The sequence below is a fragment of the Bradyrhizobium sp. 179 genome (assembly GCF_023073535.1).
Taxonomy (GTDB): Bacteria; Pseudomonadota; Alphaproteobacteria; order Rhizobiales; family Xanthobacteraceae; genus Bradyrhizobium.
In genome coordinates, this window is the sequence record NZ_JADPJR010000118.1 from 1 (window position 1) to 54,869 (window position 54,869).

The window sequence follows — 54,869 nt, forward strand, 5'->3', positions numbered from 1 at the left end:
GACCTGCGCGGCGAATCCTACGGCCTGCTCATCGACCAGATCGGCGAGGTGCTGCGCCTGCCCGAGGACGGCAAGGAAGACAACCCCGTCAACCTCGACCCCCGCATGGCCAAGCTCGCCGGCGGCGTCCACCGCCTCGACGGCCAGCTCATGGTCGTCCTCGACGTCGATCGCGTCCTCGAGCTCGAAACCAAAGTGCAAATGGCTGCGTGAGCCAACCGAAACATCGAAGCCGGAGAACCGAAATGAAGACGTGTTTGGTGGTCGATGATTCCAGTGTCGTGCGCAAGATCGCGCGCCGGATCCTGGAAGGCCTCGAGTTCGAGGTCACCGAGGCCGAGGACGGGTCGAAGGCGCTCGAAATCTGCCAGCGCAAGCTGCCCGATGCGGTGCTGCTCGACTGGAACATGCCCGTGATGGACGGCTTCGAGTTCATGGGCCACATGCGTCGCCTGCCCGGCGGCGACCAGCCCAAGGTGGTGTTCTGCACCACCGAGAACAACGTGGCTCATATCGCCCAGGCGCTCAGCGGCGGCGCCAACGAGTACATCATGAAGCCCTTCGACAAGGACATTATCGCCGATAAATTCGCTGAAGTTGGTTTGATCCCGGTCGGACAAGCCATGGTCTGAGTGTGTCTGGCCCGCGTGTCTTGGCCAGAGTGTCCCCTGTACAGTTTCGAAGAGGCCATCAGTGACGCCGACCGAGTATGAGTATCTGCGCAAGTTCCTAAAGGATAATTCCGGTCTCGACCTGTCCGCGGACAAGCAATACCTGATCGAAAGCCGTCTCCTGCCGCTCGCCCGCAAGGCCGGGTTCTCCGGCATCGCCGAGCTTGTGCAGAAGCTGCAAGCCGGCTCGCGCCCGCTGATCACCGACGTGGTCGAAGCCATGACCACCAACGAGACCTTCTTCTTTCGCGACAAGGTGCCGTTCGATCATTTCCGCGACACGATCATGCCCGAGGTCATCAAGGCGCGCGCCGGCCGCCGCAGCGTGCGCATCTGGTGCGCCGCCGGCTCGACCGGGCAGGAGCCCTATTCGCTGGCGATGTGCCTCAAGGAGATGGGCGCGGCCCTCACCGGTTGGCGCATCGAGATCATCGCGACCGATCTGTCGCAGGAGGTGCTGGAAAAGGCCAAGGCCGGGGTCTACAGCCAGTTCGAGGTGCAGCGTGGCCTGCCGATTCAGATGCTGGTCAAATATTTCAAGCAGACCGGCGAGACCTGGCAGATCAATCCCGAATTGCGGGCGATGATCCAGCATCGGCAGCTCAATTTGCTGCATGATTTTGCCCAGCTCGGCACCTTCGACGTGATCTTCTGCCGCAACGTGCTGATCTATTTCGACCAGGACACCAAGATCAACGTCTTCAACCGTCTGGCGCGCCAGATCGAGCCCGATGGCTTCCTGGTGCTGGGTGCAGCCGAGACCGTGGTCGGACTGACCGACACGTTCAGGCCGATTGCGGAACGGCGCGGCCTCTACAAGCCGAACGATCCGCGCACGGCGGCAGCCAAGCCGGCTCTGGCCGGCGTGGCCCCGCGCCTCGCGGTGATGGCAGGACGGTAAGCATGGCCGAGGATGGAAAAGGTGCGGAGCGCGTGACGTTCAGCCGTGGCTATGACGTCTGCATCATGGCGATCGACGGCACCTGGCGGCGCGACTGCAAGCTCAACGCGATCTCCGATACCGACGCCATCCTCACGGTGGAAGGCTCGATCCAGGGGCTGAACCTGAAAGAGTTCTTCCTGCTGCTGTCGTCAACCGGCCTCGCCTACCGCCGCTGCGAGCTGGTGCGCGTCAACGGCGCCGAGATGGACATCCAGTTCCTGCGCGGCAAGAACCGGAAGAAGCGCGGCGCGGCCGGAGGCCATGACGCCGCGGCCTGATCGGGGCGTGGCTGCCGCCGCGCTTTCCGCCATGTTGCTTTAGATTTGCTGAAACATCCGAACCAATTTGCCGGAGCAGCTTTACGTCATCTAAGCGCGAGCCGTGTAGCCATTGCTGGTCTCAATCTCAGGATACGGCAATGCCCAGAAGCTCTCTCTCCCCGATCCCGTCAAACCTGCCCGACGTCGCCGAGCGGCGTGCGCTTCAGCTCCTGGTGGTCGATGACGACGCCACGCAGCGCAGCCTGATCACAGTCGCCGCCAAGCAGGCCGGCCACGAAGTCACCGTGGCGCCGTCGGTGGCGGAAGCGATCAAGAAGCTTCGCGCCGCGCGCTTCGACTGCGTTACGCTCGACCTCGTGCTGGAGGATGGCGACGGCATCGACGTGCTGCGCGAGATGAAAGAGGCGAAATTCGCCGGCGCCGTGATCGTGATCAGCGGTATGGACGGCAAGCGCCGCAGTGCTGCCCGCAGCTTCGCCCGTTCCGTCGGGATCGAGCTCCAGAGTCTGCCGAAGCCGCTGGATCTCGCGGCCCTGCGCATCAGCCTCGCTAATCTTAGCAAGACCGCGATGGGCTTGCCCGCCATCCATACTTGGGGTGGTGTCGCCACCGAGGCGATCGTGGAACGGCACCGCGCCTGAAGCATGATCCGGATCCGAAGGGCCGCGTTAGCGCAAAGTGCGAAGCGGTTTTCCGAAAAGATCATGCTCAAACAACAGCCTAAAGCGCGATGACGATTGATCCTGATCTCGTCGCGCTTTAGCTGCGGAGCTGCCATGCGATCGGATGTGGCGGCTGCGCCGCCGCGCTGATCGCGATCCTACACGTCGCTGGATTCCGATAGGCATTGCAGGGCGTGGCGAAGCCCCGCCCTGCAGGCGCCGAGGGCGACGCTCGCGGTGGCGTATGGGGGCGTGACGTCGTCGAGGATGAAGACGTCCGCGGAACTTTCCGGATCATCGCCGTGTTCTTGATCCATGGCTGCGGCGATCCGGCGCATGCTGGTCTCGATCTGCGCGATCAGCAAGCGAAGGTCAGCCGCAATCAGCTCACGGCTCTCGACTTCGGGCGTTGCGACCAACGGCGGCGTATCGGCCAAATTTAGCATGGATATTCTCCGTCCTCTGCAATTAGGCGCCATGCCGCTACTTGTGCGTTAAGTCCGTGTCCCGTACAAATACGGGTGGGCCGAATCCGCGCCGAACGCCATAACGGTTGGCGCGGACGCGAGTCCTTCATGCCAACCGGATGTGGCACATGGCCGAACAAAGCTCTCGCGGTGAAATCTTCGTGGTCGACGACGACCCTGCCGTTCGCGACACCTTGTCGATGGTGTTGAAGGCGGCGGGCTATGAGGTGATCTGTTTTGCGGACGGCGCAGCGCTGCTATCCGTCGCGCGAAACCGCACACCGGCTGCGATCCTGCTCGACGTGCATATTCCCGGAAAGTCGGGCCTCGACATTCTCAAGGAATTGCACGGCGAGGACTATCCGGCGCCGATCTTCATGATCTCCGGGCAGGGCGACATCGCGATGGCGGTGGGCGCGATCAAGAGCGGTGCGCTCGACTTTATCGAGAAGCCATTCCGCGGCAGCGAGATTGTCGGCCGACTCGACGAGGCGATCGGCGCCTATGCACGACGGCAGGCGGAGAACGCGTCGCCGAAATTCGGTTCGCTGCATTTCCCCGGACGCGAGCCGTTGACGCGCAGGGAGCGCGAGGTGCTCGAGCAGTTCGCCTCCGGTGCATCCAACAAGGAAGCCGGCCGTACGCTCGGCATCAGCCCGCGTACCATCGAGGACCACCGCGCCAACATCATGAAGAAGCTCGGCGCGCGCAATGCCGCCGACCTGATCCGCATCGTGATGACCGCAGCCCAGCGCGCGTCGTAGGACGAGATCTCTCTTTCGTGCCCCGGACCCAGCGCGTCACGCACTGATGCGCTGCCGAGCCGGGGTCCATCTTTTCAACTAATCGCAAGAAGTTCTGGGTTCCGACTCTGCGGCGCAGTGTTCCACGTTGCGCGAACATACCTCACTCGCTCAATGCCTTTCGGATGATCCGCGCCAGATCGGACTTGCGATAAGGCTTGGCCAGCAGCAGCACGCCCGCATCCAGCCGGCCGTGATGGATGATCGCATTCTCGGTATAGCCGGAGGTGTAGACCACCCTGAGATCGGGGCGGGTCTTCTGGAGCTCGTCGGCGAGCTGACGCCCGTTCATCTTGCCGGGCATGATGACGTCGGTGAACAGGAGGTCGAACGGCTTGCCTGCGGCAACGATCGCGAGCGCCTCGGCCGCGTTCGCGGCCTGCAAAGTGACGTATCCCAGCGAATGCAGCTGAGCCAATACGTAGTCACGGACCAGCCGGTCGTCCTCGACCACAAGGATGGTCTCGTGCCCGCCCTCGATTGGCGCCGCCGTCACACCCTCGCCGACCGCCGTCGGTGTCTTGCCCGGCGGCAGGTACATCTTGATCGTGGTGCCGTGGCCTTCCTCGCTGTAGATCTTGATGTGCCCAGCGGACTGCTTGATGAAGCCGTAAACCATTGAGAGTCCGAGTCCGGTGCCCTTGCCCGGGCCCTTCGAGGTGAAGAAGGGATCGAACACCCTGGGCAGCATGTTCGCAGGGATTCCGGTGCCGGTGTCGCTCACGGCAATCAGCGCATAGTGCCCCGGCGGTACGTCGTTGGCGCTGGCATAGACCTCGTCGAGATAGGCGGCGCCCGTCTCCAGAATCAGCTTGCCGCCGCCTGGCATGGCGTCGCGGGCATTGAGCGCGAGATTGAGGATCGCGGTGGTGAGTTGGTTGGGATCGACGATCGCGACGCAGCTCTCGTCCTCGAATGCCGATTCGATCTGGATCTGCTCGCCCAGCGTCGGGCGCAGCAGTTTCGCGGTGTCGACGATCAGCGAATTGATATCGACCTCGCGCGGCTGGAGCGGCTGCTTGCGCGCGAAGGCGAGCAGGTGCTGGGTCAGATCGGCGCCGCGCGCGGCCGCCTCGTCGATCATCTTGGTGATGGCCGCGAGCTGCGGCTCCTTCTCGACCGCCTCCGCCAGGATCTCGATGGTTCCGGTGATGACGGTGAGGATGTTGTTGAAGTCGTGCGCCACGCCGCCGGTAAGCTGGCCTACGGCCTCCATCTTCTCGGCATGACGGATGCGCTCCTCGGCGGCGATCTTGTCGGTGAGGTCGCGGTAGAAAACGTTGAACAGCAGGCCCTCGCGGCGCTTCAGCGCGGTGACGCTGAGCTCGGCCCTGAACTCCTTGCCGTCGTGGCGGCGGCACATCAGCTCGCGGCGTCGATTCAACGTCCTGTCGCCCTCGTGTTCCAGGAAGTGCTTCAGGCCGGTCCAGACCCTGTCGCGTTCGCTTTCGGCGACGATCAGATCGATCGTGTTCTTGCCGAGCACCTCGTCGCGGCGCCAGCCGAACAGCCGTTCGGCTTGCGAATTCCAGTTCAGGATGCTGCCGGTCTCGTCGGTCTGCACGAAGGCGTCGAGCGAGGTCTCGACGATGTTGCGGGCGAGACGTTCGCTCTCGCGCAGCGATTCCTGCGCGAGCCGCGCCTCCGTCATGTCGCGTCCGACGAAGAAGAAGCGCTGCGCCTGCTCGGACCAGTTGCCGAGCCAGGACAGCCAGACCTCGTGTCCGTTCTTGTGGAAGCAGCGCGTGTCAGCGAGCTTCGGCCGCTCGCCACGCCGCATCACGCGCATGTTCTGGCGAGACTGCTCCAGATGGTCGGGATGAACGAAGTCGGCGCCGTTGCGGCCGATCATCTCCTCCGGCGGGTAGCCGAGAATGGCCTCGCTGCTCGGGCTGATCTGCGCGATGTGGCCGTGCGCGTCCATCACCATGATCAGGTCCTGCGACGTCTCGAAGATCTGCCGCCGCTCCTCGAGCTGCTGCTGCAGCGCCCGTTCGGCCCGCCGCGCCTCGGTGAGGCTGCGTGCAGATCCGGAGGCGCCGACGATCTCGCCCGACGGTCCCCGGATCGGCGAGAGGCTGAGCGAGATCTCGACCGGAGTGCCGTCCTTGCGCAAGCGCACCGTCTCGAACCGTTCTATCGGCTCGCCCCGGGCGATCCGCTGCAAATAGAGCTTGCCCTGCTCGCGGCGATCGGCAGGTACGATGATCGCGGTGGATTTCCCGATCGCCTCGTCCGCCGAATAGCCGTAGAGGCGTTCGGCAGCCGGATTCCAGCCCGTGATGATCGCATCGAGCGTCTGCATCACGATCGCATCGTCGGATGATTCCACTGCGGCGCTGAACAAGCGCTCGCGCGCTGCATGATGGCTTCGAGCTGCCTCGGTGCGGCGATGCTCCTCGATCTCGCGTTGGAGCGCGGCCGTTTTCGCCCGGGTCTCCTCGACCATCTGGGCAAAGGCCCGTGCCAGCACGCCGGTCTCGCCGCTGGCGTCGACCGGTATGTCCGCGGGACGCCCGCCGCCGATGGCTTCCACGGCCGCGGTCAGGCGCCCGATCGGGCGCGTCAGCGAGCGCGCCAGGAGCACCGCGAGTAAAGCCGCAGCGAGCACGGCAAGCCCGCCGACGAGCAAGGACGTTCTTTGAATGGCTGCCGGCACGAGGCCGAACACCGGCGGGGGAATCGTCTCGATGATCGCAACCCATTCCTTGCCCACGAGCAGCGCCGGCGCGATGGCCGCCCCGCTCGGGCGGCCCGATCCGTCGGTCATGAGCCGCGTGGATCCTTCCAGCGTCCCGGCCAAGGCTGCAAAATATGGAAAATCCTTGCGCCAGTCGTTGGGACGATCATGCAATGCGCCGAACTCCCGGGTGCGATCGGGATGGACGAGATAGTCGCCGCGCGAATTCACGACGTAGATCTCTCCTCCTGAGGCAGCCGTCGCTCGGACGCGCTCGAGGGCCGGACGCATGTCGATATTGGCAATGATGATGCCGAACGGCCTGCCGTCCGGCGTGAACAGGGGTGTCGCGACGCGCAACGTCGGAATGTGGGAGGCGGTGGTTCCCCCCTGGCGCGTGGCGAGATTGATCGGTGAAACATAGATTTCACCCGCCGCCAGTCGAATCGTCTCGTGGAAGTAGGCTCGTTCGCCCTTGCGCTCCAATTCGTCACTGGGGACGATCCGCGCCTTTCCATTCGGGCCGGAGCGATCGACGCGGACCAGCTCGCGCTGGTCGTCGTCCAGACCGATGATGCGAAACTGTCCATAGCTGGGCTTGGCGTCGATCTCGGCGGCGAGCCGCGCTGCGATGCGCTCGCGCCAGGTTTGTTCCGAAACGCCGTCGGATGGGTCGATGCCTCCACCAATGTGAGCGCGGATCAGGCCGTTGATGGCTGCGGCAGAGCGGTAGCCGAGCAGATCGCCGCGCGCGCCGGCAACGTAGGATTCGAGATTGGTTGCCAGCAGCCGTGACTGGGCTTCGACGCGTTCCAGCACCCGCGGAATGACGGCCTGGGTGGTGTTGCGATAGCCGAGCCATCCGACAGCGGCCACGGTCACCGCCACCAGCAGGATCATCGCGATGGCAAGCCGCGTTGCGAGCGTCATGGGGATATTCGCACCGCTTCCCGAATGGCCGTGCCTGTTCCGGCCTGCAACGGAATGAAGCTCCTTGTCATCGCTGGCCGATGCCGACATCCGGATTCCCCAGCGATGCCGCCTGTGCCGTGCCTAGGCAACCATCGACCGCCGCGAGCAGTGCGCCTGGTCGGAACGGCTTTTGCAGGCTTGCCTCCGCGCCGAGCTTGGTTGCCATCTTCAGGAAATCCGGCTCCGCATAAGCGTCCGGCGTGGCCGAACGGCCGGAAATGACGATGATCGGGATGGCTGGGGCCAGCGCCCGGATATGGCGCATCGTTTCCAGCCCGTCCATGCCGGGCATGAAAATGTCGAGAAACAACAGGTCGAACGGGCTAGCCTCGAACAACGCCAGTCCCTTGTGGCCATCGCAGGCGACGGTGACGTGATGACCGGCCCTCTCCAGGAGCAGCCGGATCGTGATCTGCACGGCCGCGTCGTCATCCACGATCAGGATGTTGGCCACGTCTGAAATCCTCCGGACCGAATGGAACATTCCCAGCGGCCCAAATCAAATCATCAAACACGAAATTGTTGCGCGGATTCTGCCCAGCCTGCAAGCACTTCGCGAGCGACACCATTCCGCTCGAGACTAACCCGATCCCGCCGACTATATGCATGCTCTCGTGCATAAGAGGCCAACTCGGGGACTCCTAGTCGGTCAGATACTCGGGATAGCGGCTTCGAATCTTGTCCAGCTCGCTCAGCGTCCCCGACAGATGCTTGCGCAGATGCTGTTGCGCGGCCTCGGCGTCTCCAGTCTCGATCGCGCGCGCGATCAGTCTGTGGTGCCGGACGATGTTCTGGGCCTTGCCAGGCGAGGGCAAATGCAGCCGTCGCAGTCGATCGATATGTCCGCTGCGGCTGCGCACCAGCGTCCAGAGCTCCTGCTTGCCGGCGGCCCCATAGAGCTGCGCGTGAAAATCATTGTCGCCGGCGATGAAGCTCTCGAAGTCGCCGGCCTTGGCGAATTGTTGCTGCAGCGCGATCGCGTGGTCGAGGCGGATGACCAGAGCCGCGTCATCCCTTTCCGCGAGCAGACGGACGATTTCGAGCTCCAGCGCCTGGCGCAGGAAATGCGCCTGCTCGGCGCGACCGACATCGACCCGGCTGACCACGGTCGCGTGCTGCGGAAACACGTCGACGAGCCCTTCTTCCTCCAGTCGCATCAGGGCGTCGCGGATCGGCGTCGAGCTGACGCCGAACTGCGCGGCGAGATCGGTGCGCGACAACGGCGCGCCCGGCGGCAGCTCGAGCGCGACAATCGCGTTGCGCAGCCGCTCGAATACCTGCGGCGCGGCCTGCCGGGCCCGGTCGAGCCGCGCGCGGGAGCGGGCGGCGGCATGGGACGCGGGATGGGTTGATTCCATGGCGACGGCTCCGGCGGGCTTGCCATTGATGCACTAATGCATTAGTGCATCAATGGCAATGGCATCGCACGTCAATGGCGGCCGGAGGAAACGAACAACAATGATGAAGCAATTGCAGAGTGGGTTTGCAGCCATCGCCCTGATCGCCGGGACGGCCTTGGTGGGCTCGCCGGCCAAGGCTCAGCAGAAATCCGAAGTCGCGCTGTCGCGCCAGCCCGGCATCTTCTACATGCCGAGCCACATCATGGAGAAGCTGAAGCTGATCGAGAAGCACGCGGCTTCCGTCGGCGTACCCGGTGTCACTACCAAATGGATCACCTTCTCCGGCGGCGGGGCGCAGACCGACGCGCTGCTCGCCGGCGGCGTCGACATTCTCAACACCGGCACCGGCAATCTGCTGCTGCTGTGGGATCGCACCCGCGGCGGCGTGAAGGGCATCGTCGCCACCTCGGCGCAGCCGATGACGCTGATCAGCCGCGACGCCAACATCAAGTCGATCAAGGATTTCGGCCCGGGCGACAAGATCGCGGTGCCGACCGTGAAGGTTTCGACCCAGGCGATCGTGCTTCAGATCGCGGCCGCCGAGGCTTTTGGTGCCGACCAACGGTCGAAGTTGGATGCCAGCACCGTGCAGCTCGGTCACCCCGACGCCTATGCGGCGCTGTCCAACCCCAAGCATGAGGTGCACAACCACTTCTCGATCCCGCCCTTCACCTTCCTGGAGCTGAAGAACGTGCCGGGTGCGCATGTGGTGCTGTCGTCGCCCGACGTGATGGGCGGCCCGCTCAGCCAGGCCCAATTCTTCACCACGACGAAGTTTGCCGACGCCAATCCAAAAATCATCCAGGCCGTGCGCGACGCCACCAAGGAAGCGCAGGATCTGATCCGCAGCGATACCAAGCAGGCGGTCGAGATCTACAAGGAGATCACCGGCGACAAGACATCGGTGGAAGAGCTGCTCGATCTTCTGAAGGAGCCCGGCATGATGGAGTGGAATCTCGAGCCGCAGGGCACGATGAAATTCGCCGCCCATCTCTACAAGACCGGAACGCTGAAGAATCAGCCCAAGGCCTGGACGGATTACTATCTTCCCGTCGCCCACGATCTGAAGGGCAATTGATGGCACTGCTCGACGTCAGCGGCGTGACGCTGCGCTACAAGACCTCCAGTGCCGTCGTCACCGCCACGGAAAAAGTGAGCTTCACCGTCGATCGGTCCGATCGCTTCGTGTTGCTCGGTCCCTCCGGCTGCGGCAAGTCGACCCTGCTCAAGGCCGTCGGCGGCTACATGATTCCGGGCGAAGGTCGCATGACCATCAACGGCCGCGAGATCGTTGGTCCCGGCGCCGACCGCATGATGATCTTCCAGGAATTCGACCAGCTCCTGCCCTGGAAGACCGTGCTCGCCAACGTGATGTTCCCGCTGCTCACGGCGAGAAAGCTGTCGCGCAAGGACGCCGAAGCGAAAGCGCGGGCCTATATCGAAAAGGTCGGCCTCACCCGCGTTGTCGATGCCTATCCGCACACGCTCTCCGGCGGCATGAAACAGCGCGTCGCGATCGCGCGCGGCATGGCGATGGAGCCGGACATCCTGCTGATGGACGAGCCGTTCGCCGCGCTCGACGCGCTGACGCGCCGGACCTGCCAGGACGAACTGCTCCAGCTCTGGAGCGAAACCAAATTCACCGTGCTGTTCGTGACCCACTCGATCGCGGAGGCGATCCGCATCGGCAACCGCATCCTCTTGCTGTCGCCGCATCCCGGCCGCGTCAAGGCCGAGGTGGTCGATGTCGACAAGGTCTCCAATGGAGACGGCAGCGCCGGCCGGCTCGAGAAGGAGATCCACGATCTCCTGTTCGCCTCCGAAGCCGTGGCGCATTGAGGGAGTCTCTGATGGGTGAAGCGAGAATCCTGCTGCGCGACGCTTCGGCTGCCGCATCTTCCGGCGCCGGCGAAATCGAGCGCAAGCTCAGCGTGCCTGAGCTGCTGTGGAACGACGGTTTCGTCCGCAAGACCGTTATTATCCTGTTCCTCGCGGCGGTCTGGGAGGCCTACGGCGTCACCCTCGACAATCCCCTGCTGTTTCCGACGTTGCACGACACTTTCGTCACGCTGTTCGAGCGGGTCAAGGACGGCACCATTCCGATGCGGGCCTGGACCTCGCTGAAGGTGCTGTTCATGGGCTACTCGGCCGGCATCGTGCTGGCGGCGATCTTCACCGTGCTCGCCATCTCGACCCGCATCGGCACCGACTTCCTCGAGACCGTGACGGCGATGTTCAACCCGCTGCCGGCAATCGCGCTACTGCCGTTGGCGCTGATCTGGTTCGGCCTCGGCAACGGCAGTCTCGTCTTCGTGCTGATCCATTCGGTGCTGTGGCCGGTCGCGCTCAACACCCATTCCGGCTTCAAGAGCGTGTCCAACACGCTGCGCATGGTCGGCCGTAATTACGGCCTGCGCGGTCTGCCTTACGTCGCCAAGATCCTCATACCCGCGGCCTTCGGCTCGATCCTCACCGGCCTCAAGATCGGCTGGGCGTTTGCCTGGCGCACGCTGATCGCGGCCGAGCTGGTGTTCGGCGTGTCCTCGGGCCAGGGCGGGCTCGGCTGGTTCATCTTCGAGAACCGCAATCTGCTCGACATTCCTGCTGTCTTCGCAGGCCTCTTGACCGTGATCATCATCGGGCTCTTTGTCGAGAACCTGATCTTCCGCGCCATCGAGCGGAACACCGTCCAGAAATGGGGCACCCAATCATGACCAACAACAAGAAGAAAACGCCCGACCAGCTCCGCAGCGCGCGCTGGTTCGCGCCCGACGATCTCCGCTCGTTCGGCCACCGCTCCCGCACCATGCAGATGGGCTACGCGCCGGAAGAGTGGAAGGACCGGCCGATCATCGCGATCCTCAATACCTGGTCGGATGCGCAGCCCTGCCACATGCACTTCAAGTCGCGCGTCGACGACGTCAAGCGCGGCATCCTGATGGCCGGCGGCCTGCCGCTGGAGCTGCCGGCACTGTCGCTGTCGGAATCGCTGCTCAAGCCCACCACCATGCTCTACCGCAATCTGCTGGCGATGGACGCCGAGGAATTGCTGCGCAGCCATCCCGTCGACGGCGTGGTGCTGATGGGCGGCTGCGACAAGACCACGCCGGCGCTGCTGCTAGGGGCAACCTCGATGAACATCCCGGCGATCTATCTGCCGGCCGGTCCCATGCTGCGCGGCAATTGGAAGGGCAAGACGCTCGGCTCGGGCTCAGACGGCTGGAAATATTGGGACGAGCGCCGCGCCGGAAAAATCTCCGACAAGGACTGGCTCGATATCGAGGCCGGCATTGCCCGCAGCTACGGCACCTGCATGACCATGGGCACGGCCTCGACCATGACGGCGATCGCGGAAGCGATCGGCATGACGCTGCCCGGCGCGTCCTCGATTCCGGCCGCCGATGCCAACCACATCCGCATGGCCTCCGAATGCGGCCGCCGCATCGTCGAGATGGTGTGGGAGGATCTGACGCCGAAGACGATCCAGACTCGCCAGGCGTTCGAGAACGCGATTGCGGTCGCGATGGCGATGGGCTGCTCGACCAATGCCATCATCCATCTGATCGCGCAGGCCCGCCGCGCCGGCCAGGACATCAGCCTTGACGATTTCGAGATCGCGAGCCGCAAGGTACCGGTGATCGCCAACGTGCGGCCGAGCGGCGATACGTACCTGATGGAAGATTTTTTCTATGCCGGCGGCCTGCCGGCGCTGATGGGCCAGATCAAGCCGCATCTGCATCTCGGCTGCGTCACGGTCACCGGCAAGACGCTGGGCGAGAACATCGAGGGCGCCGAGGTCCACAATGCCGATGTGATCCGCTCGGTCGACAATCCCATCTACAAGGAAGGCGCGCTCGCCGTGCTCAAGGGCAATCTCGCGCCCGACGGCTGCGTCATCAAGCCCTCGGCCTGCGCGCCGCGCTTCCTCAAGCACACCGGACCTGCGCTGGTGTTTGACGATTACCCCGCGATGAAGAAGGCGGTCGACGATCCCAATCTCGACGTCACCGAGGATCACATCCTGATCTTGCGCAATGCCGGGCCGCAGGGCGGACCGGGCATGCCGGAATGGGGCATGCTGCCGATCCCGACAAAACTCGTGAAGCAGGGCGTGCGCGACATGGTGCGCATCTCGGATGCACGCATGAGCGGCACCAGCTATGGCGCCTGCATCCTGCACGTTTCGCCTGAGTCCTATATCGGCGGCCCGCTGGCGCTGGTCCGGAACGGCGACCGCATCACGCTCGACGTTGCCGCGCGCAGCATCAATCTCGATGTCCCCGAAGCCGAGCTGGAAAAGCGCCGCGCCGCCTGGAAACAGCCCGAGCCCCGTTTCGAGCGGGGCTATGGCTGGATGTTCACAAAACACATCAAGCAGGCCAATGACGGCTGCGACTTCGACTTCCTCGAGACCGGTTTCGGCGCGCCGGTCGGAGAGCCTTCGATTTACTAGTTTCACCGTCGTTCGGGGCGATGCGAAGCATCGAACCCGGAACCTCGAGATTCCGGGCTCGCTTCGCGCCCCGGAATGACCATTAGAGAGAGTGCACCAAATGCCCAAACTTACCGAAACGACCCGCAACAAGCTCAAATCCGTCTCCACCGCCACGGTCGCCACCGCGCTGTTCAAACGCGGCCTGCGCATCCAGATGATCCAGGATGTGCGCCCCTTAAGTCCCGACCAGCCGACCATCGTCGGCGAGGCCTTCACGCTGCGCTACATGCCGGCGCGCGAGGATCTCAACACCATTGACGTCTTCAAGGACCGTTCCCATCCGCAACGCAAGGCGGTCGAGGATTGTCCGGCAGGCAGCGTGCTGGTGATGGACAGCCGCAAGGACGCGCGCGCGGCCTCTGCCGGCGCGATTCTGGTCACACGGCTGATGAAGCGCGGCGTCGCCGGTGTCGTCACCGATGGCGGCTTTCGCGATTCCGCCGAGATCGCAAAACTCGGCTTCCCCGCGTTTCATCACCGCCCCTCGGCGCCGACCAATCTGACACTGCATCAGGCAATCGAGATCAACGTGCCGATCGGCTGCGGCGATGCGCCGGTGTTCCCCGGCGACGTCATTCTCGGCGATTCCGACGGTGTCATCGTCATCCCCGCGCATCTTGCCGACGAGATCGCCAACGAGACGTTTGAGATGACGGCGTTCGAGGACTTCGTCACTGAGGAAGTCGGCAAAGGCCGCGGCATCTTTGGTCTTTACCCCGCGACCGATCCGCAGACGCTCACCGACTTCGCGGAGTGGCGGAAGAAGAACGGGCGCTAATTTCTTCGCTTCTCCCCGTTGCGATCGGGGCAATGGCACATAGGAGCGATTTCGTCTGTGGCCATCCTTCGAGACGCCCGCCGTTGGCGGGCCCTCAGGATGAGGAAGCGAGTGCGCGGGCGCAGTTCAACGAGCAACAACGCTGCTTAGCCTCATCCTGAGGAGACCGCGAAGCGGTCGTCTCGAAGGACGAGGCGCGCCCCCAGGTCGCGCTAAACGCCATATGGTTGCCGGAAAGGGGAGAGGCAGAAGATCACGCTTCCGCCATCCCCGCCGCCCACAGTGCGAATGCGTAGACGATCGCGACTTCATCGAGTCGGTCGAAGCGTCCCGAGGCGCCGCCATGGCCGGCGCCCATGTTGGTACGCAGCAACACCGGCCCGCCGCCGATCATGGTGGCGCGCAGGCGCGCGATCCATTTGGCAGGCTCCCAATAGGTGACGCGCGGATCGGTCAATCCGCCCATCGCCAGGATCGCCGGATAGTCTTTCGCCGCGATATTGTCATAAGGCGAGTAGGACAGGATGGTGCGAAAATCCTTCTCGCTTTCGATCGGGTTACCCCATTCCGGCCATTCCGGCGGCGTCAGCGGCAGCGTGTCGTCGAGCATGGTGTTGAGCACGTCGACGAACGGCACTTCGGCAACGATGCCGGCGAACAGTTCGCCGGCGCGATTGGCGACCGCGCCCATCAGCATGCCGCCGGCCGAGCCACCATGGCCGATAATGCGTTTGGCGCTAGTGTACTTCGCATCAATCAGCGCCTGGGCGCTGGCGGCAAAATCGTCGAACGAATTCGTCTTCTTCTCGCGCTTGCCGTCGAGATACCAGCCCCAACCCTTGTCGGCACCGCCGCGGATATGGGCGATGGCATAGACGAAGCCGCGATCGACCAACGACAGGCGGTTAGCGCTGAACGAGGCCGGCATCGCCATGCCGTAGGAGCCGTAACCATAGAGCAGCAGCGGCGCCGAGCCGTCCAGCGTGAGCCCGCGACGATGCAGGATCGACACCGGCACCTCGGCGCCGTCATGCGCCTTTGCCATGATGCGCGTGGTGACGTAGTCAGCGGCATCATGGCCGGACGGAATCTCCTGACGCTTGCGCAAGGTGCGCGTGCGCTTGACCATGTCGTAATCATAGACCTCCGACGGCGTCGTCATCGACGAATAGGAAAAGCGCAGATTCGTCGTCTCGAACTCGTACGAGCCCATCGTGTCCAGCGAATAGGCGGCCTCGTCGAAGGCGATGGCATGCTCCTCGTTCGTGGCGAGATCGCGGATCACGATTGCCGGCAGCGCATTGGCGCGCTCGAGCCGCACCAGATGACCGGCATAGAGATCGAGGTCGATGATGTAGATGCCGGGACGATATGGGATCAGATCGCGCCAGTTCTTGCGCTCGGGCGCGCCGAGCGGCGCCGTGACGATCTTGAAGTCGATGGCATCGTCGGCATTGGTGAGGATGAAGAGCTCGTCGCCGCGATCGGCCAGCGAATATTGCACGCCCTCTTCGCGCGCTGCGACCAGGCGCGGCGGCGCCTCCGGATTGGCGAGGTCGATCAGCCGTTGCTCGGAGGTCTCGTGGTCGCCGCCGGCGATCACGCAGAAGCGGCCGCTGGTGCTCTCGTGCAGGTGGGTGAACCAGCCGGCATCCTGCTCCTCATAGACGAGTGTGTCGTCGGCCTGCTTGGTGCCGAGCCTGTGCCGCCACACCTGCATCGGCCGATGATTGTCGTCGAGCTTCACATAGAAGAAGCTCTTGCAATCTTTGCTCCAGACGATGCCGCCGTCGGTCTCCTCGACGATATCGTCAAGGTCCTTGGCCGTAGCCCAATCACGCACGCGGATGGAAAAATATTCGGAGCCCTTGGTGTCGGCGCTCCAGGCCTGGAGCTTGTGGTCGTGCGAGTGCCGGCTGCCGCCGAATTTGAAGTATTTGTGGTCCTTGGCGAGTGCGTCGCCGTCGAGCACGATCTGGCCGTCGCCGCCGTCGCGCGGCATGCGGCCGAACAGCTCGTGCTGCCCGCCCTCGCGAAACCGGCGGAAATAGGCGAAGGGACCGTCGGGCGAAGGCACGCTGGAATCGTCCTCCTTGATCCGCCCCCGCATCTCGCGCACCAGCGTCTTCTGGAGAGTGGCGGTGTGGCCAAGCAGGCTCTCGGTGTAGACGTTCTCCTCATCCAGATATTTCCGGATGTCGGGATCGAGCACGCTGGGATCGCGCAAAACCTCCTGCCACTTCTCGTCCTTCAGCCAGGCATACTCGTCGGTCACGGTGATGCCGTGCCGCGTGAAGGAATGCGGCCGGCGCGGGGCGACGGGCGGCTGGAAAGGTGTTTTGGCCTGTGTCACTCGATCCTCGTTCATGTCTCGTCGGAACCCAGATCGTCATGCGCGGGCTTGACCCGCATCCATCAAGAACGAAGTTCGGAGTGATGGATGGCCGGGTCAAGCCGGGCAATGACGGCCATGGGCGGCGGCAGGTCGCGCATCATATGGCGACGAGACCGCGAATTGCTAGCGCAGCTAGCGGCAAGGACCGTGCCAGATCGCCGGGTTGTTGACCTCGCCCTGGTATGCTTTACGGCCCATATCCCCGCCGCCGGTGCAGCCTGATGCTGTTCAATTCCTATCCGTTCATCCTGCTGTTCCTGCCGGCCGTGCTGGCTGGCTACTTCTGGCTCGGGCGGCGCAGCAATCTGACGCCGGTGATCTGGCTGGCGGCGGCCTCGCTCGCTTTTTACGCCACCGGCAGCTGGCCATTCCTGGCCCTGTTGCTGATCTCGATCGCCTTCAACTATGGCGTCGGCCATCTCCTCATCTTGGCGAAGCTCACGTCGCCGCACCGAAAGACGGCGCTCGCTCTTGGTGTCATCGGCGATCTCCTCGTGCTCGGCATCTTCAAATATGCCGGCTTCGTCACCGAGAACATCAATGCGCTGGCCGGCACGCATTTCGCGGTCCATATCCTGCTGCCGGTCGGCATCTCCTTCTACACGTTCACCCAGATTGCGTTCCTGGTGGACGCTTACCGCGGGCAGGTCGCGGCCTATGCGCTGCCGCACTACGCGCTGTTCGTGACCTATTTCCCGCATCTGATCGCAGGACCGATTCTCCATCACAAGGACATGATCCCGCAATTCGATCGGAAGGAGAGCAAGCTTCCGGATGCGCATCTGATCCTGTGCGGGGTCATCATCTTCGCCATCGGCCTGTTCAAGAAGACGTGTCTTGCCGACGGCATCCAGCCACTGGTCGCGCTCGCCTTCGAGACGCGCTCGCCGAGCTTTGACCAGGCCTGGTGTGGTGCGCTCGCCTACACGTTCCAGCTTTATTTCGACTTCTCCGGCTATTCCGACATGGCGATCGGGATCTCGCTGATGTTCGGCATTTTCCTGCCGGTGAATTTCAACTCGCCCTACAAGGCGGTCAGCATCGTCGAGTTCTGGCGGCGCTGGCACATGACGCTGTCGCAGTTCTTGCGCGACTATCTCTACATCCCGCTCGGCGGCAATCGCAGGGGCCGCGTGCTGCGCTACGTCAATCTGATGCTCACGACGCTGCTCGGTGGGCTCTGGCACGGCGCGGCCTGGACGTTCGTGGTATGGGGTGCGCTGCACGGCGTCTATCTCTGCATCAATCATGCCTTCAACGCGCTGGTGCCGGACGTTCCATCGCTTCTTGCGAGGCCGGTCCGCATCGCTGGCGCAGTGCTGACCTTCCTCGCCGTCGTCGTCGCTTGGGTGTTCTTCCGCGCCGAGAGCGTTGCCTGGGCGTTGCGGGTGCTCCACGCGATGGCTGATCTCTCGAACATCGTCTTCGGCCGCGAGGAGATCGCGGCGCTGGTGCAGGTCACGATTTACGCCGCACTGGTGTGGCTGGCGCCGAACACGCAAGGCATCATGGGATACGATCACGCCAGCCGCAGGGTCGGCGAGGACTTGCGGGCAGGGCGGATGCGGCCGCTGGTGCTCTATGGGGCATCGCTGGTGCTCGCGTTCGGCATTCTGGGCATCCAGAGCCACAGCGAATTCATCTATTTCCGGTTCTGATGCGCACGCCGTTCACACACCTAAGGCGTCTTCTGCTCGCGAGCATTGCGTGCGTTCTGGGCGCGGCGGCACTCAACTACGTCGTCGATCCCCTGCAACTGTTCCGCCCTTCGTATTTCGTCGCAGCCTTCTATTCCGAGGACACGCGCGTGCAGAATGCCGGGCTGATCCGCAGCCAGTCGTTCGACACCGCCTTCATGGGCACCTCACTCGCGATCCATTTCCGCCAGAGCGAGATCGATCGTGCGCTCGGCGTCCGTTCGCTCAAGCTGGCGATGACCGGCTCCAATTCGCGCCAGCAGGCTTTTGTGCTGGAGCAGGCGATCGAGCGCGGCGCAAAGCGGGTGATCTGGGCGATGGACGACTTCATCTTTATCGATGCCACCGACATCGAGGCCGATCCCTATCTGTCCGTCGATCTCTATCGCAGGACGGCCAGGGGGATCGGGTCTTATCTTTTCAGCGCTGCGATGGCGAAGGAATCCGCGTTCGCATTGCTGCGGTCGGTCGCGTCATTGCGAGAGCCGCTGACCCGGGCGGCGCCTTATCTCCCCCTTAGGTTTGCGCTGCCCGACGTCGATGACATCTACGCGCTGCCGCGGGATTTCGACGTCGCGAGCGGCTACAATGCGCAGCGGACGCTTGCCGCCTTCGCCTACATCACCGCTCCCGCCCGCAGCCGTTTCCTCGGTGAAGGCTATGGTTTCGATGCCATGGTGCGGCATTTCGAGCGCGATGCGGTCGGCCTGATCACGCGCCATCCGGACGTGACCTTCGACATCTACTTCCCGCCCTATTCGATCCTGCAATTCGTCGCGATGCGCGATGCATCACCCGAGACGCTGAAGATCGTCACCGATCTCTCCGCACGCACTGCGCAAATCCTGACGCAGCTTCCCAACGTGCGCCTGCACGATTTCCGCGCGATCAAGCAGGTGACGCACGATCTCGGCAATTACAGCGACGTCATCCACCATTCGCCGGTGATTGATGCGAAGGTGCTGAAGTGGCTGGCGAGCGGGGAGTATCGCGTCGATCCGAAGGCGCCGCTTGCACCGCTGAATGAGCTAAAGGCGCAGGTCGCGGCGTATCGCATCGGGCCCTGACCTTCTCCCACAAGGGGAGAAGGAAGAAACCCGCGCGGAACGTGCCGCGCCTACACCGCCACTTCCTCGCCAAGATACGCGACGGCCGCCTCCAGCCCGCCCTTGCCGTGCGGGATCTTCAGCGCATTGAGCCCGATCTCGATCACGCCCAACGTGCCGAGCAGCATCGGCGCATTCACATGGCCCATATGGGCGATGCGGAAGGCTTGTCCCGAGAGATCGCCGATGCCGGTGCCGAGCACGACGCCGCACTTGTCTTTGCAATAGCGTTGCAGCACGGCCGGATCATGGCCGTTGCTCATGGTCACCGTGGTCACGGTGTTGGAGCGCTCGCTGGCTTCCGCCACGTTGAAGCCGAGCACCTGGCCTTCCGACCATACGTTGACCGCGCGGCGCGCGGCTTCGCCGAGCAGGCTGTGGCGGCGGAACGCGTTCTCCAGTCCTTCCTCGTGCAGGAGATCGATCGCCTGGCGCAGCGCGAACAGCAGATGCACCGGCGCGGTGCCGGCATATTTGCGATAGTGCTCGGTGCCCTCGCGCTCGCTCCAGCTCCAATAGGGCGTCGCCATGTTGGCCGTCTTGTGCACCTCGCGCGCACGCGAATTAGCGGCGACGAAGCCGAGGCCGGGCGGCGTCATCAGACCCTTCTGCGAGCCGGACATGGCGACGTCGATGCCCCATCTGTCCATCTCGAACGGCATGCAGCCGAGCGAGGCGACAGTGTCGACCATGTACAGCGCGGGATGCCCGCTGGCCTTGATCGCCTTGCCGATCGCCTCGATGTCGTTCTGCACGCCAGAGGCCGTGTCGACCTGGACGACGACGACCGCCTTGATGGTGTGCTCCTTGTCGCGGCGCAGGCGCTCCTCGACCTCGTGCGGCCGCACCGCGCGGCGCCAGTCGCCCTTGAGCACCTCGACCTCGGCGCCCATCAGCGCCGCCGCATTGCCCCAGCCGATCGCAAAACGCCCGCTCTCCAGCACCAGCACCTTGTCGCCGCGCGACAGCACGTTGCTCAGCGCCGCTTCCCAGGCGCCGTGGCCGTTGGCGATGTAGATGTAGGACTTGCCCTCGGTCGAAAACAGCTTCGAGATGTCACTGAGCAGGCCCTCGGTCAGGTCGGTCATCTGCTTGGAGTAGATGTCGATCGCCGGACGGTGCATCGCCTGCAGCACCTCGTCGGGCATCGTGGTGGGCCCGGGGATGGCCAGAAATTCCCGGCCCGCGCGAACGGTCATTGCTGTTGGTCCTTGTTTTTGGAGGACAGGCTGGTAGGTCGCTGAATCACACTTTTACGCGGCGGCGCGCCCATAGAAAAGCACGTTAAACGCAGGGCTGTGGCGCTTATCTCCTGGTCTCGCGGCAGCCGGCGGCTTCCGCCTCTTCCACTGAGCAGAACCAGCGGGTGCCCTTGCTGATCTTCATCCTGATCTGGGTGTACCAGCGGCTAGTCGGCTGGTGGTAGATGCATTCGCCGGCGCTGTTGACGTTGCCCTTGATGGTGCAATCAGGTGAAGGCGCGACCGGTCCCGAGGCCGAGGCGAGCAGCACCGCATGGGCGCCGTCGGGCGGCTTGGTGGCGCCCAGGATGGCGGTCTTCTTGTTGCGGACGCGCCAGTCCCAGGGCGCGATGAAGGCGCCCTGCCACATCCCCGCCTTCGCCTCCCGTGCAGCGGCTTCGTCCGCGTCGTAATCATGGGACATGCGGGTGTAGGCCAGCGCCCAGCCGCTGCGCACCAGCCATTTCTGGATGTCCTCGCCGCCGACCTCGCAGCGCGCCACGGTGCGGCCGCGCCGGTCGATGGCGCGGGTGTGGCAGACCCAGCTCTTGCCCTCGGTATGTTTCGCGAGCTCGTCACGCGCGGCGACGCCGCAGGTCCAGCGCTCGGTCTTGGTGTTGAGGCAGAGCTGGTCGAGCGCGGGGGCGTCGATGCCGCCGAGCCGGATTCGCGTGTTCCCGATCACGACGGTATCGCCGGCGCGTACCTTGGCCGTGCCGGTGATATCGGCGGCCTCGGCCAGCGAGGGGAGGGCGAGGAAAGCCAGCGCAATCAGGACGTTTCGCAACATGCCGGTCCGCAAGTCCCAGGAAAATCTCGATAGAGCCTGCGATTGTGTCAGCTTTTGGCTACTCGGCCAGCGTATGCCGGACAGATAGGCTTTCAACTTCCCGTCATCAAAGCGGGCGAGTTGCGAATAGGGAGTGGCGAATAGGGACGACCCCTATTCGCTATTCGCCATTCACCATTTGCCTCCGCGCCACCGCTAGCCCCATCAGCACGAAGGCCGACGTCACCTCCGGTCCGCCAACCAGAATTCGCGTCGGCGTCTTCATCTTGTTCCATTCATAGGCACGGAACGGGCCACGGCGGCCGCCTTCGCCGATGGCATCGACGATCACGTTCAGCGCCGGCGCAAAGGCGCGCGGGTCGGCGCCGAGATGGCCGAGCGCGATCAGCGCCAGTGCGGCGTCGAACGCGTTCATCTCCGCGGCCATCAACTCGCCTTTGACGTAGGACAGCACGCGGTGGCGGATGAAATCGAAATCGCCGTCGGGATCGATGGCGGCCTGGGCCGACAGTGGCAGCGCCAGGAACGCTGCGTAACAACGGCCGAAATAGGCACTGTAGAGCTCCGGCAGATAATAAATGTGCGAGCGCGGATTGGCGAAAGCGCCGCTGGCCGCCAATCGCTTCTGGAAACCGATGATGCGATGCACAGTGGCGAGCCGCGATGGCGTCTCAAGAATCTTCCAGCGCGCCAGGTTGCGAAAGCTGACCTCGAGAACGTCGAGATTGAGCGTCGGATCGAGATCGTTGCCGTAAGGACGCTCGCCCGCGAGATTGTCGATCCAGGTCGCAATGCCACCCTCGTAGTCGATATGGTCGTTCAGCGGCACCGTCACGCGCGGCGCGTTGACGCCGGCGCGGACCTGGTAGCCGGCGTAGAAATCCAAGAGCGGCTGGTCGATGATCGGATCGGTGCAGCCGGCCTGCGTCGCTGCCGAGATCGAGCAGGCCGTGGTGTCGCAATCCGGCACGTAGATTCCGAAGCCGAGATCCTGCTTGATCTGGGCGAAGAAGCGGGAGAAGCGCGGATGCGGTGCCGGCGCGAGCGCCGTGATGACATTGAACCGCACGCCGTCGATGCCCTCGACCTCCTCGCGGCTGATATTGATGCAGAAATCCACCATGTCGGCGATCGCGCGCTCCGCCGCGACCTTGTCGGCGGGTGAGGCCAGCCCGGTCTCGACATAGCTCAGCAGCGCCTCGATGAAGAACGCATCGTAATAGGCCGAGCGGTGGCGGATCTGCACCGGCTCCCACATCGGCTCGGCAACCCCTCGCCAGGGCGGATGGACCACGGCGCGCGCCGGCGAACGCGCGATGAAGACGCGGGCGAGGTTGAACAGCAGCGAGGAGTTCTTGTAGCCGCGCGCGTTGAGGCCCGTGAGCGCCATGATCAGCTCGCGTCCGCGACAATCGGGATCACCAATCAGGTTGAAGGCGGCGTAGGTCGGCAGGAAACCGTTCTTGCGGTACGAGCCGAGCAGGTGCTGTGCGCAATCGCGGATCACGCCATCGATCTGCGATTGTTGCGGCGCCTTGCCGACGAACATGGCCGGCGGCGGCCTGGGATGGTCGAGCGCGATGCTGTCGACGAGATCGGCCACGGGCTGGCCGACGGCCGCCCAGTCGGGCTCGGCCTCGTCGCGGGCATGGGCAAGCGCTTGGCGCAGCGCCGCCAGCCTCGCTTCGTCGCGCAGCTCGGGCAGTCCGGCCCGTCGCAGCAGCATCCGTAGCGCGGGATTGCCGAGCGCAGTCTTGTAGAATTTGGCCAGATGCGGATCGCCGCCGGACGCGCCCGACAAGACGGGATCGCAGACCTCGTAAAGCGAGGGGCCGTCCTTCCGCGCCGTCAGCGCCCGGCAGGCGGCGCCGGCAAAATATTGAAAGCTCATGAAATACCTGGTCGCGGGGCATTGGCCGGGGGCCGGCCGGCGCGCTCCCAGCCGCGCGCCACCCCCTGCAAGTCGTTGAAAAAGCTACCCGGATTCGCAGGAAATACAAATGTGATGGGAGTCACAGAAAAAGCCGGGACGAAGGCTGCCTGATGCCGCTCCGGAAGGCTACGGGGAGCAAAAAATGGAGAAACCCAGGCCTGAGAATTATCTAACATCTTCAGTGACTTAGCTCAAAATTTGAGCAATCTATTGCCCGGGGGCCTATATGCGGTTAAAGGTTTGTTTGGTGCGGCGCCGCAAATTGCGCGCAATTCGGGGGCACATCCCCGGCCGATCCCTCAAACCTAAAGACGCTATCGCGCTACTCAAACAGTGTGCGCGCGCTTGGCTGGTCTTTGGCACAGGAACGAACCGAGATGAATGTAAGGCAGCTCGACCTCTCCAGACGCACGATTGCCGTCGCCGCCGCCCTCATCGGCACGGTGTCGCTCGTCATCGGCGCGCATGCTGCTCTCAACATGCGGGCGATCGATGCGGCCAAAGCCGTCTCGACCGACCAGATCACGGGCTCGATCGGCCATGCCACGCATCTGGCGCTGGTCATCGGCAATGGACATTATCCTGACGCCAACGCGCCGCTGACGCAATCGATCAACGACGCCCGCGCGCTCTCGTCGTCCCTGCGCAAGAACGGCTTTGACGTCGACATGGTGGAAGATGCGACCAAGGACGACATGGTCCGCGCCGTCAACCGCCTGAAGTCCCGGATCAATCGCGACAGCGTCGTCATGCTGTTCTTCGGCGGCTACGGCGTGCAGGCCGGCCGCGAGAGCTACATGCTGCCGGTCGATGCCGTGATCTGGAAGGAAAGCGACGTCCGTCGCCATGGCGTCTCCATCGACGGCGTGCTCGAGATGATGAAGGAGCAGGGCGCCAAGGCCAAGCTCGTCGTCGTCGACGCCTCCCGCCGTAACCCTTACGAGCGCCGCTTCCGCTCCTACAGCCACGGCCTCGCGCCGATCAGCGCGGCCGACAACGCCTTGATCCTCTCCTCGGCCTCGCCCGGCAAGGTCGTCGACGACGGCAAGGGCGAGCACAGCGTGCTCGTCAGCGAGCTTCTCAACAACCTCAATGCGCAAGGTAGCAGCGCCGAAAGCGTCTTCAACAAGACCCGCGTCGCCATCTCCCGCGCCAGCGAAGGCGACCAGGTCCCGAGCATCTCATCGTCATTGCTCGAGGACATTCGCTTCGGCGAAGCCGGCGGCTAGTTTTTCTTCTTCAATCTCTACTTCGCCGCTTCCGCGCTCGCCATCACCGGGCGCACCGGATCGCCCTCGCGCAGCAGCGCGCCGGCGCGGGCGACGACGACGTCGCCATCGTTGAGTCCGTCGCGGACCTCGATATTGCCGCCCGACATCAATCCGATCTCGACGCGCTTGGTCTCGACGCGGTTGCGGCGGATCACCTGCACCACGGTGCCGGCCGAGGAATATTGCACGGCTGTCAGCGGCACCGCGACATTGCAGCTCTGTCCGGTCTTGATCAACGCGCGGCCGCTCGCATTCAGCAACAGGCGCTTCTGCGAGGAGATGCCGATATAGACCATGCCCTGCTGGATGTTCGGCTCGACGGTCGGTCCGATGCGGCGAATCTTGCCATCGATGTCGTCGGCGCCGGCAATGCGCACGGTGGCCTGCTGGTTGACGGCGAGCTTGCGCATGTCGGTGGTCGCGACCAGGCCGACCAGGTCGTATTCGCTGCGCGCCACGATCGTGAACAGGGCCTCGCCCTTGGCGGAGGCGAAATTGCCGATCTGCGCGGTCGACGTGGCGATCACGCCCGCCACGGGCGCGGTGACCTGAAGCGTGCCGCCTTCCGGCAGCGCCAGCCGCGCCAGCACCTGGCCGGCGGTGGTGGTCTGGCCGGCTTCCGCCAGCACCTCGGTCACCTTTAGGCCCGGACGTTCGGGCCGCACCGACGTTTCCTCGCGCGCAATGATCGTGCCGGTCGCCTCGACGATGTCGGAGAAGCAGGATTTCGCGACCTTCAGCACCGTGACCGCCGGCCCCTTGGGGGCATCGTCCTCGGCGGCTCCGGCCGGATATTGGCCGAGAGCGAACACTCCGGCGATGGCTGCGGGAAACAGGCTTCGGGCAACGGCACGGGGCAAATGACGCATCGAAAATTCCACGGGGTTATAGCCCTTCAATCGATAGCAGATGGCAACGGGCTGGACTACGGCAGCGTTGTCCCACGGCGGGGTGCCACACCGGCGCGGGCCGCCGCGGCAAGTCCTGATTAGTCGCGGGATTGGAGATCAGGTTCGCTCCCGCCGAATGGGGCAGGTTGCGGCGCAGGCCGGCCGCGCCTCCTTCACGGCAGGCTCAGAAACTCCACCCAGTTCGGCTTCTTGCCGGTGGGATAGGATTTCAGCTTGGCGAGCGCGCCGCTGCTCTGGTCGATCGCATAGACCGTCATGCCGTCGGAGAGTTCGCCGACCGCGGCGAGATAGCGCCCCGAGGGATCGACGTTGAAGCCGCGCGGCTGCTTCTCGGTCGGCACGCTGCCGATCGTGGTCAGCTTGCCGCTTGTTGCATCGACCTTGTAGGCGGTGAGCGTGTTCGTGGTGCGCTCTGAGGCGTAGAGGAAGCGCCCGTCCGAGGTGATGTGGATGTCGGCCGCCCAAGGCTTTCCGTTGAAGCCCTCGGGCAGCGCGGTGGTGCGCTGGGTCTCGGTCCAGGCGCCGCTCTTGGCCTCATAACTGAACGCCGCGACGTCGCCGTTCAGCTCGTGAACGAGATAGACGAACTTGCCGTTGGGGTAGAACACGAAGTGCCGCGGCCCCGATTTTTCCGGCACCTTGTGGGCCGGTGGATCGCTCGGCGTCAGCGTGCCGGTCGTGGCGTCGAACGCAAAGCTCAGCACCTGGTCGGAGCCGAGATTGGTTGCGAACACGAAGCGGTTGTCAGGCGAGGGCAGGAAGGCATGGGCGTTCAGCCCGGTCGGGATTATCTGCTTCGGCTCGCCGGCGACGCCGTTTGCGCCAAGCGGATTGAGCGCGACCTTGTTGCCGCCATAGGAGGCGCTGAACAGGAATTTGCCGCTGCGATCGACGGCGATATGGGCCATGCTGTCGGCGAGCGGCCCGTTGCCGATATGGCTGAGCTGGCCCGTCTTGGGATCGATCGCGAAGCTCACCGCAAGGTATGGCTGCGAGCGGATTCCGGCGATCAGCACGCGCTTGTCAGGCGTGATCGCGAGCGGCGTCGAGGAGCCCGACTTTTCGATGCCGGTAAAAGCTGCCGTCTGCACCGGTGTCATCTCGCCGCTCTCGGCCATCTTGAACACGCTGATGTCGTTGCTGTCGGCGTTGCCGACATAGGCGAAGGTTTCGGCCATGCCGGCACGGACTCCAGGAATGAGGGCGAGAAAAGCCAGGGTGGTGGCGATCGCAGCGCGCGGCAGGCGCGGCGCGATACGTCGGGTCGGTCTCAACATGGTCTCCTCCTCAAAGCCGGTGCGGCATTGTCGTTTTGCCGTCGAGGATAGCGGGAGGCGCGCCGTCGCACCAAATTCCAGTTGGGATTGATCGATGCCGAAATTGTATCGGTGGCTCAGGATGGCTACCGCACCGCCGCCGTCACGCTGCGGGAGGGCAAATGCGGGCCGGGCGGGCGATTAGGCGGCCCGAGCACGGTCCATACGGTGACCGCAAGCAGCCCGCAGGTCAGGATGGTCCAGGCGATCAGTCGTGTCCGCATCAGCCCTAATCCGCCGGTCGAAATCGCGATGCCCCGGGGCAACGATCGTGCACCGCAAACCGCGGCGATCCTATGACCTCGTTCACAGGCGAACCAATGCCGTCCCAGCGCATTGAAGCATCATGCCCCGTGAAAACGATCTCGAAGGCGAGCCCGATATGGGCGGCAAGCATGGCGGTCAGAAAGGCCAGCCCAAGCCGCCGTCGCGTCCGCTTGAGGGCGAGCGCGACGAGGACGTCGTGGCAAAGCGCCACACCGGTCAAACCGGTCGCAGCTCCCCGCCGACCAAACAAAAATAGCGCCGCATTCGCACCGGGAACGGCAGCCTCGCCTTGCCGTTATCCCGATCCCGCGAGCGGAGGAGATCGAAACGGAGGGCTGGCACGTGTTTTGGATCTATTGGGACACCGCCTGGTCGCTGATCATCAGCGGCATCATGTTCGCCACCATCGTCGCCCACCCCGACGCCGAGATCGCCGAAGTCCATGCCGCAAAAGGCCTGATGTGAGCTTTCGTCCCTCCGGGACGTCATCCTGCATGCTGCGCGAAAAAGCGCGATGAGATCGGGATGTGATCGTCACCGCGCGTCCTTTCGTGTTCGAGCATGATCCTTACACCGGCGCGCACTCGCTTTCGGATCACGCTTCGTCATTCTCGCTCCCTGACCGAGTCGAGCTTCAAGTCAATCGCGTTCGATCGCATTCAGCCGCATCACGATCGTTCGATGCCAATGACCCCACGGACATCGCGGATGGAGCGGCGCGTAATGAGCGCGCCGCTAAGCCGCCGCGGCCTGCGCCGACAACAGCTGCTTCAGTTTCGCCGCCGGCACGGCCGGGCTGAACAGCCAGCCCTGCATCTGGCTGCATCCGAGCTGTCGCAGCACCTCGCGCTGGGCCTCGGTCTCGACGCCTTCGGCGGTCGTCGCCATGTGCCGCGCGGCGGCCATGTGCACCACCGCCTGCACGATCGGGGAGGAATCATCGGGCTCGCCGATGTCGCTGATGAAGCTGCGGTCGATCTTGATCTTGTCGAACGGGAAGCGGTGCAGATAGCTCAGTGACGAATAGCCGGTGCCGAAATCGTCGAGCGCGATGCGCACGCCGAGCTCGCGCAGCTGCTGGAGGATCGTCAGCGCCTCCTCGTCGTCGCGGATCAGCACCGTCTCGGTGATCTCAAGCTCGAGCCGCCCCGGCGCCAGCCCCGATTCCGCGAGCGCCGCGGCGACCTTGAGCGCCAGCGTCCGCGATCGGAACTGCACCGGCGAGACATTCACGGCGATGTGGATCTGGCCGGGCCAGCTCGCGGCCTCGGTACAGGCCTGCTTCAGCACCCATTCGCCGATCTCGCTGATCAGGCCGGTGTCTTCGGCGACCGGGATGAAGTCCGCGGGCGAAACCATGCCGCGCTCGGGATGGCGCCAGCGCAGCAGCGCCTCGCAGCCGGTGACGACATTGGCCGCGAGGTCGACCAACGGCTGGTAGTGCACCTCGAACTCGCCGCGCGCCAGCGCCTGGCGCAGATCGAGCTCGAGCTGCCGGCGCTGCCGCGCCTTGGCGTCGTATTCGGGCGAGAAGATGCGAAAGGTGCGGCGCCCTTCCGACTTCGCGGCATACATCGCAAGATCTGCGCGCTTGAGCAGGTCGTCGATATTGTCGCCGTGATCGGGCGCGATCGCGATGCCGATGCTGGCATCGGTCGGGATCTCCTGGCCCTTGCAATTGACGGGTGCTCGCAGCGCATTCAAGATCGTCTCCGCCAACGCGGCCAACTGAGCCTGATCGTTGGTGCCGGCCTTGATGATCGCGAATTCGTCGCCGCCGAGCCGTGCGACCATGTCGTTGCCGCCGGCGCAGGCGCGCAGGCGGCTTGCGACCTTGCGCAGCAGCTCGTCGCCGACCTCATGTCCGAGCGAATCGTTGACGCCCTTGAACTCGTCGACGTCGATATAGAGGATCGCGAACGGCTTGCCTTGGCCGAGTTCGGCGACGCGGCGCTCCAGATGGCCGCGCATCAGCACGCGGTTGGGCAAGTCGGTCAGCGCGTCGTAATGCGCCATATGCGCAATGCGCTCGTCGGCGCGGATGCGCTCGGTGACGTCGTCATGGGTCGCGAGCCAGCCGCCGGCCGCGCCCGGCTGGTTCTTGATCTCGATCAGGCGGCCGTCGGCGGTCTCGACGATGGCGCTCTGGGTGCGCCCGATATGGCTCAGGATATCGTCGCAATAGGACTCAACGTCGCCGTGGAACGAGCCGGTGTGGTGGCGATGCCGGATCACGTCGCGGAAATGGACGCCTGGCTTCACCACGTCGGCGGACAGCGCGTACATCTCGATATAACGCCGGTTGCAGACGATCAGCCGCTCGTCCTGATCGAACATCAACAGGCCCTGCGTCATGGTGTTCATCGCGGTGTCGAGTCGTTGCTTCTCCAGCGAGAGCCGGTGCGTCACCTGGCGGAAGATCAGATAGAGCGTCAGCACGAGCAGCCCGATCGACAGCACGGCCACCGCGACGAAGAACTTCGTCTGCGTGCGCCAGGTGGCCAGCGTTGCATCCAGCGACTTGGTCGCGACCACGACCAGCGGCTCACCGGTGAGGAGGCGCGCGGCGACGATGCGGTCCTTGCCGTCGATCGGGCTTGCGAGTTGGGTGGTGACGAAGGTGCGCTCGAACACCGCCATCTGCTCGGGCGTGCCCTTGCGGAAGTTCTGCCCGATCATGTCATCGACATGCGGGATGCGTGCGAGCAGCTGGCCGTTCTGGTGGTGCATCGCAATCGAGGATTCCTCGCCGAGCCCGGTCGAGGCGAAGAAGGATTCGAGCTGCTCCGGCGCGATCGCGCGCGAGACCAGCCCAAGGAATTCGCCGTGCGGGCCGGAGACGCGCCGCGCGAACACGATCGCCGGTCCGTTGCCGAGCCGGCCCCGTACGATCTCGATCTCTTCCTGCGCGGCCGGATCGTTCTTGAGGCGATTGAAATAGCCGCGGTCGGCCACCGAGATCGCGGCAACCGGCCAGCGCCGCGACGAATTGATCAGCACACCCTCGGAATCGAACACATTGGCGCCGGCGACGTCAGACCAGCCGCTGGCCTTTGCGCGCAGCACCTCGTGCAGGGCGAGCGTGCCCATCTCGCTGCGGAAGACGTCAGCGGATTCGATGCCATGACTTTCGAGCTCGGCGATGATGCTCTTCTGGAGCACCGCAAAGTCCTCGAACTCACGGTCGAAATGCCGGGCGAGCAGGCGGACGGAGTTTTGCAGGCTCTCGCGGCCGCTCTCGATCGCATTCTGCCGGAAGCGGTCGACGGTGAGCGCGGTGCCGACGGCGGTCGCGGCCATCAGCACGAAGCCGCCGACGATCAGCCATGTCAGCGGTGCCCCGCGCCAACGGCGCAGCAACGCGCGCATCCGCGCGGTCCATCCAATCGATGTGCCCATCCAGCCCTCCCGTGGGACGCAAGATGCAGCAAAACCGCCAAGACCCCGTTACCAGCGAGGGTTAGGAAAGGATGAATTGGAGCGCGCGAGCCGGCGCCGGTTCATCCGGGCGCGCCTGAGCGGAGGCTTGTCATCCCAATGATCGTCTTGCTGCCGCAGCCAAATCGGCGCAATTTGCCGCGTCCGCTGATTTGCGGCCCAGGTTCTGACCAAGGTTCGTTTCCGATGATCACCGCATCCAAGGCCTTCATTGCATTCTGTCTGCTCGCGGTGGGCGGTACCGCGCTGGTGATCGGCCCCACCGACCTGCGCCGCGTGCTGCTGACGGGCGAGGCGAAAACCGAAGCCGCCGCCAAGCCGGAGGCAAAGGTCGAACCCAGACCGGAACTCAAGCCGGAAGAGCCGAAGCTTGCCGCCAGCGCGCCGGCCGCAACCGCCTCGCCCGAGCCGAAGGCGGGCGCGTTGGCCGAGACGCAGAAACAGGTCGCGGCGCTGGCCGATCTCGCGCCGGTCAAGCCGCCGGCGGCTGCGACCGATGCGGGCCCCCGTTTCGACGTTGCGCGGATCGACGATCATGGCGAAGCCGCGGTGATCGCCGGCCGGGCCACGCCGGGTGCGAAGGTCGAGCTCTTGCGCGACGGCAAGCCGCTCGATTCGGTCGTGGCCGATGCGTCGGGGCAGTTCGTGATGACCCCGCCGCAGCTTCCGGCCGGTTCCTATGAGCTGACCCTGCGGGCGAAATCGACCGACGGGACCGTCACGCAATCCGCCCGCTCCATGCCGGTGACGATCGCCGAAGCCGCGCCGCCGCCCGCGCGCCCGGTACCGGCCGCGCGGCAGGAAGCGAAACAAGAAGCGAAACAAGCGCCGAACCAGGCCGAGAAACCCGACGACAAGCCTGATGTCGTGGCCTCCTTGCCCTCGGCGTCGCCGCGCCTGGCCTCGGCACCCGACGGGCCCGCGGCTCGGCCCAGATTGACTGGCGCGCCGAAGCCGAAGGTTATGGCCCGGGCGCCGGCAGCGACTGCAGTGGCATCGGCTTCGCCGGCGGACGCGCTCAATGGTGCACCGGCGGAAGCGGGTGGCAGCCGCGTGATCTCCCGCGGCGACAGCCTGTGGGCGCTCAGCCGGCTCGCCTATGGTGACGGCGCCCGCTACGCCGTGATCTTCAACGCCAACCGCAACAAGATCCATAATCCCAATTTGATCTATCCCGGCCAGACCGTCGTGATGCCGCCAAAGGCGCAGTGAGGCGGTTCTTCTTCTTTCTCTCTTCTCTGCGGCCATCCTTCGAGACGCCCGCCTCAGGCGGGTCCTCAGGATGAGGAGATGAGCGCGGCAGCAGTTTCAACGGGCACCGATGCTGCCTAGCCTCGTCCTTCGAGACCACCGCTCCGCAGTCCCTCAGGATGAGGCGAATTGGCGTCGGAGCTGTTGAAATGCTGCCGCACATTCCGCCCTCATCCTGAGGAGCCCGCTAAAGCGGGCGTCTCGAAGGATGTGCCGCGAGGAGAGTCCCGGTTCCCGTAAGCGATTGCTTGCGTCTTACCGGGAGAGGTAAGCAGCCACCCGCGACGCTTTGCCCTTTGCCGCTCCGGAACAATCGGTTCCCCCAGGCGTCATTGTGACGCGACGCAATGCGCGCTTGGCGCTGGGAGGAGGCCGAGGTGGTCGGGTCAGCTTTCGTGTCCAGACGCATGGGACTGGCGTTGGCGGGCGCTGCCCTCATGTGTGTGGCAGTGCTGCTGCCTGACAAGGCCGAGGCCCAGTTCGGATTGCGCGGCGGTCCGCTCGGCGTTGCACGGTTTGCCGTCGGCCACATGATCGGCATGTCGCGCTTGCGCCATGCCCGCATGGCGGTGCGCGGTGGCCGATACCGTTCGGCCGCGCTGAGGTCGCAGGATCCCCGCGGCGCCGAGCGCGGCCAGCCTGCCAACCCTTACGTCCTGCGTGCGGCGCTCACGGCGCAGGCCGCGCTGTCGGGCTGGCAGGGCGGTCGCCGTCAGCAGGGATGGTGGCGCCATCCCGACGGCAGCTATGGCTGGGTCGGTCCGGTGTTCTGGCCGTTCGCGCATGATGATCTCACCACCGCGGTCATCTTCGGCGACACCACCAGCCTCTCGCTCTATGGCTATGGCGACATCTATGCGGCGATCTTCGCGCCCTACGTCGCCACCGAGCTTGCTGCCTACGTCGCGCCGCAAGGCCGGGGCGCGCGGCGAATTCCGTCCGCGGAGACTCTTTGCGAAGCCAGCGACGCCGGCAGCCTCCCCGTCGAGCGGATCACTGCCGCCGTGGCGCCGAACGAATTGCAGCGCACCGCGCTCGACGAGCTCGCATCCGCCTGGAACGCCGCGCGCGACACCATCCGTACCGCCTGCCCGACGCAGGCCCCGGCCACGGCCGCCGAGCGCCTCGGCCTGATGCGCGAGCGGCTCCAGGCCATGATCAAGGCCATTGACGCGGTCGCGCCGCCGCTTTCGAAGTTCGTCAGTCTCCTCAATGACGACCAGAAGACAAGACTCAATGCGCTCGCCAATGAGCGTCGCGCCGCGCTAGCGGCGGCTCTGCCCAAGGACGCGCCGGCGGCCGCCGCCTGCAAGCCGGACTATGATCCTCGCTATGACGAAAAGGCGCAGCGCCAATACGAGCAGCTCGTGCAGCAGCAATGGCCCGTTGCCGAGATTGCTTCCGCGCTCAAGCTCGACGAGGTCGCCCGCGCCCGCCTTGACGTGCTCCAGGACACCACTCTGCGCACCATGGAGACACTGAGCGCCTGCCCGGCGGAGGCCGCCGCGACACCGCAGGCCCGCCTCGCCGCCGTGAAGGCGCGGCTGGAGACAATGCTGCAAGCGGTCGGCGGCGTCAGCGATGCACTCGACGATTTCGAGGCGGATCTGAGCGACGAGCAGAAGGCCGGCTTCGAGGCGATCGGGCCGAAGCGGGGGGCGTGAGCGCCCAGCTCCAAGTATCTGCAACGCAAATGTCGGCGATGCTGCGCACCACAGACAATCCATGCCCGTCTTCGAAGGCCTGCCGTCCTGCAGATCCTGCGATGAGCCCTGTGCTCCTGCCGCGGCACTCGGATGTTCTTCCTTAGGCGACGAAGGACGCCGGACGCATCGATAAGTCGGCTGCTGGGCCTCTCGAAACTGGATGATATCCAGGCCGTGATATACAACAATTTTTGTATATCATGAGGGTTCCATGCTCGTTTGCAAGTGGGGAAATAGCCTGGCCGTTCGCCTGCCCAAGGCACTCGTTGAGGCTCTGAAGCTTTCACCAGGCGACGAACTCAATGTGGTGGCAGCCTCGAAGGGCCAGCTCGCAGTGGAGAAGATCGACAAGCGGGCGGAATTTCTCAGGCAGGCGGAGCAGTTCCAGTTTGCGCTGCCCGAAGGCTACAAGTTCGTCCGCGACGAGGCGAACGAGAGGTGAGCGCCTTCTTCGATAGCAACATCCTGATCTACGCCTACTCGACCGACGCCCGGCGCCAGCGGGCGCTGACTACGATCGCCGGCGGTGGCGCCATCAGCGCGCAGGTGCTGAACGAGTTCACCAACGTGTTCCGCAAGAAGCAGAAGCAGGGCTGGCTCGTGATCGAGGCAGCTGTGCAATCCCTCCGCTTTCGTTTCCCCGACATCGTGCCGCTGACATCAGACACGCACGCTGCGGCGCTTGCGCTTGCCCGCGATCACAGCCTTGCGTTCTATGATGCTCTGATCGTTGCCCCGGCAATCGAGGCCAGCTGTGACACGCTCTACAGTGAAGACCTGCAACATGGCTGCAGCATCCGCGGGCTCACCATCGTCAATCCGTTTCTTGGGGACACGCCGTGAACGCTCGCGCCAGCACGGCCTCGCGGATTTCTGGGTCATCGGGCGCTCCGCCGTCATACCGCACGACGATGTCAGCGCCATGCACGCGATAATCCTCCGGCAGAAGAAGCGTGAAGCCGTGCATCAGCGGATAGCCGCTGACCGGATCGAGCGGCCATTGTTCGCTCGTGATGCCCGGCGGCAGCCAATAGACCCAGCCGTGATCGCGCGCACGTCGGCGGGACGGTCCAGCATCTGCAAATCATACGCACGCGTAGGCAAGGCAAACGCCACGATCGTCTCCATCCGATTCTGACCTCGCCGTTGAGGCGATGGTCAGTCGCGAGGAGGCGGGATGTGGTTCGTGGGGATGCTGCCATCCTCCCAGTGTTTTGCCTGACGTGTCAAACCACGCCACCACCGGCGCGAGGCCCTCGTAAGTCATTGATCTTGCAGCCCCCGCCTACTGTGCATGGGGTTGTTTTCGCACTTTTGTTTTGGCTACCCTCGCCGCCGCACCGCGGCCGCATCCACCACGTTCTCCACCTCCTCGCGCCAGGACAAGATCTCCATCGCGAGCACGGGGTGATTGAAGCCCTTGAGATGGAGATCGTCGAGGGCGCGGGCTTCGACCCAGGGTTCGACCATGCCGTAGACGCGGCGGCTCACCACGATCTGGTTGGGCTTGGCCTCGCCGCAGAGGCGGGAGGCGAGGTTGGTGACGCTGCCGATCGCGGCATATTCCAGCCGCTGCTCGAAGCCGACCTGGCCGAGCGTGGCATAGCCGAGCGCAATGCCGATGCCGAAGCCGAGGCTATGGCCGCGGTTGCGCCAGCGCTCGGTCAGCGGGCCGATCGTGTCGCGCATCTCCACCGCCATCTTCACGGCGCGCTTGGTGTGGTCCTCGAATTGAATCGGGGCGTTGAACAGGATCATCACGCCGTCGCCGGCATATTTGTCGAGCGTGCCCTCATACTTGAAGATCAGCTTGCCGAGCGCGGCGTGATATTCGCGCAGCACGTTCATCGCCTCTTCCGGCTCGGTCGCTTCCGTGAACGCGGTGAAGCCGCGCAGATCGCAGAACACCACGGTCACCTCGCGGCGCTGGCTGGTGAGCAGCCCCTCGGGGCTGTCCGAGGAGGCGATCAGCTGCGCGACCTGCGGCGCCAGGAAACGCTCGAGCTTGCGGATGCGCTCGATCTCGCCGAGCTGGGTCTTGACGCGCTCCTCCAGCGACTTGTTCCAGTCCTTGAGCTGCTCGGTCTGCTCGCGCAGCTTGTCAGCCTGGGCGCGCACGGTCTCGTTCGCCGCCTCCAGCGCGCGGCTCTTGTGGTCGACCTCGGTGAACAGCCGCGCATTGCGCATCGCCAGCACCGCCTGGTTTGCAAAGGTGCGCATCAGGCCGATGATGCTGGGGGCGAAATCGCCGCTGGCACGGCGCAGCACCACCAGCGAACCGAGCGTGCCCTGCTGATCGACCAGCGGCACCACCAGCACCGAATGGAAGCCGGCATTGACGGCGACGTCGCGCAACGGCTGCTCGAAGGCATGTTCGAGATCGGCCAGCGCGATCGGCTCGCCGCTCACCGCCGCATCGCTCAGGATGTTCTCGCCTTCCTCGATGGTGAGGTGGGCACCGTCGGCCGATTTGCCGATGCCATTGGCCTCGACCAGGCTGAAGCGGCGCTCATCCGCCTCATAGCCGTAGATCAGCACGGCATCGGCACGGGTGATCTCGATGGCGCGGGCGGCGATCGTCGGCAGCACGGCATCGAGATCGAGCGAGGAGGCGACCGCGCGGCCGACCTCTTCCAGCACCTTGAGCTCGTGAATCGACTGCGCGAGATCACGGGTGCGCTCCTCGACCTTGGTCTCCAGGTTCGAATAGGTCTCCTGAATCTGATCGGCCATGCGGTTGAACTGGCTTGCGAGGTCCTCCAGCTCGTCCGAGGTGCGCACATCGATGCGATGACTGAAATCTCCCTCGCCAAGCTTATGGGCGCCGTCGCGCAGCGCCGTGATCGGGATGATCATGCGGCGGGCGAGCAGCGTGCCGGCGAGGATCGCGACCATCAGGCCCATGCCGATCAGGAGCGCGATGCGCACGAGCTGGTCGCGGATCGGCATCAAGGCCTGCGTGGCCGGCTGCTCGAACAATACGCTCCAGCCGAGCTTCGGCAATGTGCTCGCGGCGCTCATCACCGCATGGCCGTTGAAGTCGGTGCCCGACGTGTCCGGCTCGCGGCCGGGCGCGATCGCGGCCGCGACCTGCGGCAGTTTTGACAGATCCTTGCCGACATCAGGCCCTCTAGGGGACGTCGCCAGCACGCGGCCGCGCGGGTCGACCACATAGGCAAAGGCGGCCTTGCCGACCTGGGCGTCGGACAGGAGCTCGGAGAGGAAGCTGAGATCGATCTCGGCGACAGTGACGCCGGCGTTGAAGCCGGAATGCGCCACCGAGATCGACATGTAAGGGGTCCGGTCGGCGAACCAGGCCGGCGCGTAGCTGACGCCGCGGGCGACGGTGTCGGTGAAGCGCATGTCGCGGGAGAGGTCGGCATTGCTCCCCGTCGTGGTCGACTGGCGCGAGACGCGCAGCACCTCGCGGCCCTCGCCGTTGAGCTGGAATAGCTGGCTGACGACCGAGACCTGGTGCAGGAGCGACGCGTAGTCGGCACGGCGCTTCTCGAGCGTATCCTGGCTCGCCCGCGTCACCCAGCTGATCTGGCGCTCGAGCTCCGAAATCGACTGCTCGACCCGCCGGGCGGCGCCTTGCGCCTTGTCCTCCAACCCGTCGATCAGCTGTGTCCTGGTGGCGCGATAGGAGATCCAGGTCTCCATGGCACCGTTGACGGCGAGCACGAACACGACGAGGCCGACGAGGGAGACAACGTATTTGGCGAACAGGCCCTCGCGTAAAAACCGTGTCTTGTCGTTCGCTCCTACCATCCCGATCCTCTCGCGCCGCCATTGACGCTGCGCGCTACGGGCCCTACCGGCGCTGGCAGCCTTCTACCACAATTCGGGCCAAGGATTGCCAAGGCGGCCGGCCGAGCCGCCGTTGTGGTTACCCGCTGCCGATGTAAGGGATCGCTGTGGAGCCCAGTGCGCGGGTCCGCCAATCACCGATTGAAGAGCTGCCGCAGCACGTCGTTCATTGGCTGACTGTCCTGCTGTACCATCGGCGGGTCCTCCAGGGCGGGGGCGGCAGGCGAGGCCTGTGGCGCCGACGTTGATGGCGTCGCCGGCAGGCTGCGGCTGCGGCCGGTGCCAGCTCCCGCGCCGCTGGAAAGCCCCTGCTGGATCAGATTGCCGATGGCTTCGCCCAGGGGACCGCCGAGCGGATTGTTCTGTCCCGGCTGCGAACCTTGTGGATTGGCATTGCCGCTCGCGCTGCCGCCGCCCGGTGCGGTGGTGCCGCCCAACCCCAGGCCGCCCAGGATATTGCCAAGCCCGGCGCCATCGGGGCCGAACAGGCCCTTGCCCATCTCGCGCAGCTTGGCATAGGCGGCATCCGGATTGTCGAGCACGCCGGCCATGTCGGGATAGATCCGCGGCTGCGACCAGGTGCCCTGGATCATCACGGGGATGCCGAAGCCGACCGGGTCGGAGGTACGGCCCTGACCCTCGGTCGTCATCACGAGCTTGGGCTCGACGCGGAAGCCCATCATCTTGGTGTCGAGGGCGATGGTGCCGGCGCCGGTGACGCGCACCAGCGGCCCGGTCAGATTGAGATCGGTCGTCACCGCCTGGCCCTTGTCGATGCGGAAGGAGGCCGAGAGCTGCGACAGGTCCGTGCTCTGCTCCTGGCTGGGGTCCTGATTTTCCTGCCAGCCGGACAGCGTGCCCATGGTGAGCGAGCGGATCATCTGTGCGACGTTGATGCCGCGGATCGCGCCGTCCTGGAAATTCACGAAGGCCGTGCCCTGCATGTTCGCCATCAGCGCGCGCTGGCTGGTGCCGGCGCTGCGCAAAGCGAGCTTGGCCTGCAGCTTGCCGTCGATTCGGTCGAATTCGGCAAGGCCCTGGAGCAATGGCCGCGCGCGGACACCGACGAGATCGGAATGCATGGCGAAACTCGGTGCGCCGGTGGTCGCATCCAGGATGATCTCGCCCGAGACCTGACCGCCATAGGCGCCGAGATTGGCGGTGCTGGCCTTCAGCACGCCGCCGGCGAGTTTTGCATCGAGCGCGAGCGGCGAGAGGTGCGCATCGCCGATCACGGCCTCGTTCGCCGAGATCCTCACTTGCGCGTCGACATAGTTGAGCCCGGAGACGTCGATCGGCGCATTGCTCCAAGGCTGCCCGGCCGCGCCCTCCGGCGATTTTGCCAGCGGAATCGCGAGCCGCTGGAAGTCGAGATCGACCTTGACCAGCGGCTTGCTCGCGATATCGACCGAAGCCCAGCCGTTGAAGGGGCTGTCGCCGAGCCTGCCGTTCAGGCCGTTGATCATCACGATGTCGCCGCTCAGCCGGATCTCGGCGTGACCTGCGAGCTGGGACTTCAGCACGTCGGGCATGTCGATGGCGAAGTCGACCGGGATCGTCGGCCGGTCGCCGGTCGCCGCCGGCGTGGTCCCCTTGATGTCGAACTTGGTTGGATGTTCGCCGACGCGCGCGGCGCCGGTGATGTTGACTTTGCGATCGCCACCAACGACCGCCTCGGCGTTGATGGCGCTGATGCGGCCCTCGACGCGATCGCGCACGCGCGCGAATGCAATCTCGCCGTCGGTGATCTTGACGCGGTCGATGGTCGCGCCATTCGTGTCGAGCGCGAGCGGCTTCGACGCGGTGCCGGCATTCGGCAGGCGCTCACGCAGGAGCGGCTGGTAAAGCACGGGATGGATCACGACGAACTCGCTGATCTCAGGCCGGCCCGACCACACGCTGGAGAGCGACATGTCGGCCTGCAGGCTAGCGATCGTCAGGCGCGTGATGCCGCTGCGGTCCTTCGGGTCTTGCAGCGTGAGGTCGCTCAGAGTGACGTTCAGCGTCGGCCACAGGCTGATCTTCGTGGTGCCGTCGATCGACAGGCGATAGCCGGTCGCGCTCTCGACCCGCGAGGCAATCGTCGAGGTCAGGAAGCCGGAGGGGATTCCGACCACCAGAAGGATTGCAATCACGATGATGACGGCGGCCATTGCCGCGCCGACGAACTTCATAGCTCTCATGTCGACTTCCCAGCGACGGACGATCGGCGGCGAACCCGGCAGATTACCGTCATTTGCACGTGAGTTTATCCCGGGACGGGAAGCGGCTCCAAGCACGCAAAAATAATCGGGAGGTGCTGCAAAGTTATGTGACTTATGCCACACTTCTCCGGCGCGGTTTTACGCGATCCTAGGCTGATGGTTCCAAGCGATTTGCCAAGGACATTCACGAGTAAATTGACAAGGACATTGAAATGAGCAAGCAGGCCGAATTTGCGGTCATCCTGAAGATGAACGCGATGTTCGCTGACCTCGGCGCGGACGAGCTCCAGCGGCTGTCCGGTCTCTGCCACACCCAGCATCTGGCGAGCGGCGAGGTGCTATTTCAGAAGGGCGATCCAGGAGACGCGCTGTTCGGCGTGCGCCGCGGCCAGGTCCGCATCGAGACCGGCGCCTCCGACGGCAGCCGGCTGACGCTGAACTTCATGGGGCCAGGCGACCTGTTCGGTGAGGTCGCGGTGCTGGACGGCCAGAGCCGCACAGCCGATGCGACCGCGGGCGAGGCGAGCGAATTGTTCGTGCTGCGGCGCGAGGATTTCCTCGGTTTCCTCGAGCGCGAGCCGAAGGTCGCGATCAAGATCATCGCGCTGCTCTGCCAGCGCATCCGCTGGCAGAGCGAGCGCATGGAGGAATCCATGCTGCAACCGCTGCCGGTCCGGCTGGCGCGGCGGCTCTGCGCGCTCGCCGCCGATTTCGGCTCGGAGGTGCACATCTCGCAGGAGCAGCTCGGCGTCTTCGTCGGCGCCGCCCGTGAAAGTGTCAACCGCCAGCTTCAGGCCTGGCGCAAGGAGGCAATCCTCGATCTCCAGCGCGGCCGGATATTGCTGAGGAACATGACGAAGCTGACCGCGATCGCACGGAACGAGTAGAACTTACGAGCGCGCCTTGTCCCGACAGCTACTCCGCCGCTGGGCGCGCGAGGTTCTTCGGCGCTGGCGCGGTTTCCGCCGCTTCCGCCGGCGCTGCTCCGTGATGACCGGCGACCACCGCGTCCTCGCTGTGCACGATCAACCGCTTGGCGAAGCGCCAGATCAGGGCGCCGAAATCGTCCATCACCATGAACATCGCAGGCACGAACACCAGCGACAGGATGGTCGAGAAGATCAGGCCGCCGATCACCGCGAGCGCCATCGGTGAGCGGAACTCGCCGCCGGCACCGACCGCGAGCGCGCTCGGCATCATGCCCGCGGCCATCGCGATCGTGGTCATCACGATGGGGCGGGCGCGCTTCATGCCGGCGTCGATCATGGCCTCCTCGCGCGGCTTGCCGGCGCGAATGGCTTCGATGGCGAACTCCACCAGCATGATCGCGTTCTTGGTGACGATACCCATCAGCATCAGGATGCCGATCCACACCGGCGTGGTGAGCTGCTTGCCGGTGACGAGCAAGGCGGCGATCGCGCCGCCGATCGAGAGCGGCAGCGAGAACAGGATGGTGATCGGCTGGAGGAAAGTGCCGAACAGCAGCACCAGCACGGCGTAGACCATCATCAGGCCGGCCGTGATCGCGGTCGCAAAACCGTCGGACAGCTCGTTCAGGCTCTCGGCGTCGCCGGAGGGTGAGACTTTCACGCCTTTCGGCAGACTCTTCATCACCGGCAGGTCGTAGATCTTCTTGGTGGCATCGCCGAGCGCGGCGGAGCCGACAAGGTCGGCCGCAACGGTCGCCTGCCGCTCGCGGTCGTAGCGATTGATGCTGGTGGGGCCCTGGTCGAGCTTGACGTCGGCGATGACCGAGAGCGGCACGCCGCCCTTCTCGCCGTGCTCCCCGAGCGGGACACGGAGCTGCTCGAGCGTCTTCAGATTGCCGCGCGCGGCGTCTTCGAGCTGCACACGGATCGGCACCAGGCGATCGCCGACGTCGAACTTGGCGAGTGCAGGCCCGACGTCGCCGATGGTGGCGACGCGGATGGTCTGCGACAGGCTTTCGGTCGAGACGCCGAGCCGCGCGGCGAGATCGGCGCGCGGCTCGATGCGCAGCTCGGGTCGCTCCAGCGAGGTCTCCGAGATCACGTTGGCGATGGTAGGAATGCGCTTCATCTGCGTCGCAAGCTCGCTCGCGACGTTGTTGACGATGTTGGGATCGACACCGGTCACCACCAGCGAGATCGCGCGCAGGCCGTTCTCGTCCAGGAACCAGAAGCGGATGTCGGGAACGTTCTCCAGCTCCTGGCTGATCGAGAACTCGAGCTCGCGCTGGGTAATGTCGCGGCTGTCCTTGGGCGTGTAGTTGATGATCAGGGCGGCGCGCCGGACTTCCTGAGTGCCCGGCGGGACGCGCCCACCGTCGACGAAGATGCTCTTCACCTCGGGCCGCTTGCGCAGCCGCGCGACGATGTCCTCGGTGACCTTTTCGGTGTAGGCGAGCTGAGTGCCAGGCGGCAGCTCGAGGGCAAGCAGCGAGCGGGCGCTGTCCTGCGCCGGCAGAAAGCCCTGCGGCAGCAGCGTGATGCTCCAGATCGAGGCGGCGAAGACGCCGAGCCCGATCAGCACCGTGATAAAATAGTGCTTCACCGACCAGGCCACGATCCCATGATAGGACCGCAAGATGCGGCCGGGCGGCGGCTCCACATGCGTGTGGTGCTTGAGAAAGTAGGCGGCTAGCACCGGGGTGACGAAGCGGGCCGCCAGCAGCGAGAAGAATACTTGCACCGAAACGGTGATGCCGAACTGCTTGAAGAACTGTCCCGCGATGCCCGACATGAAGCTCGCGGGTGCGAAGATCGCGATGATGGTCAGCGAGATCGCGATCACCGCGAGGCCGATCTCGTCGGCGGCCTCGAGCGCGGCACGGTAGGGCGACTTGCCCATGTTCATGTGCCGGACGATATTCTCGATCTCGACGATGGCGTCGTCGACCAGAATACCCGTCGACAGCGTGATGGCGAGAAAGCTGACGAGGTTCAGCGAGAAGCCGAGCAGGTCCATCGCCCAGAACGCCGGGAAGATCGACAACGGCAGCGAAATCGCGGCGATGATGGTCGCGCGCAGGTCGCGCAGGAACAGGAGCACAATGACAACGGCGAGGATGGCGCCTTCGAACAGGGTCGAGATCGCCGCGTGGTAATTGCCCTTGGTATATTCGACCGAAGTGTCGATCAGCTTCAGATCGACGTCGGGATAGGAGGCCTTCAGCGCGTCGATGCGCTTTTGCACGGCCTCGGCTACCTTCACATCGCTGGCGCCCTTGGAGCGCTTGATGCCGAGCGCGACCACCGGCTCGCCGTTGAAGCGGGCGAAGGTGCGACGGTCGGCAATGGTGTCGGTGACGGTGCCAAGATCGTCGAGCCGGACCTCGCCGCCGCCGAACAGCGGGATCATTGTGCCGGCAAGATCGCCCAGCGTCTTGGCGCCGGCGAGCGTGCGGATGGCCTGGTCGTTCTTGCCGATCTCGGCGCGGCCGCCGGCGACGTCGACATTGGTGCCGCGCAGGCTCTGGCTGACATTGACCGCGGTCAGGCCCATCGCCTGCAATCGATCGGGGTCGAGCGAAACCAGGATCTCGCGCTCGACGCCGCCGATGCGCTCGACCTGGGCGACGCCGCGCACACCCTGCAGCGCGCGCTTGACCACGTCGTCGACGAAATAGGAGAGCTGCTCGGGCGTCTTGCCGGGCGAGATCGCGGCATAGGTGACGATCGGCAGGCCGATGACGTCGACGCGCTGGATCAGCGGCTCAGTGACGTTCTGCGGCAGGTTGGAGCGCACACGCGTCACCGCGTCTTTGACGTCGTTGAGCGCGCGGTCCGTGTTGGTCTCCAGCGCGAACTGGATCGTGGTGACCGACAGGCCGTCGGTGATCGAGGAGGTGATGTGCCGCACGCCCTCGACGCCGGAGACGGCGTCTTCAACCGTCTTGGTGACCTGGGATTCCAGCTCGGCCGGCGCAGCGCCGAATTGCGATACCGCGACCGAGATCACGGGAATGTCGGCCGACGGCAGCCGCGTCACCGCAAGTTTGGTGAAGGAGGTCCAGCCGAGGATCAGGAGGATGATCGAGAAGACGACCGACGGCAACGGATTGCGGATCGACCATGCCGAGATATTGAGAGCCATCAGCGTACCCGCGTGCGATCGAGTTCATCGGCGAACATGGTTTTGATCTGGTCGCCGTCATGGAGCGAAGAGCCGGCGTCGGCGACGACGATTTCGCCGACCTCGAGCCCTTCCAGGATTTCCGTCGCGCTGTCGGACGACAGTCCGACCCGCACCTTTCGCGTCTCGACAATGTTGCCCTTGACGACTTGCACGGTGAGATGGTCGATCGCGGTCTTGGGGATCGAGACGCCGCAGCTTCGCTTGGCATCGATCGAGGCGCGGGCGAATACGCCGACCTTCAGCGAGGGATTGTTAGTGACGCTGATGCGCACGCGCCCGAGCTGGGTCGCGCGGTCGATTTCGGGCGCAACCAGCCGGACCCGGCCGATCAGATCGGGCGCGTCGTCGCGGCTGATGCGCACGGTCGCACCGGAGCTGAGCTTGGGCATGTGAACCGCCGGGACCTGGGCGTCGAGCTCGATTTCGCTGTTGACGGCGATGCGGAACATCGGGCCGGCCTGCGGCGAGGCCGGCGCGCCGACGATGGTGCGGACCTCGGTGATGAGGCCCGGCGCAGGCGCCTTCAGCGAGATCGGGCCTTGCGGGCCGGGCCGCTGCGGTTGGCCCGGCATCTGCGGCGGCGCGGTCAGGCGCGCCAGTTCCTGATTGTCGGTGACAACAGTGCCTTCGGTGACGAAGAGGTCCGTAACCCGCGAGCCTTCCTGGTCGGCCACGACCACGGCCTCGCGGCGCGGCACGAAGAAGCCGGTCACCCGCACGAGGTCGGAGAAGCAGGCATTGGTCGATTTCGTCACGATGACGAGCGCCTCGCCCGGCGTTTCCTTTGCCTCAGGGCGATGCCGATGCTCAAACAGATAATAGCCGAGGCCGAGCGCCACGACGAACACCACCGTTCCCGCCGGCTTGAGATATTCGGAAAGGTTCATCGCCGGATCATCCTGGCCTGGCTCACGGCCGTCCGTACGAGGCCTATCGAGAGCGTTTCCCTGAAATGAAGCGGCGTCCCGCAGGGCTGCGGGACGCGCTCTGGAAGCGAGACGTTACACCACATCACGACTTATCACTGCAAAGGATTGCGTCGTGCTTACTTGGATGCGGTGGTCTTGTTTTCCATGTTGACGACCTGCACGCGGCGGTTGACCTCCGCCATCGGCTGGCTCGGATCCTTCAGCTTGCTCTTCCCGTAGCCGACTGTGACGAGGTCGGTCGCGGAGATGCCGTACTTGTCGACGAGGTAGCGCTTGATCGAATCGGCGCGGCGTTCCGACAGGTCCTGGTTGTAGGCTTCGCCGCCTGCGGCATCGGTGTGCCCGGCGACCACGAAGGTCGAGCCCTTGAGGTCGGGGCTGGTCAGCGCCCGGCCGAGCGCCTGCACGGACGGCATCGACTTGGCACTGATATTGGCGGAGTTGTAGTCGAACGTGATCTCGAGATCGATGTTCGGCTTGTCCTTGGCGACCGAGGCGATTTCCTCGCGCTCGCTCGACGACAGCGAGCGCGTCGAGCGGCCACGCATGGACTGGATCAGCTTGGTCTCCGCCGCGTTCGGCGCGGGATCGGCCTGCGGAGCGATCGAGAGGCCGCGCGTCAAAGGCTTCTTTGCCGGCGGCGCGAGCGCGCGGACGATCTCGTCCTCGGTGACGTTCTTGCTGTTGCTTTCGTCGCCCGCGACGGCGGGCGGAGCCGGCAGCGACAGAGCGGCGCCGATGGTGATGATCGACAGGATCGCGGTAAGTCCCTTTGCAGCCAATCTCATAGCAGTCCCTCCTGCGCAGCCAGCTCGCGCGTTTCCAAATTCCTGCAATAAGCCCTCGGGAAAGCCCCCTTGCGGCATCCGCCCATTAGTCTTTCTTGGGCTGTTCAAGGTTCGAGGCGTGTCTTCCCTCAACTCAAAAAAATATCAACGCACTCCGTAACTTGCGAATTCCTGAACGATGTTCGGATCCATCGCCTTGGCATTGGCGATGTCGAGCGCACCTTCCTGGGCGGAGCCGTTGCGCTGCTTGGCAAGCCCGCGTCCGTAGAGCGAGGAGGTCAGGCGGGGATTGATCTTCAGGGCCGCGTCGAAATCGGCGATGGCGTTCTTGACCGCTCCCGATTTCAGGTTGACGAGCCCGCGGCTGTCCAACGCATCGACGAAGTTCGGCCGCAGCCGCAGCGCCTCGTTGCAATCCTTGAGTGCGCCCTGAAGGTCGCCGACCACGGTGCGGGTCCAGCAGCGGTTGTTCAGCGCCTCGACGTCCTTCGCGTTGATGCGGAGCGTATCGTCGAAATCCTTGATGGCGAGGTTGTAGGCGCCCTTGCTGGCATAGACCTGGCCGCGCCGGTACAGCGCGTTCACGTCGTCCGGATTGGTGGCAATCTTGGCTGTGAGGCTCTTGATCGTGGGGTCGTCAGCCAGGACGGCGGGGCTCGGCCCGCCGTCCGCGTTCGGCGCGGGAGCGGGATCAGCCGGCTTCGCGGGCGCCAGCGGTGGCGGCAGGGCGGCCTCGACCTGCGGCTTCGGCGAGGGTGCCGGTGCAGGAGGAGGGGGTGGCGCCGGCGACGCAACCGTGTCGGCCGGCTTCGTCGGCGGAGGCGGTGTCGGCGGCCCGGGTGGTGCCGGCGGCGGGTTGTTGGCGACCACGGCCGGCGGCGCCGGTGGTGGCGTCGTCGACGGCCGCGATCCGCCGGCCCCCGGAATGAACGAGAAATCTTCAGCCAATGAAGAGGATATCCATGGTACCTGCTCGCCGCGCGAGGCGCGGGTAACGCCCATCTTGGTGCGGTTCAGCGTCTCCTCGGCCATCAGGTCGGGAACGCGAATTTCCTTCAGCAGCTCCTGGACGAACAGGCTGTGCTCGCCGCCGGCATCCGAGACCACCGAGGCCAGCGCCGCCGAATACATCACCAGGGTGCCATTCGGCGCGATGACCGGGGTCAGGCCGGCCGAGAAGCTGCGGAACCGGCGCTCGAACGGGTTGCGCCTGGAGGCATCGATCAGCGCGATCTTGACGCCGGCACCGCGGGTGTTGAGCTCGCCAAGCACGCTCTCCAGGCTGAAACCGTCGCGGCGCACGTCGGATTCGGTCCAGATCTGCGCATCGACCGGCAGCAAGTAGCTCTGACGCGCGGACTGGATGCCGAACCCGCTGAAGAACACCAGCGCCACCGAACCCGGCTTGATCTTGCCGTAGAGCTTGTCGAAGGCGCGGCGCATGCCGTCGCCGGTCAGGTTCTCGCCGATCTCGACGGAAAAGCCGTCGCGCTTGAGCTCGTCGGCGACGTCGCGCGCATCATTGATCGGTTCCTTCAACGGGGCATCCGCATCCGGATATTTGGCGTTGCCGATCACCAGCGCAAAGCGGTCGCCAGCCGCAAGCGTCGGAGCAGTCGGGATAAGCGAGATGAGCAGGGGCAGCAGAAAAAGGAAGCGATTTTTCATAATCAGCGCGGTCCAGCCAAAAAGGCGCCGTTCCAGCTTGCGCCGCGGCGACCTTAACTTACGCTCTAGGCATTATCAAACCGGGGACGGGGGGCGTCAACCGCTTGGACATTCGGCTTTATCGCGACGATCGACCGCAAGGCATGGGCACGCTGCGAGTGGAATAAAGGGGGGCTGTCATGGTTGTGCTCGATGCATCTGGCGCGATCCTGTCTGCGGGATGTTAGGACAGCCAGGGCGACGAAAATGTGATTGCTCTCACATTGCAGGACTGCGGCCGTTGCAACCCCAGGTGTTTGACCTTTGCTGCGGACAATGGCTTGGTGCGCCGGCTCGTCCCGCAGGTCCACTCAGAAAAAAACAAAGAGCACAGGCATGGGAAACGTCCACGAGATCTACGCACTGCGCTATGCGACGATGTCGCCGCGCACTCCTCACATGAACTTCCTCGTGCCCGACCCGCATGACAGCGCGGCACAGGACCTCGATTACTTCGTCTGGCTGATCCGCGGCAGCGGTCGCGACATCCTGGTCGATACCGGCTTCAACGCCGAGGAGGCGAGCGCCCGGGCACGCAAGCTGACGCTCAATCCTGTTGACGCGCTGGAGCGCTTTGGTGTCGCCGCGGCCGCGATTCGCGATGTCATCGTGACGCATCTGCATTACGACCATGCCGGCAATCTCGATCGCTTCCCGCATGCGCGCTTCCATCTCCAGGAGCGCGAGATGGCTTACGCGACCGGCCGCTGCATGTGCAATGGCCTCTTGCGCCATCCGTTCTCGGTCGAGCACGTCACGCAGATGGTGCGCCATGTCTATGGCGAGCGAGTTACGTTTTATTCGGGCGACGGCGAGGTCGCGCCCGGCGTGACCGTGCATCGGGTCGGCGGCCATTCCGACGGCTTGCAGGTCGTCAGGGTCGAGACCGCGCGCGGACCGGTGGTGCTGGCGTCCGATGCCGCGCATTACTACGCCAATCTTCAGCGCAAGAGCCCATTCCCGATCGTCTACAATGTCGGCGACATGGCGCAAGGCTGGGAGACGATCGAGCGCCTCGCCGGTCACCCTGATCGATTCATTCCCGGTCATGATCCGATCGTGACGGAGATCTATCCGCGCGCCAGCGACAGGATCGATGCCTGGGCGCTGCACCTGCCGCCGACGCGATCGTTTGCGAAGTGACGCGGTAGCGTCATTCCGGGTTCGCCGCTGTCGCAGCGCCCTGGAATGACAGTATCGCCTAATACGCCTGCTTGGCGTCCGCCTCTTCGCTGGTCTGGATCAGGTCGAGGCTCTCTTCGATCTTGCCGAGCAAAGCCGAGAGCTGCTTGCGCTCCTGCGCGGAGAGGCAGGCGAGGATCTCGTCTTCCCGTCGCAGCAATTGCGGGAACAACTCCTCATAGAGCGCGCGGCCCTTTTTCGTCAGTTGCAGGCGAAATTCGCGGCGATCGGCTTCGTTCTCGACCCGCTCGATCAGCCCCTGCTGCAGCAGCGCCGTCACCGCACGGCTGATGGTCGATTTGTGCGTGCGGGTGCATTGCGAGATGAATTGCGCGCTACAGGCGTCGTTGCGGAAGCCGAGCGTGGCGATCACGCGCCACGCCGGAATATCGAGGCCATGCCGTTCCTGATATTCCACCGCGAGCGCGGAACTCACCTCCGCCGCGAGCCGGTTGAGGCGGAACGGCACGAACTTAAACAGATCGAGTCGAGGCTTTGGCCGCGATGAAGCCTCTTCGGCTTCGCGTGTCCTCAGCGCGATGTCACTGGATGTCCTTGCCAAGCAGAGCGCTCCGAATTCAGTTGACGGCCGGCCGGCTCCGGTCCAAAATAGTTGCACGTGAGACTATCTAGCAGATCAGTCCTCTCCTGACCAGAGCCGAGGTTAGTGCATGGCGCAGGCCAAATCCCAGTTCGGCTACCAACGCCACCCCGATCAGGATCGTTCGGGCCAGGACCCGGCCGCGCATCCGCTCGTGGTCGTCGGTGCGGGTCCGGTCGGGCTGTCGCTGGCGATTGACCTTGCCCAGCGCGGCCAGCGCGTCGTTCTTCTTGATGATGCAGACCGTATCGGCGAAGGCTCGCGCGCGATCTGCTTCTCCAAGCGTTCGCTGGAATATTGGGACCGGCTCGGCGTCGGCGACCGCATGGTCGAGAAGGGCGTGGTCTGGAGCGTCGGCCGGATCTTCCACGGCGAGTCGCAGCTCTATCAGTTCAACCTGCTGCCCGAGGACGGTCACAAGCGGCCGGCCTTCATCAACCTTCAGCAATATTACGCCGAGGCCTTTCTGGTTGATCGCATCCAGGATCTGCCTGCGATCGACCTGCGGTGGCGCAACAAGGTGACGGCGCTGGAGCAGCGCAACGATGCCGTCGCGCTGACGATCGAGACGCCCGAGGGCGCCTATCGGCTGCACGCGCAATATGTCGTCGCCTGCGACGGCGCGCGATCCTCGCTGCGACAGATGGTCGGCGCCGAGTTCGCGGGACAGGTGTTCGAGGATCAGTTCCTGATCGCCGACGTCAAGATGACCGCGGAATTCCCGACTGAACGCTGGTTCTGGTTCGATCCGCCGTTCCATGCCGGACGTTCGGCGCTCTTGCACCGGCAGCCTGATGATGTCTGGCGCATCGATCTCCAACTCAATCGCGACGCCGATCCTGTCGTCGAGAAGAAGCCGGAAAACGTGCGGCCGCGCATCGCGCGCATGCTCGGGCACGACAAGTTCGAGTTCGAGTGGATCTCGCTGTACAAATTTCAATGCCGGCGGATGGACCGCTTCATCCACGGCCGCGTAATTTTTGCCGGCGATTCCGCTCACCAGGTCTCGCCCTTCGGCGCACGCGGTGCGAACTCGGGACTCGAGGATGCCGAAAATCTCTCCTGGAAGCTCGACCGTGTGCTGCGGGGGACTTCGCCCGCGAGCCTGCTCGAGAGCTATCATGCCGAGCGCAGCATGGCGGCTGACGAGAACATCCGCGAATCCACCCGCTCGACCGATTTCATGGCGCCGAACTCGCACCAGGAAGCGCGGCTGCGCAAGGCGGTGCTGTCGCTCGCCAAGGAGACCGAGTTCGGCAAGCGCATGGTCAATGGCGGCCGGCTCTCGGTGCCGTGCAGCTACGACTCGCCGCTGTCCTCGCTCGATGCGGATACGTGGCACGGCGGACCGTCGCCCGGCTGTTCCATGCTCGACGCGCCCGTCGCAACGCGGACCGGCGAGCAGATCTATCTGACGGATGCCTTCCGCAAGGGTGGAACGGACTTCACCTTGCTGTCGTTCAGCAATGGCGCGCCGACCGACGTGCCCGATGGCATCAAAGGCATCCGCATTGGAGATGAGGGCGGACTTGCCGATCCCTCGGGCCTGGTCGCGAAACGCTACGGCGCCGAGCCGGGCGCCGCCTATCTGCTGAGGCCCGACGGTTACGTCGCGGCGCGCTTCCGCCGCCCGACGCGTGCGACGATCGCGGCAGCGCTGGCGCGGGCCGAAGGCTTGTATTGAGGTTCTGATGCCGCTCTCCACCAGTTCCAACTTCGCGCGCCCCGACGATGCCTTTCGCGCCATCGTCGAGGCCCATCGCGGGCTCACCGACGAGCAGAGCGCCGATTTCGACGCGGCGCTGGTGCTGATCCTCGCCAACCATATCGGCGACATCGACGTGCTGCGGGAGGCGATCGGACTTGCAAAGCGCCGCATGATCGACGGCCAGCAGCAACAACAGCAACAACAGCAACAACAATAACCCAGTGACCTGAAGGACGAATTGATGGCGAAGAACTTCGCATCCACCGGCGATCTCTCCGAGAAGAAGATCACCTTCTCGGAGATCGGTACCGATCTCTACGCGTTCACCGCCGAGGGCGATCCCAACACCGCAATCATCGTCGGCGACGACGGCTGTCTCGTGTTCGATGCGCAGGCGACGCCCGCAATGGCGAACAAGGTGATCGAGCGCGTGCGCACCGTGACCGACAAGCCGATCAAATATGTCGTGCTGTCGCACTATCACGCGGTGCGCGTGCTTGGCGCCTCCGCCTACAAGGCGCAAGGCATCGTCGCCTCGCAGGAGACCTATCGGCTGATCGAAGAGCGCGGCAAGCAGGATTGGGATTCCGAATACGGCCGCTTCCCGCGCCTGTTCCAGGATGCGCAGAGCATTCCAGGCCTGACCTGGCCGACCCTGACGTTCGAGGGCGAGATGTCGATCTATCTCGGCAAACGCGAGGTGCGCCTGATGCAGTTAGGTGCCGGCCACACCTCCGGCGACATCGTCGCCTGGGTGCCGGACGCAGAGGTGATGTTCTCCGGCGATCTCATCGAATATCACTCGGCCTGCTATTGCGGCGATGCGCATTTGCGCGAATGGCCGCTGACGCTGAACGAGATCCGCAACTTCAATCCCAAGGCGATCGCGCCGGGCCGCGGTGATGCCCTGAAGGGCACAGCCACCGTGCGCGAGTCCATCGCAATGACGCGTGATTTCGTCACAACGCTTTATGGGGCCGCGGAAATCTCCGTCGCCAAAGGGCGCACCCTGAAGGAGACGATGGCGGCGACGCGCGAGGTGATGGATCCGAAATTTTCGAGCTTCGCCATCTACGAGCACTGCCTGCCGTTCAACGTGTCGCGCGCCTATGACGAAGCGTCGGGAATCGACGATCCTGTGATCTGGACCGACAAGCGCGACCAGGAAATGTGGGCAGCGTTGCAAGGAGGAGGATAGTCATGAACATCAACACCTCGCCCGATCAGATCATCCGCAGTTCCGCGCAGGTGACGCCGGGTTACATGTCCGGCTTCGGCAACAGCTTTGAGACCGAGGCGCTGCCGGGCGCGCTGCCGATTGGGCGTAATTCGCCGCAGCGCTGCGCCTACGGGCTCTACGCCGAGCAGCTCTCGGGCTCGCCCTTCACGGCGCCCCGCGGCAGCAATGAGCGCTCCTGGCTTTATCGCATTCGTCCGTCGGTGAAGCATTCCGGTCGCTTCGAGAAGATCGATGTAGGGCTGTGGCGCTCGGCGCCGTGCCATGAATACGATCTGCCGATCGCGCAGCTGCGCTGGGATCCAGCGCCGATTCCGCAGGAGGAGATGACCTTCCTGCAGGGCGTGCAGACCATGACGACCGCCGGCGACGTCAACACGCAGGCCGGCATGGCGGCGCATGTCTACCTCATCACCAAGTCGATGGTGGACCAGCACTTCTACGATGCCGACGGCGAGCTGATGTTCGTACTTCAGCAGGGCAATCTGCTTATCGTCACCGAGTTTGGCCGCATCGATGCCGAGCCCGGCGAGATCGTGGTGATCCCGCGCGGCGTCAAGTTCCGCGTGGAGATCCCGAACGGTCCGGCGCGCGGCTATCTCTGCGAGAACTATGGCGGCGCTTTCACGCTGCCGGAGCGCGGCCCGATCGGCGCCAACTGCCTCGCCAATGCGCGCGACTTCCTCACGCCGGTCGCAAACTACGAGGACAAGGACACGCCGACCGAGCTCTTCGTGAAATGGGGCGGCTCGCTGTTTAAGACGCAGCTCGCCCATTCGCCGATCGACGTTGTGGCCTGGCACGGCAATTACGCGCCCTACAAATACGATCTGCGTACCTTCTCGCCCGTCGGCGCGATCGCCTTCGACCATCCGGATCCCTCGATATTCACCGTGCTGACCTCGCCGTCGGAAACGGCAGGCACTGCGAACATCGACTTCGTGATTTTTCCCGAGCGCTGGATGGTCGCGGAAAACACCTTCCGCCCGCCCTGGTATCACATGAACATCATGAGCGAGTTCATGGGGCTGATCTACGGCGTCTACGATGCCAAGCCGCAAGGCTTCGTCCCCGGCGGCATCAGCCTGCACAATTGCATGCTGCCGCACGGCCCGGACCGCGACGCCTTCGAGCATGCCAGCAACGGGGAATTGAAGCCGGTGAAGCTGACCGGCACCATGGCCTTCATGTTCGAAACCCGCTACCCGCAGCGCGTCACCGCACATGCCGCGACCTCGCCGACGCTGCAAGACGACTATGCAGATTGCTGGAAGGGGCTGGAGAAACGCTTCGATCCAAGCAAGCCGTAGCTTTCTTCCCCTCTCCCCTTGTGGGAGAGGGTCGCTCGCGGCGCAGCCGCGAGACGGGTGAGGGGTTATCTCCGCAAGAGAGCCTCTCTCACTTGGACGCGTGGATAGAACCCCCTCATCCGGCGCTTCGCGCCACCTTCTCCCACAAGGGGAGAAGGAAGAAAGGAACCGAGCCAAAAGTGACAACCCACCCCAACGATCCCAGCCTCCGCTCCTTCATCGAGGTCGATCCCGCCTCGGACTTCCCGATCCAGAACCTGCCCTATGGCGTGTTCTCGACCGTGGCCAATCCGACGCCGCGGGTTGGCGTCGCTATCGGCAATTATGTGCTCGATCTCTGGAAGCTCGAGCAGGATTCCCGGCTCGACGTCGGGCCGCTCGGTATATTCTCCGGCGCCTCGCTCAATCCGTTCATGGCGCTGGGGCCGAAGGTCTGGACGACAACGCGGGCGCGGATCAGTGAGCTCCTGCGCCACGATCATCCGGAGCTGTGCGACAACGAGGAGTTGCGCAAGCAGGCGCTCGTGCCGATGCGCGATGCAAAACTGCATCTGCCCTTCACCGTCTCCGGCTACACCGACTTTTATTCCTCCAAGGAGCACGCCACCAATGTCGGCGTGATGTTCCGTGGCAAGGACAATGCGCTCCAGCCGAACTGGCTGCATATGCCGATCGCTTATAATGGCCGAGCCTCGACCGTCGTAGTGTCAGGGACGAAAGTGAAGCGACCGCGCGGGCAGCTGAAGCCGCCGAATGTGGACTTGCCGAGCTTCGCGCCGTGCAAGCGGCTCGACTTCGAGCTGGAGATGGGCGTCGTCGTTGGCCAGCCGTCGCCGATGGGCGGCATGCTCACCGAGAGCCAGGCCGAGGAGATGATCTTCGGGTTCGTGCTGCTCAACGACTGGAGCGCGCGCGATATCCAGCAATGGGAATATGTGCCGCTTGGCCCGTTCCTGGCAAAAGCATTCGCAACCTCGATCAGCCCATGGGTCGTGACGCGCGAAGCGCTGGAGCCGTTCCGTCTGAAGGGGCCGGAGCAGGAGCCGGCGCCGCTCGATTATCTCAAGCAGAGCAAGCCGCAGAACTACGACATCGCGCTCGACGTGTCCTTGCGGACCGCCGGTGCCAACGCCCCCGCCAGCATCAGCCGCACCAATTTCAAGTACATGTACTGGTCGTCGGTGCAGCAGCTCATGCACCACGCCTCCAGCGGTTGCGCCATGAACGTCGGCGATCTCCTTGGGAGCGGCACCATCTCCGGCCCGGAGAAGAACCAGCGCGGCAGCCTCTTGGAAATCAGCTGGAACGGCACCGAGCCCGTGGAGTTGCCCGGCGGCGCCAAACGCTCCTTCCTGGAGGACGGCGATTCCCTCGTGATGCGCGGCTGGTGCCAGGGCAACGGTTATCGCGTGGGGTTTGGCGAAGTGGAGGGGACGATTCTGGCGGCGGAATAGGGTGCCGCACATTCAGACTTCCTAGGGTGGGCAAAGGCGCGTCAGCGCCGTGCCCACCATTCTTCTGCAATTATCGTGGCGATGGTGGGCATGCTTCGCTTTGCCCACCCTTGTATTAGCCTGATCGGTTATGTTGAGCCGTTCCGTGAGGAATGGCCCAGCCCGGGTGGCCGCCCGAGCTGGGTCGCCGTTCGATCGGATCGGTGCCCACCGAAGCCTTGAGGGCTGTCTGGCGTAGCGAGATCGCGATCGGCACTTCATCGGGACCCGAATGGTTGAACGAACTTTAGGTTCGCATAACAAGGGAGGGATCGACGAAGATGGCCAAGCATAGCACGATCTGTGCCGG

At 64.6% G+C, this 54,869-nt stretch carries 46 protein-coding genes; 27 read left to right on the plus strand and 19 right to left on the minus strand.

From position 1 onward, the window contains the following. From IVB12_RS28125 to IVB12_RS28145, 5 genes are all read left to right on the plus strand, one after another. Positions 1–213 (plus strand): chemotaxis protein CheW (locus IVB12_RS28125; RefSeq protein ID WP_247303962.1); only part of this gene is annotated, 213 nt, incomplete at its 5' end. A gap of 32 nt (positions 214–245) precedes the next feature. Then, positions 246–632 (plus strand): response regulator, encoded by a 387-nt coding sequence (locus tag IVB12_RS28130; RefSeq protein WP_027577509.1) that lies wholly within the window; start codon positions 246–248, stop codon positions 630–632. 61 nt (positions 633–693) lie between these two features. Beyond that, on the plus strand, positions 694–1,572 hold the full coding sequence (locus tag IVB12_RS28135; RefSeq protein WP_247303965.1) for a protein-glutamate O-methyltransferase CheR: 879 nt from the start codon (positions 694–696) through the stop codon (positions 1,570–1,572). A 2-nt stretch (positions 1,573–1,574) separates the two neighbouring features. Beyond that, positions 1,575–1,892: a hypothetical protein gene (locus IVB12_RS28140; RefSeq protein WP_011083221.1), complete on the plus strand. Its 318-nt coding sequence runs from the start codon at positions 1,575–1,577 to the stop codon at positions 1,890–1,892. A 140-nt stretch (positions 1,893–2,032) separates the two neighbouring features. Continuing rightward, positions 2,033–2,536 carry a response regulator gene (locus IVB12_RS28145; RefSeq protein ID WP_247279754.1) on the plus strand — a complete coding sequence of 168 codons (504 nt, stop codon included), beginning with the start codon at positions 2,033–2,035 and terminating at the stop codon, positions 2,534–2,536. 179 nt (positions 2,537–2,715) lie between these two features. Here IVB12_RS28145 and IVB12_RS28150 read toward each other — a convergent pair whose 3' ends face one another. Then, complete coding sequence (locus IVB12_RS28150; RefSeq protein WP_247303967.1) at positions 2,716–3,003, minus strand: hypothetical protein; 288 nt, start codon at positions 3,001–3,003, stop codon at positions 2,716–2,718. A gap of 149 nt (positions 3,004–3,152) precedes the next feature. Here IVB12_RS28150 and IVB12_RS28155 point away from each other — a divergent pair, with 149 nt between their 5' ends. After that, complete coding sequence (locus tag IVB12_RS28155; protein WP_091897867.1) at positions 3,153–3,788, plus strand: response regulator; 636 nt, start codon at positions 3,153–3,155, stop codon at positions 3,786–3,788. Positions 3,789–3,930: 142 nt separating this feature from the next. Here the strand turns inward: IVB12_RS28155 and IVB12_RS28160 are convergent, their stop codons facing one another. The 3 genes from IVB12_RS28160 to IVB12_RS28170 all read right to left on the minus strand — a co-directional run bounded on the left by IVB12_RS28160 (position 3,931) and on the right by IVB12_RS28170 (position 8,837). Continuing rightward, on the minus strand, positions 3,931–7,527 hold the full coding sequence (locus tag IVB12_RS28160; RefSeq protein WP_247303969.1) for a PAS domain S-box protein: 3,597 nt from the start codon (positions 7,525–7,527) through the stop codon (positions 3,931–3,933). Next, on the minus strand, positions 7,505–7,933 hold the full coding sequence (locus tag IVB12_RS28165; RefSeq protein ID WP_247303972.1) for a response regulator: 429 nt from the start codon (positions 7,931–7,933) through the stop codon (positions 7,505–7,507). The genes IVB12_RS28160 and IVB12_RS28165 overlap by 23 nt, the downstream gene beginning before the upstream one ends. A gap of 187 nt (positions 7,934–8,120) precedes the next feature. Then, the gene (locus IVB12_RS28170) at positions 8,121–8,837 is read right to left on the minus strand and encodes a GntR family transcriptional regulator (RefSeq protein WP_247303974.1); all 717 of its coding nucleotides are present in this window, start codon (positions 8,835–8,837) and stop codon (positions 8,121–8,123) included. A gap of 100 nt (positions 8,838–8,937) precedes the next feature. On the opposite strand from IVB12_RS28170, the gene IVB12_RS28175 reads away from it, so the two are divergent. The 5 genes from IVB12_RS28175 (at position 8,938) to IVB12_RS28195 (ending at position 14,152) form a co-directional block, all read left to right on the plus strand. Then, entirely contained in the window at positions 8,938–9,957 is a 1,020-nt protein-coding gene (locus tag IVB12_RS28175) for an ABC transporter substrate-binding protein (RefSeq protein WP_247303976.1), read from the plus strand. Beyond that, the gene (locus IVB12_RS28180; RefSeq protein WP_247303978.1) at positions 9,957–10,718 is read left to right on the plus strand and encodes an ABC transporter ATP-binding protein; all 762 of its coding nucleotides are present in this window, start codon (positions 9,957–9,959) and stop codon (positions 10,716–10,718) included. Before IVB12_RS28175 ends, IVB12_RS28180 begins: the two co-directional genes overlap by 1 nt. A gap of 11 nt (positions 10,719–10,729) precedes the next feature. Next, positions 10,730–11,593: an ABC transporter permease gene (locus IVB12_RS28185; RefSeq protein WP_247303980.1), complete on the plus strand. Its 864-nt coding sequence runs from the start codon at positions 10,730–10,732 to the stop codon at positions 11,591–11,593. Beyond that, positions 11,590–13,332 carry an L-arabinonate dehydratase gene (gene araD / locus IVB12_RS28190; protein WP_247303982.1) on the plus strand — a complete coding sequence of 581 codons (1,743 nt, stop codon included), beginning with the start codon at positions 11,590–11,592 and terminating at the stop codon, positions 13,330–13,332. The genes IVB12_RS28185 and araD overlap by 4 nt, the downstream gene beginning before the upstream one ends. Positions 13,333–13,432: 100 nt before the next feature. Then, complete coding sequence (locus tag IVB12_RS28195) at positions 13,433–14,152, plus strand: ribonuclease activity regulator RraA (RefSeq protein ID WP_247303984.1); 720 nt, start codon at positions 13,433–13,435, stop codon at positions 14,150–14,152. 253 nt (positions 14,153–14,405) lie between these two features. On the opposite strand, the gene IVB12_RS28200 is transcribed toward IVB12_RS28195, so the two are convergent. Continuing rightward, positions 14,406–16,505 carry a S9 family peptidase gene (locus IVB12_RS28200; RefSeq protein WP_247303986.1) on the minus strand — a complete coding sequence of 700 codons (2,100 nt, stop codon included), beginning with the start codon at positions 16,503–16,505 and terminating at the stop codon, positions 14,406–14,408. A 263-nt stretch (positions 16,506–16,768) separates the two neighbouring features. On the opposite strand from IVB12_RS28200, the gene IVB12_RS28205 reads away from it, so the two are divergent. Continuing rightward, positions 16,769–18,205, plus strand: coding sequence for an MBOAT family O-acyltransferase (locus IVB12_RS28205; protein WP_247303989.1), 1,437 nt, complete (start codon positions 16,769–16,771; stop codon positions 18,203–18,205). Continuing rightward, entirely contained in the window at positions 18,205–19,311 is a 1,107-nt protein-coding gene (locus IVB12_RS28210) for a hypothetical protein (protein WP_247303991.1), read from the plus strand. Before IVB12_RS28205 ends, IVB12_RS28210 begins: the two co-directional genes overlap by 1 nt. Positions 19,312–19,361: 50 nt before the next feature. On the opposite strand, the gene IVB12_RS28215 is transcribed toward IVB12_RS28210, so the two are convergent. The 3 genes from IVB12_RS28215 to IVB12_RS28225 form a co-directional block, all read right to left on the minus strand. Next, positions 19,362–20,549 (minus strand): aminotransferase class V-fold PLP-dependent enzyme, encoded by a 1,188-nt coding sequence (locus IVB12_RS28215; RefSeq protein ID WP_247303993.1) that lies wholly within the window; start codon positions 20,547–20,549, stop codon positions 19,362–19,364. 106 nt (positions 20,550–20,655) lie between these two features. Continuing rightward, on the minus strand, positions 20,656–21,381 hold the full coding sequence (locus tag IVB12_RS28220) for a thermonuclease family protein (protein ID WP_247303995.1): 726 nt from the start codon (positions 21,379–21,381) through the stop codon (positions 20,656–20,658). Between the two features lie 160 nt (positions 21,382–21,541). Next, positions 21,542–23,272, minus strand: a complete 1,731-nt coding sequence (locus IVB12_RS28225) for a hypothetical protein (RefSeq protein WP_247303997.1) — start codon at positions 23,270–23,272, stop codon at positions 21,542–21,544. A gap of 419 nt (positions 23,273–23,691) precedes the next feature. Here IVB12_RS28225 and IVB12_RS28230 point away from each other — a divergent pair, with 419 nt between their 5' ends. Next, positions 23,692–24,543, plus strand: coding sequence for a caspase family protein (locus IVB12_RS28230; RefSeq protein ID WP_247303998.1), 852 nt, complete (start codon positions 23,692–23,694; stop codon positions 24,541–24,543). A gap of 17 nt (positions 24,544–24,560) precedes the next feature. Here IVB12_RS28230 and IVB12_RS28235 read toward each other — a convergent pair whose 3' ends face one another. The 3 genes from IVB12_RS28235 to IVB12_RS28245 form a co-directional block, all read right to left on the minus strand. Then, complete coding sequence (locus IVB12_RS28235; protein WP_247304001.1) at positions 24,561–25,454, minus strand: HlyD family efflux transporter periplasmic adaptor subunit; 894 nt, start codon at positions 25,452–25,454, stop codon at positions 24,561–24,563. 194 nt (positions 25,455–25,648) lie between these two features. Further along, entirely contained in the window at positions 25,649–26,773 is a 1,125-nt protein-coding gene (locus IVB12_RS28240) for a lactonase family protein (RefSeq protein WP_247304003.1), read from the minus strand. Between the two features lie 125 nt (positions 26,774–26,898). After that, entirely contained in the window at positions 26,899–27,036 is a 138-nt protein-coding gene (locus IVB12_RS28245) for a hypothetical protein (RefSeq protein ID WP_247304006.1), read from the minus strand. Between the two features lie 122 nt (positions 27,037–27,158). On the opposite strand from IVB12_RS28245, the gene IVB12_RS28250 reads away from it, so the two are divergent. Together IVB12_RS28250 and IVB12_RS38215 are read left to right on the plus strand one after the other, a co-directional pair. Next, positions 27,159–27,335 (plus strand): hypothetical protein, encoded by a 177-nt coding sequence (locus IVB12_RS28250; RefSeq protein WP_247304008.1) that lies wholly within the window; start codon positions 27,159–27,161, stop codon positions 27,333–27,335. A gap of 86 nt (positions 27,336–27,421) precedes the next feature. Further along, the gene (locus IVB12_RS38215) at positions 27,422–27,544 is read left to right on the plus strand and encodes a hypothetical protein (protein WP_256466467.1); all 123 of its coding nucleotides are present in this window, start codon (positions 27,422–27,424) and stop codon (positions 27,542–27,544) included. A 270-nt stretch (positions 27,545–27,814) separates the two neighbouring features. Here IVB12_RS38215 and IVB12_RS28255 read toward each other — a convergent pair whose 3' ends face one another. Then, on the minus strand, positions 27,815–30,478 hold the full coding sequence (locus IVB12_RS28255) for an EAL domain-containing protein (protein ID WP_247304010.1): 2,664 nt from the start codon (positions 30,476–30,478) through the stop codon (positions 27,815–27,817). 225 nt (positions 30,479–30,703) lie between these two features. Here IVB12_RS28255 and IVB12_RS28260 point away from each other — a divergent pair, with 225 nt between their 5' ends. The 4 genes from IVB12_RS28260 to IVB12_RS28275 all read left to right on the plus strand — a co-directional run bounded on the left by IVB12_RS28260 (position 30,704) and on the right by IVB12_RS28275 (position 34,317). Further along, positions 30,704–31,729, plus strand: a complete 1,026-nt coding sequence (locus IVB12_RS28260) for a LysM peptidoglycan-binding domain-containing protein (RefSeq protein WP_247304012.1) — start codon at positions 30,704–30,706, stop codon at positions 31,727–31,729. A gap of 476 nt (positions 31,730–32,205) precedes the next feature. Beyond that, entirely contained in the window at positions 32,206–33,432 is a 1,227-nt protein-coding gene (locus IVB12_RS28265) for a Spy/CpxP family protein refolding chaperone (protein WP_247304014.1), read from the plus strand. A gap of 253 nt (positions 33,433–33,685) precedes the next feature. Beyond that, a complete protein-coding gene (locus tag IVB12_RS28270; RefSeq protein ID WP_247304016.1) occupies positions 33,686–33,916 on the plus strand; it encodes an AbrB/MazE/SpoVT family DNA-binding domain-containing protein in 231 nt (76 codons plus the stop codon). Beyond that, on the plus strand, positions 33,913–34,317 hold the full coding sequence (locus IVB12_RS28275; RefSeq protein ID WP_247304018.1) for a PIN domain-containing protein: 405 nt from the start codon (positions 33,913–33,915) through the stop codon (positions 34,315–34,317). Before IVB12_RS28270 ends, IVB12_RS28275 begins: the two co-directional genes overlap by 4 nt. A 480-nt stretch (positions 34,318–34,797) precedes the next feature. On the opposite strand, the gene IVB12_RS28280 is transcribed toward IVB12_RS28275, so the two are convergent. Beyond that, a complete protein-coding gene (locus IVB12_RS28280; RefSeq protein ID WP_247304020.1) occupies positions 34,798–37,245 on the minus strand; it encodes an adenylate/guanylate cyclase domain-containing protein in 2,448 nt (815 codons plus the stop codon). A 173-nt stretch (positions 37,246–37,418) separates the two neighbouring features. Beyond that, on the minus strand, positions 37,419–39,467 hold the full coding sequence (locus IVB12_RS28285) for an AsmA family protein (RefSeq protein WP_247304022.1): 2,049 nt from the start codon (positions 39,465–39,467) through the stop codon (positions 37,419–37,421). A gap of 233 nt (positions 39,468–39,700) precedes the next feature. Between IVB12_RS28285 and IVB12_RS28290 the strand changes: the two genes are divergently transcribed. Further along, positions 39,701–40,375, plus strand: coding sequence for a Crp/Fnr family transcriptional regulator (locus IVB12_RS28290; protein WP_247278655.1), 675 nt, complete (start codon positions 39,701–39,703; stop codon positions 40,373–40,375). A gap of 28 nt (positions 40,376–40,403) precedes the next feature. Here IVB12_RS28290 and IVB12_RS28295 read toward each other — a convergent pair whose 3' ends face one another. The 4 genes from IVB12_RS28295 to IVB12_RS28310 form a co-directional block, all read right to left on the minus strand. After that, on the minus strand, positions 40,404–43,562 hold the full coding sequence (locus IVB12_RS28295; RefSeq protein ID WP_247304025.1) for an efflux RND transporter permease subunit: 3,159 nt from the start codon (positions 43,560–43,562) through the stop codon (positions 40,404–40,406). Continuing rightward, positions 43,562–44,491 (minus strand): efflux RND transporter periplasmic adaptor subunit, encoded by a 930-nt coding sequence (locus IVB12_RS28300; protein WP_247304027.1) that lies wholly within the window; start codon positions 44,489–44,491, stop codon positions 43,562–43,564. Before IVB12_RS28300 ends, IVB12_RS28295 begins: the two co-directional genes overlap by 1 nt. Before the next feature lie 158 nt (positions 44,492–44,649). Next, entirely contained in the window at positions 44,650–45,321 is a 672-nt protein-coding gene (locus IVB12_RS28305) for an OmpA family protein (RefSeq protein ID WP_247304029.1), read from the minus strand. Positions 45,322–45,465: 144 nt separating this feature from the next. Next, positions 45,466–46,989 carry a caspase family protein gene (locus IVB12_RS28310; protein WP_247304031.1) on the minus strand — a complete coding sequence of 508 codons (1,524 nt, stop codon included), beginning with the start codon at positions 46,987–46,989 and terminating at the stop codon, positions 45,466–45,468. Positions 46,990–47,364: 375 nt separating this feature from the next. Between IVB12_RS28310 and IVB12_RS28315 the strand changes: the two genes are divergently transcribed. After that, positions 47,365–48,171 carry an N-acyl homoserine lactonase family protein gene (locus IVB12_RS28315; RefSeq protein ID WP_247304033.1) on the plus strand — a complete coding sequence of 269 codons (807 nt, stop codon included), beginning with the start codon at positions 47,365–47,367 and terminating at the stop codon, positions 48,169–48,171. Positions 48,172–48,229: 58 nt separating this feature from the next. Here IVB12_RS28315 and IVB12_RS28320 read toward each other — a convergent pair whose 3' ends face one another. After that, entirely contained in the window at positions 48,230–48,772 is a 543-nt protein-coding gene (locus IVB12_RS28320; protein ID WP_247304036.1) for a MarR family transcriptional regulator, read from the minus strand. A gap of 109 nt (positions 48,773–48,881) precedes the next feature. Between IVB12_RS28320 and IVB12_RS28325 the strand changes: the two genes are divergently transcribed. From IVB12_RS28325 to fahA, 5 genes are all read left to right on the plus strand, one after another. Continuing rightward, complete coding sequence (locus tag IVB12_RS28325; protein WP_247304038.1) at positions 48,882–50,495, plus strand: FAD-dependent oxidoreductase; 1,614 nt, start codon at positions 48,882–48,884, stop codon at positions 50,493–50,495. A 7-nt stretch (positions 50,496–50,502) separates the two neighbouring features. Continuing rightward, entirely contained in the window at positions 50,503–50,736 is a 234-nt protein-coding gene (locus tag IVB12_RS28330; protein WP_247304040.1) for a DUF2783 domain-containing protein, read from the plus strand. Positions 50,737–50,760: 24 nt separating this feature from the next. Beyond that, the gene (locus tag IVB12_RS28335; protein WP_247304042.1) at positions 50,761–51,717 is read left to right on the plus strand and encodes an MBL fold metallo-hydrolase; all 957 of its coding nucleotides are present in this window, start codon (positions 50,761–50,763) and stop codon (positions 51,715–51,717) included. A gap of 2 nt (positions 51,718–51,719) precedes the next feature. Continuing rightward, a complete protein-coding gene (gene hmgA / locus IVB12_RS28340; RefSeq protein ID WP_247304044.1) occupies positions 51,720–53,066 on the plus strand; it encodes a homogentisate 1,2-dioxygenase in 1,347 nt (448 codons plus the stop codon). A 179-nt stretch (positions 53,067–53,245) separates the two neighbouring features. Next, a complete protein-coding gene (fahA, locus tag IVB12_RS28345) occupies positions 53,246–54,520 on the plus strand; it encodes a fumarylacetoacetase (RefSeq protein WP_247304045.1) in 1,275 nt (424 codons plus the stop codon). The last annotated feature ends 349 nt before the right edge of the window (positions 54,521–54,869 follow it).

Coding starts and splice junctions, on each gene's coding strand:
- IVB12_RS28240 (WP_247304003.1), bottom strand. CDS start 26,773: ATGTTGAGACCGACCCGACGTATCGCGCCGCGCCTGCCGCGCGCTGCG.
- IVB12_RS28205 (WP_247303989.1), top strand. CDS start 16,769: ATGCTGTTCAATTCCTATCCGTTCATCCTGCTGTTCCTGCCGGCCGTG.
- IVB12_RS28175 (WP_247303976.1), top strand. CDS start 8,938: ATGATGAAGCAATTGCAGAGTGGGTTTGCAGCCATCGCCCTGATCGCC.
- IVB12_RS28305 (WP_247304029.1), bottom strand. CDS start 45,321: ATGAGATTGGCTGCAAAGGGACTTACCGCGATCCTGTCGATCATCACC.
- IVB12_RS28140 (WP_011083221.1), top strand. CDS start 1,575: ATGGCCGAGGATGGAAAAGGTGCGGAGCGCGTGACGTTCAGCCGTGGC.
- IVB12_RS28335 (WP_247304042.1), top strand. CDS start 50,761: ATGGCGAAGAACTTCGCATCCACCGGCGATCTCTCCGAGAAGAAGATC.
- araD (WP_247303982.1), top strand. CDS start 11,590: ATGACCAACAACAAGAAGAAAACGCCCGACCAGCTCCGCAGCGCGCGC.
- IVB12_RS28160 (WP_247303969.1), bottom strand. CDS start 7,527: ATGTCGGCATCGGCCAGCGATGACAAGGAGCTTCATTCCGTTGCAGGC.
- IVB12_RS28130 (WP_027577509.1), top strand. CDS start 246: ATGAAGACGTGTTTGGTGGTCGATGATTCCAGTGTCGTGCGCAAGATC.
- IVB12_RS28265 (WP_247304014.1), top strand. CDS start 32,206: ATGTGTGTGGCAGTGCTGCTGCCTGACAAGGCCGAGGCCCAGTTCGGA.
- IVB12_RS28300 (WP_247304027.1), bottom strand. CDS start 44,491: ATGAACCTTTCCGAATATCTCAAGCCGGCGGGAACGGTGGTGTTCGTC.
- IVB12_RS28155 (WP_091897867.1), top strand. CDS start 3,153: ATGGCCGAACAAAGCTCTCGCGGTGAAATCTTCGTGGTCGACGACGAC.
- IVB12_RS28325 (WP_247304038.1), top strand. CDS start 48,882: ATGGCGCAGGCCAAATCCCAGTTCGGCTACCAACGCCACCCCGATCAG.
- IVB12_RS28220 (WP_247303995.1), bottom strand. CDS start 21,381: ATGTTGCGAAACGTCCTGATTGCGCTGGCTTTCCTCGCCCTCCCCTCG.
- IVB12_RS28170 (WP_247303974.1), bottom strand. CDS start 8,837: ATGGAATCAACCCATCCCGCGTCCCATGCCGCCGCCCGCTCCCGCGCG.
- IVB12_RS28270 (WP_247304016.1), top strand. CDS start 33,686: ATGCTCGTTTGCAAGTGGGGAAATAGCCTGGCCGTTCGCCTGCCCAAG.
- IVB12_RS28150 (WP_247303967.1), bottom strand. CDS start 3,003: ATGCTAAATTTGGCCGATACGCCGCCGTTGGTCGCAACGCCCGAAGTC.
- IVB12_RS28260 (WP_247304012.1), top strand. CDS start 30,704: ATGATCACCGCATCCAAGGCCTTCATTGCATTCTGTCTGCTCGCGGTG.
- IVB12_RS28250 (WP_247304008.1), top strand. CDS start 27,159: ATGCCCCGTGAAAACGATCTCGAAGGCGAGCCCGATATGGGCGGCAAG.
- hmgA (WP_247304044.1), top strand. CDS start 51,720: ATGAACATCAACACCTCGCCCGATCAGATCATCCGCAGTTCCGCGCAG.
- IVB12_RS28215 (WP_247303993.1), bottom strand. CDS start 20,549: ATGACCGTTCGCGCGGGCCGGGAATTTCTGGCCATCCCCGGGCCCACC.
- IVB12_RS28185 (WP_247303980.1), top strand. CDS start 10,730: ATGGGTGAAGCGAGAATCCTGCTGCGCGACGCTTCGGCTGCCGCATCT.
- IVB12_RS28235 (WP_247304001.1), bottom strand. CDS start 25,454: ATGCGTCATTTGCCCCGTGCCGTTGCCCGAAGCCTGTTTCCCGCAGCC.
- IVB12_RS28225 (WP_247303997.1), bottom strand. CDS start 23,272: ATGAGCTTTCAATATTTTGCCGGCGCCGCCTGCCGGGCGCTGACGGCG.
- IVB12_RS28245 (WP_247304006.1), bottom strand. CDS start 27,036: ATGCGGACACGACTGATCGCCTGGACCATCCTGACCTGCGGGCTGCTT.
- IVB12_RS28295 (WP_247304025.1), bottom strand. CDS start 43,562: ATGGCTCTCAATATCTCGGCATGGTCGATCCGCAATCCGTTGCCGTCG.
- IVB12_RS28210 (WP_247303991.1), top strand. CDS start 18,205: ATGCGCACGCCGTTCACACACCTAAGGCGTCTTCTGCTCGCGAGCATT.
- IVB12_RS28290 (WP_247278655.1), top strand. CDS start 39,701: ATGAGCAAGCAGGCCGAATTTGCGGTCATCCTGAAGATGAACGCGATG.
- IVB12_RS28145 (WP_247279754.1), top strand. CDS start 2,033: ATGCCCAGAAGCTCTCTCTCCCCGATCCCGTCAAACCTGCCCGACGTC.
- IVB12_RS28330 (WP_247304040.1), top strand. CDS start 50,503: ATGCCGCTCTCCACCAGTTCCAACTTCGCGCGCCCCGACGATGCCTTT.
- IVB12_RS28195 (WP_247303984.1), top strand. CDS start 13,433: ATGCCCAAACTTACCGAAACGACCCGCAACAAGCTCAAATCCGTCTCC.
- IVB12_RS28280 (WP_247304020.1), bottom strand. CDS start 37,245: ATGGTAGGAGCGAACGACAAGACACGGTTTTTACGCGAGGGCCTGTTC.
- IVB12_RS28315 (WP_247304033.1), top strand. CDS start 47,365: ATGGGAAACGTCCACGAGATCTACGCACTGCGCTATGCGACGATGTCG.
- IVB12_RS28230 (WP_247303998.1), top strand. CDS start 23,692: ATGAATGTAAGGCAGCTCGACCTCTCCAGACGCACGATTGCCGTCGCC.
- IVB12_RS28285 (WP_247304022.1), bottom strand. CDS start 39,467: ATGAGAGCTATGAAGTTCGTCGGCGCGGCAATGGCCGCCGTCATCATC.
- IVB12_RS28180 (WP_247303978.1), top strand. CDS start 9,957: ATGGCACTGCTCGACGTCAGCGGCGTGACGCTGCGCTACAAGACCTCC.
- IVB12_RS28255 (WP_247304010.1), bottom strand. CDS start 30,478: ATGGGCACATCGATTGGATGGACCGCGCGGATGCGCGCGTTGCTGCGC.
- IVB12_RS28310 (WP_247304031.1), bottom strand. CDS start 46,989: ATGAAAAATCGCTTCCTTTTTCTGCTGCCCCTGCTCATCTCGCTTATC.